This window comes from Pseudomonas sp. N40(2020), assembly GCF_014472415.1.
Classification (GTDB): Bacteria; Pseudomonadota; Gammaproteobacteria; order Pseudomonadales; family Pseudomonadaceae; genus Aquipseudomonas.
The window spans coordinates 57672-115342 of sequence record NZ_JACSZV010000009.1 but is presented as its reverse complement, the minus strand read 5'-3'; the positions used below and the strand labels follow the sequence as shown (position 1 = coordinate 115342).

Sequence of the window (57671 nt, the reverse complement as noted above, 5' to 3'; positions counted from 1 at the left end):
GTAGTAGTAGCGCAGGTATTCCGGCGACAGGTGATCAAGATAAGTACGGGCCTTGATGAAGGTGCCGCGGGACTTGGACATCTTCTGACCGTTGACGGTCAGGTAACCATGCACGTTGATGCCGGTTGGCTTGCGGTAGCCCGCACCTTCGAGCATCGCTGGCCAGAACAGCGCATGGAAGTTGACGATGTCCTTGCCGATGAAGTGGTACAGCTCGGCGGTGGAGTCCTTGCCCCAGAACGCGTCGAAGTCCAGCTCAGGCGTGCGGTCGCAAAGGTTCTTGAAGCTGGCCATGTAGCCGATCGGCGCATCCAGCCACACGTAGAAATACTTGCCCGGCTCGTCCGGGATCTCGAAGCCGAAGTACGGCGCATCGCGGGAGATATCCCACTGTTGCAGGCCGGCGTCCAGCCACTCGGCGATCTTGTTGGCTACGGCGTCTTGCAGCGTGCCGCTGCGGGTCCATGCCTGCAGCATTTCCTGGAAGTCCGGGAGCTTGAAGAAGAAGTGCTGGGAATCCTTGAGCACCGGGGTGGCGCCGGAGATTGCCGACTTCGGATCCTTCAGGTCGGTTGGTGCGTAGGTCGCACCGCATTTTTCGCAGTTGTCGCCGTACTGGTCTTCGGTGCCGCATTTCGGGCAGGTGCCCTTGATGAAGCGGTCGGCCAGGAACATTTTCTTTTCCGGGTCGAAATACTGGGTGATCGAGCGTTGGGCGATGTGCCCGGCGTCACGCAGCTTGAGATAGATCTGGCTCGACAGCTCACGGTTTTCTTCGGCGTGAGTGGAGTGGAAGTTGTCGAAGCCGACCAGGAACTCGGCAAAGTCGGCGCTGTGTTCAGCCTGCACGTTGGCGATCAGTTGTTCCGGGGTGATGCCTTCCTTTTCCGCGCGCAGCATGATCGCCGAACCGTGGGCGTCGTCGGCGCAGACATAAATGCATTGATTGCCGCGATGCTTCTGGAAGCGCACCCACATATCGGTCTGGATATATTCCAGCATGTGGCCAAGGTGAATCGAACCGTTGGCGTAGGGCAGGGCGCTGGTGACGAGGATCTTGCGTGGTTCGGACATGTGGGGCTTCGCTACTTGATGAAACGGAGGTCGGCCACTATAAAGCGCCGGCCAAGATATTTCACCCCTGCAAATCGTTGCCGGGCATGCCGTCTGGAGGATAGAAGGGGTAGGATAGCGGCCATCTTTTCCCAGTCTTGTTATCGGAGTTGCCCATGAGTGCCGTCACTCGCGCAGCGGTGGAAGCCGTCCTCAGCCAATACACTGACCCTTACCTGAACCAGGACCCGGTCAGCGCCGGTTGCGTGAAAAACATCGAGATCATCGGTGACCGCGTCAATGTTCAGCTGGAAATCGGCTATGCCGCCGGTCTGTTCAAGAGCGGCTGGGCGCAATTGCTGCAACTGGCCATCGAAAACATCGACGGCGTGGTGATCGCCAGGGTTGAAGTCAACAGCGTGATCGCCGCGCACAAGGCCCAGGCGCAGATTCCGGGCCTGGCCAACGTCAAGAACGTGGTCGCCGTGGCATCGGGCAAGGGTGGTGTGGGCAAATCGACCACCGCGGCCAACCTCGCACTGGCATTGGCCCGTGAAGGCGCCAAGGTCGGGATTCTCGACGCCGATATCTATGGCCCGAGCCAGGGCATCATGTTCGGTATCCCCGAGCGCACTCGCCCAGAGGTCAAGGATCAGAAATGGTTCGTGCCACTCAAGGCCCATGGCGTCGAAGTCATGTCGATGGCATTCCTGACCGACGACAACACGCCGATGGTCTGGCGCGGGCCGATGGTTTCCGGCGCGCTGCTGCAACTGGTCACGCAAACCGCGTGGGGCGATCTGGATTATCTGGTCATCGACATGCCGCCAGGTACCGGTGACATCCAGCTGACTCTGGCGCAGAAAGTCCCGGTGGCTGGCGCCGTGATCGTCACCACCCCGCAGGATCTGGCGCTGCTCGACGCGCGCAAAGGCGTGGAAATGTTCCGCAAGGTCAACATCCCGGTGCTCGGTGTGGTTGAAAACATGGCTGTGCACATCTGCTCGAACTGCGGCCATGCCGAGCATCTGTTCGGCGAGGGTGGTGGTGAGAAGCTGGCGACTCAATACGGCGTCGAACTGCTGGCTTCGCTGCCGTTGTCGATGCTGATCCGCGAGCAGGCCGATGGCGGCAAACCCACGGTAATCGCCGAACCGGACAGCCAGATAGCCATGGTCTATCAGGAACTGGCCCGCCATGTCGGCGCGCGGATTGTGTTGCAGGAAGCGGCAACGCCGGCGATGCCGAATATCACCATCAGCGACGATTGATACGTTCGTAAAGCTGAAAACCTGTGGGAGCGAGCTTGCTCCCACAGGTTTTCATGCCGCCAGTTAGATGCGCAACCCGCCATCCATCTCCAGAACCCGACCGGTGTAGTAGTCGTTCTCGAAGATGTACGCCGCCGAATGGGCGATCTCTTCCGGCTTGCCCATGCGCTTGAGCGGAATGCCTGCGGTCATCTTCTCCAGCGCTTCGGGCTTCATGCCCAGGGTCATCTCGGTTTCGATGAAGCCCGGGGCAATGCCCGCCACACGAATGCCATAACGCGCCAGCTCCTTGGCCCAGGTCACGGTGGCCGCCGCTACGCCAGCCTTGGCGGCGGAGTAGTTGGTCTGGCCAACGTTGCCCGCGCGGGAGATCGACGAGATGTTGATGATCGCGCCGCTGTTTTTCAGCTCGACCATTTTTGCTGCCACTTCACGGGTGCACAGGAACACGCCGGTCAGGTTGACGTCGATCACCGCCTGCCACTGGGCCAGGCTCATCTTGGTCATTTCGCCGTCCTTGACCTTGAGCAGCAGTCCGTCACGCAGAATCCCGGCGTTGTTGATCAAGCCGTGGATCGCGCCGAAATCCTCGGCGACCTGAGCAACCATGTGCTCGACCTGTTCTTCATTGGCAACGTTGCACAGGTAGCTGCGCGCCTCGACGCCTTTGGCTTTGCAGGCGGCCACCGCGTCGTCGAGTTTTTCCTGGTTCAGATCGACCAGCGCCAGCTTCGCGCCTTTGCCGGCGAAATACTCGGCCATCGAGCGGCCCAGACCTTGGCAACCGCCAGTGATAATGATTACTTTGTCGTTGAGTTGCATTCGCATGCCCCGATAGCAGGTCAGAGTGGTGGTCCTTTAGAAGCCTCTCGATCTGCGCCCGACATGGCCTGGCTGCACATGAGAATTGCCCCGAAGGTGACTGGAACTTATCCAAGGCACCTGTCCGTTTTTTCGACGGATTCTAATTAAGGAGTCATAAATTGAGCGTTGAAGCGGCCAAGAATGCCCGAGAATTGCTTCTCAAGGAATACCGGGGCGTGCTGTCGACCCACTCCAAATCGATGCCCGGTTTTCCCTTTGGCTCCGTCGTGCCGTATTGCCTGGACGAGCAGGGCCGGCCGCTGATCCTGATCAGCCGTATCGCCCAGCACACCCACAATCTGCAAAAAGACCCGAAATGCTCGATGTTGGTGGGCGAGCGTGAGGCCGACGACGTACAAGCCGTTGGTCGCCTGACGTATCTGGCTGAGGCGCAAAAGCTCGAAGACCCGGCGGCCATCGAAGCGGCGGCGCAGCGGTACTACCGCTATTTCCCGGATTCAAAGAACTACCACAAGGCCCACGACTTCGATTTCTGGGTACTGAACCCGGTGCGCCATCGCTACATTGGCGGTTTTGGTGCGATTCACTGGATTGATCAACTGACCCTGGCCAACCCGTTTGCCGGCAAAGCCGAGATCAGCATGGTCGAGCACATGAACAGCGACCACGCCAAGGCCATCGCGCACTACGTCGATCTGGCCGGGCTGCCGAAAACCGAGCTGGCGCTACTGGCCGGGATCGACAGCGAAGGCATGCACCTGCGCATCGGTCAGGCGCTGTACTGGCTACCGTTTCAAGCGCCATGTCATACGCCGATACAAGTGCGCGAAGCCTTGGTTTCTCTGGCTCACGCAGAGGTTTGGCCAAAAAATGCAGGGGTCGACGCTTGAATTCACGAAAGGGCGACGTCATCTAAGGCTTACTGCAAGGCATTTCTTGCGTTGAGGAATCTTTGATGCGCCCTTTTTTGTTGCTCTTTCTGCTGTTTCCGGTGCTGGAGCTGTTCGTATTCGTCAAAGTGGCAGGGTCTATCGGGTTTTTCCCGGCCCTGCTGCTGATCATTCTCGGCTCGATGTTCGGTGTGTTCGTGCTGCGCGTCGCCGGTCTGGCCACCGCACTGCGTGCCCGTGAAAGCCTGAACCGCGGCGAACTGCCTGCGCAAACCATGCTTGAAGGCTTGATGCTGGCACTGGCCGGTGGCCTGTTGATCCTGCCTGGCTTCATCAGCGACGTGGTCGGTCTGGTGATGCTGCTGCCGTTCACCCGTCGTCTGCTGGCGAACAAAATGCGCCAGCGCGCCGAAGATCAGGCCATGCGTCAGCGTGCCTTTGCTGACGACCTGCAACCCCGTGGCGGTCCTGCACCGCGCGAGCCTATTGGCCGCGAAGGTGATGTGATCGAAGGCGAGTTCGAACACCGCGACACCAAATAACGTCTGCATCGACACGGCACCTTCGGGTGCCGTGCTCGTTTTTGCGCTCCTTTTACGACGAGCAACTGCGAAATTTTTTTAGCTGCGCCCTTGTAATAAGCTTATGCGCCCCTATGTAAAGGTCACCGAAAGGTTTCCGACATTCGAGTCGGACAGACTTCCGCGGTTCGCTCGACGAATCGCAACCGGCGCAGGCCGGATTTGTTAAACCCGCCGGGACTACACCGGCCGATGAAAACCACAATTAGGAGAGATCGACAATGAAGCTTCGTCCTCTGCATGACCGCGTCGTAATCCGTCGCAGCGAAGAAGAAAAGAAAACCGCTGGCGGTATCGTCCTGCCAGGTTCGGCTGCTGAAAAAGCCAACCACGGTGTGATCCTCGCTGTAGGTCCGGGTAAACGTGAGCGTGGTGAAGTGCACGCACTGTCCGTGAAAGTGGGCGACAAGGTTGTGTTTGGTCCTTACTCCGGCAGCAACACTGTGAAAGTCGACGGCGAAGACCTGCTGGTAATGGCTGAGAACGAGATTCTCGCTGTACTGGAAGGCTGATTTCCCGCTCATTTTCCCGCTACTACAAAGTATTTAAGGAATATCGATCATGGCTGCTAAAGAAGTTCTGTTTGGCGATTCCGCCCGTAAGAAAATGCTCAAGGGCGTCAACGTCCTGGCAGACGCCGTAAAAGCGACCCTGGGCCCGAAAGGCCGTAACGTGATCATCGAGAAGAGCTTCGGCGCTCCGACCATCACCAAGGACGGCGTTTCCGTCGCCAAAGAAATCGAACTCGAAGACCGTTTCGAAAACATGGGCGCGCAGCTGGTCAAAGACGTTGCCTCCCGTGCCAACGATGACGCAGGCGACGGCACCACCACCGCTACCGTGCTGGCTCAGGCCATCGTCAACGAAGGCTACAAAGCCGTCGCTGCCGGCATGAACCCGATGGACCTCAAGCGCGGCATCGACAAGGCGACCATCGCCGTTGTTGCTGAGCTGAAAAACCTGTCCAAGCCATGCGCTGATACCAAGGCCATCGCTCAGGTCGGCACCATCTCGGCCAACTCCGACAGCTCCATCGGCGAAATCATTGCCGAAGCCATGGAAAAAGTCGGTAAAGAAGGCGTGATCACCGTTGAAGAAGGCACTGGCCTGGAAAACGAACTGTCGGTTGTAGAAGGCATGCAGTTCGACCGTGGCTACCTGTCCCCGTACTTCGTCAACAAGCCTGAGACCATGGTTGCCGAACTGGAGAGCCCACTGGTTCTGCTGGTCGACAAAAAAATCTCGAACATCCGCGAAATGCTGCCAGTGCTGGAAGCCGTTGCCAAAGCCGGCCGTCCACTGCTGATCGTTTCCGAAGACGTTGAAGGCGAAGCCCTGGCGACCCTGGTTGTGAACAACATGCGTGGCATCGTCAAGGTTGCAGCCGTCAAGGCTCCAGGCTTCGGCGACCGTCGCAAGGCCATGCTGCAGGATATCGCTGTTCTGACCGGCGGTACCGTTATCTCCGAAGAGATCGGCCTGAGCCTGGAAAGCGCCACCCTGGAAAACCTCGGTAGCGCCAAGCGTGTGACCATTTCCAAGGAAAACACCATCATCGTTGACGGTGCTGGCGTAGCAGGCGACATCGAAGCCCGTATCGCTCAGATCCGTGCTCAGGTTGCCGAAACTTCCTCGGACTACGACCGTGAAAAACTGCAAGAGCGTCTGGCCAAGCTGTCCGGCGGCGTTGCAGTAATCAAGGTTGGCGCTGGTTCCGAAGTTGAAATGAAAGAGAAGAAAGCCCGCGTTGAAGACGCCCTGCACGCAACCCGCGCAGCCGTTGAAGAAGGCGTGGTACCTGGCGGTGGCGTTGCGCTGATCCGCGCTCTGGAAGCCCTGAACAACCTGACCGGCGACAACGCTGACCAGAACGTCGGCATCGCTGTACTGCGTCGTGCTGTTGAAGCGCCGCTGCGCCAGATCGCTGCCAACTCCGGCGACGAGCCAAGCGTCGTGGTCAACGAAGTCAAGAACGGCAAAGGTAACTACGGTTACAACGCTGCAACTGGCGTGTACGGCGACATGATCGAAATGGGCATCCTGGACCCTACCAAGGTGACTCGCTCGGCATTGCAGGCAGCAGCTTCCATCGGTGGCCTGATCCTGACCACCGAAGCTGCAATCGCTGACAAAAAAGTAGACGCTCCGGCTGGCGGCGGCATGCCAGACATGGGCGGCATGGGTGGCATGGGCGGCATGATGTAAGCCAGCCTTACCCCCGTAACGCAAAAACCCCGCTGGCGAAAGCCAGTGGGGTTTTTTATTGCCTCTGATTTGAGGTTCACCTGAAACCGAGGCGCGGCCATCGCTGGCAAGCCAGACTCCCACAGTTATCACTGCTGCTCATGGCATCTGTGAACACTGCAGATCCCTGTGGGAGCTGGCTTGCCAGCGATGACGTCAGTTCAGACGCTGACCGGTTGTGTTTTGACTTCTGCATCAACCCTCGCCGCCGGGCGATACAGCACCCAGTAATACGATCCCAGACAAATCAGCCAGCAGAAGATCGCCGTCCACACGTTGTGCGAAAAGAAGTGCGCGCCCTGCATCATCCGGCTGATCGAGAACACCGAACCCAGTGCGAAGGCAAAGATGAACGCTTGTCTGGCCAGACGCGGACGCCGGTCACGCAGCACAAAGAACAGCGCAAACAAAGTGAACCCCGTGGCTGCATGACCGCCGGGCCAGCAACGGCCAGGCTTGTCGGTAGGCGGGCGATGGTCGAGCAGTTTGCTATAGGTTTCATGGCCGCCGAATTGCTCCAGGCTCCATGGGCATTGCACGGCTGTCACCGCTTTGACTGGTGTCACGAATGAAGTGGCCAAACCGAGCGAGAGCACCAGGCAGCCCAACTCGCGTTTGAACGGTTTCAGCCGCTCGATGAAAAACGAACCGATGAAGCCGAGAATGGCAAACACTGAAAAAGCGATCACCACCTGCTTGGCGCGGTCATGCAGGATGTCTTCAAGGAAGAAACTGTGGCGGCCGATGAAGTCGCCCGCGACCGGGTCGTAAAACAGCCTGGCCAGATCCATGTCCAGATCGGTCAGTTCCAGCAGCACCAGAATCAACGCCGCGAAGGCGGGAACGCCCAGGCACAGCCAGAGATTCAGCGGCCTTGAAACAGGACGGGCAGAGGTCGACACCATGGCAATTCCTTGGTCGGTAAGTGGGTTCGATGAGCGCAATTGCGCGGAGTCTGCGCGTGATGGCGTTGCTGATTTGTTAACCGAAAGTGAAAAAAACGTTGGCTGGCGCAATCCGTATCTTTATCGATAAACAACCCGACACACGCCTAGCCCTGAGCCACACTTGGCCGTAAGCTGCGCGGGCCACGACGGCCGTTACCGTGTACGGAGGAGGTGCCCATGCGAATTCTATTGGTCGAAGACAACCGCGATATCCTGGCCAATCTGGCCGATTACCTTGGGCTCAAGGGCTATACCGTCGATTGCGCCCAGGACGGACTGTCGGGTCTGCATCTGGCGGCCACCGAGCATTACGACCTGATCGTGCTCGACATCATGCTGCCCGGCATTGACGGCTACACCCTGTGCAAACGCCTGCGCGAAGATGCCCGCCGCGACACCCCGGTGATCATGCTCACGGCCCGCGATCAACTGGACGACCGTTTGCAGGGCTTCAAGTCCGGGGCGGACGATTACCTGATCAAACCATTCGCTTTGTCCGAACTGGCCGCGCGGGTGGAAGCGGTAATGCGTCGTACCCAGGGCGGTGGGCGTCGGGCATTGCAGGTCGGTGATCTGAGCTACGACCTCGACACTCTGGAAGTGACGCGTGAAGGCAAGTTTCTGAAACTCAACCCGGTTGGCCTCAAGCTGCTCGCGGTGTTGATGCAAAAGAGCCCACACGTGCTGCGCCGGGAAATTCTTGAAGAAGCGTTGTGGGGAGATGATTGCCCGGACAGCGACAGCCTGCGCAGCCATGTCCACCAATTGCGTCAGGTGATCGACAAACCATTCGCCAAGCCACTGCTGCACACCGTGCACGGCGTGGGTTACCGCTTGGCCGAGGGCCGTGATGGAGTTTAAGCAAAGCCTTTCCCAACGGATCATCATTGCTTTCGCGCTGATGAGCGCACTGGTGGCCGGTGCATTCGCCATGGGTATCGTCGCGACGGTGCATCTGGTAGAGGAAAAACTGATTTCAGCGGTGCTGGGCGGCGATTTGCAGCGTCTGTTGCTGATGGACAATGTCTCGGACTGGAGCCATCGCCCAGAGCCGGACCAGTTGTTCTATTTCAGCGGCGGCCCGGGCGATTTCGATTTGCCCAAGGATTTGCGGCATCTCGATGCGGGGTTCCACGAAGTGTTCCGCGAGCAGCTGTCGTATCACGCGATGGTCGAAATCGTCGATGGTCGGCGTTATGTGCTGCTGCAGGACCAAAGCGATTTCGAAGAACGCGAGCGCGTGTTGTTTGCCGTGGTGCTGGTGGGTTTTGTGCTCAGTCTGGCGTTGGCGGTATTCCTCGGCTGGGTGCTTGCGCGCAAAGTGATGGCGCCGGTGGTGCGGCTGGCTCGCCAGGTTCGCCATCGCGATCAACTGCTGGGGCTGGCACCCCCACTGGCGCCGGACTATGCGGCTGATGAAGTCGGAGAACTGGCCGTGGCGTTCGACGCCACGCTGGGGCGTTTGCGTCAGGCATTGACCCGTGAACGGCTGTTCACCAGCGATGTCAGCCACGAATTGCGCACACCGCTGATGGTGTTGGCCAGCTCTTGCGAGCTGCTGCTGGAAAACCCGGCGATCGATCAACGCGGTCGCTCACAGGTCGAGCGTATTGCCCGGGCCAGTGAGGAGATGCGTGAACTGGTGCAAACCTTCCTGATGCTCGCCCGTGCCCAGCGCGAAGACGCGGGGGCGGCACCGCAACAGAATCTTGCCCAAGTGGCTGACAGCCTGCTGTGTGTCTGGCGCGAACCGATCGAAAGCAAAGGTTTGAATTTGCAGTTCGAAGCCGGCAACCCCACCGCGACCTGCTACAACGCGACGTTGCTGACGGCGGTGATGGGTAACCTGTTGCGCAATGCTTGCCATTACACCGAGCAGGGTTTCATTCGCCTGACGCTCAGCGCCAACGGGTTTGTGGTCGAGGACTCTGGCGTGGGCATTCCCGAGGAGAAACGCGAGGCGATGTTCGAGCCGTTTGTCCGTGGCAGTGAAAAGCGCGGCGAAGGCCTGGGGCTTGGCTTGTCGCTGGTGCAGCGAATCTGCGAAAACCAGGGCTGGGTTGTCAGTTTAAGTACGATGGAGCCCAATGGCTGCCGCTTCGAGGTAGATCTCGGCAAAATCTGACGCAAATAGTGGCTCCATGCTACTCCCGCCAACCTGTCCAAATCCTGTATAACGCTGTAATAATTTGCCGGTTTACCTGACAAAATTTTCACAACTGGATGACCTGGCGCTGACATGCCGCTCCTTAAGGTGGTGTCATCAGTCATTCAGGAGTCCAGGTGATGACCGGCCCGATCAAACTCGATTTTTCCGAAAAGTACGACGATCAACATGCGCAGAAATATTTGCGCAAGCATAAGGCAAGCCTAGGGCGTCGCCTGTCTCATTTGCGTGACGAACAGCTGGCCCGCAAGGCGCTGGCGCTGGCCGGCGAACCCGGCCTGGTGCTGGATTTGCCGTGCGGCGCCGGACGTTTCTGGCCGTTACTGGCGGAAAAACCCAACCGGGTGATCATCGGTGCGGACAATTCCGAATCGATGATCAAGACGGCGATGGAAGGACAACCGGCAGAAGTGGTGAAACGGGTACAACCTTTGCACACTTCTGCGTTCGACATTGCCTTGCCGGATAACGCCGTCGACAGCATTTTCTGCATGCGTTTGCTTCATCACATCGGTGAGGCCGAGCACCGCCGGGCGATTCTTCGCGAATTCGAACGCGTAACCCGTGACAGCGTCATCGTTTCATTGTGGGTCGACGGCAATTTCAAAGCCTGGAAACGCAAGCGTGCGGAGAAGGATCGTCCCAACCGCGATTACCAAAATCGCTTTTTGTTACCGGCGGCAACAGTCGAAAAAGAATTTGAAGAAGCGGGTTTCCGCATTCAGGAACAACTGGACTTTATTCCGCTCTATGCGATGTGGCGGGTTTACGTATTACGCAAGAGGTAACAGGATGGCAGTGCAATTTGCAGCAGAAACGGAAGTCGCTTCCCAGGATAGCTTCGACTACTACTGGAGTCAGCGCGGCGAGTGGGTCGAAGAGCCCAACGTTCGTCGTGGCGGTGAAAGTGGTGTGCAACGGATCGTGGGCAAGGACGGCCAACTGCTGTATGCCAAGCGCCAGACTGGACACATCTATCGCAGTTGGTTGCATCCGTTCGGACGTCCGACGGTATTGCGCGAACTCGACGCCCTGACCGGCGTCAGCAAACTTGGTGTGCGCGTGCCGCAAATCGTCTTCTGCGGTGCTCAGCCTGATCCGCAGCACAAGTGGCGCGCATTGTTAGTGACCAAGTCCCTGGACGGTTTTCAGGAGCTGGAACATTGGCTGGCGGCGGCTGGTGGTCGTGATCATTGTGGCGATGCGATCTATGAGCGCGTGCTCAAGGATCTTGCCGAAAACCTGGCGCGGATGCACAAGGGCCGCTGGCAGCACAGCTGCATCTACATCAAACACGTGTTTGTGCGAGTGACCGGCGAAGGCGAGTCGGCCAAAGTCGAAGTCGCACTGATCGATCTGGAGAAATGCCGCCAGCGCCTGACCGCCTATCGCGCCGCCTCCCATGACATGAAGCAATTGCGTCGCCACTCGTCGTTCCGCGACGCGGACTGGAAGAAACTCGTCTACTTTTACGAGACGGCGTTTGGCAGCGCTATCAAAGGTTTATAGCGATGAAACTCGAAATTGCACGAGGTTTGTTTTTGGTTGGAGCCTTGGCAGTTGCTTCACTGGCGGTGGCTGCCTGGGAGCAGCCCCGCATGCAGGTGGTTGGCGCGTCGATAGACGATGCTTACTGCGCAGTACCACGGGTGGCGAAAGCCTCCGTGGCGTCCAAGCCCGATCATGATTTGCTGCTGTTCATGTTCGGACTTTCTCAAGGGATGAGGCCACAGAGTTGAACCGATTGAAGCCCACATAAAAGGCCTCGCAAATGCGAGGCCTTTTTTATGCACGAAATTTGCGTCCGGCACCGCTCCCACAGGGTTACGCGGATGGTTTGGGATCAGGTTTCGCCAGCAGGGTGTAGATGCACGGCAACACAAACAACGTAAACAACGTCCCGATCGACATCCCCGTCGCAATCACCGTACCAATATCAAACCGGCTGACTGCCCCCGCGCCCGTTGCCAGAATAAGCGGCACCATGCCGAAGACCATCGCCGCCGTGGTCATCAACACCGGCCGCAGGCGAATCGCCGCCGCTTCTTCCACCGCTTCGCGCGCAGTCAGGCCCTTGTCCTTGCGCAACTGATTGGCGAATTCGACGATCAGGATCCCGTGTTTGCTGATCAGCCCGATCAGCGTCACCAGCCCGACCTGGGTGTAGATGTTCATGCTCGACCAGCCAAGGAACAGCGGAATCAGCGCGCCGCAGATCGACAGCGGTACCGTCACCAGAATCACCAGTGGATCGCGGAAGCTTTCGAACTGCGCCGCCAACACCAGGAAAATGATCGCCAAGGCCAACCCGAACGTCACCCACAACGCACTGCCTTCCTGCACGAACTGGCGCGACGCGCCGCCGTAGTCGAAGGCAAAACCGGCCGGCGCTTCTTCCCGGGCGATCTGGAGCACGGTGTCGATCGCTTCGCCCATGCTCACCAAAGGGAATCCGGAGATCTTGGCCGCATTGAGCTGTTGGAACTGGTTGAGCTGACGCGGTCGTGCGCGATCACTGACCTTGATCAGGGTCGACAGGGGCAGCAGCTCGCCCTGGGTGTTTTTCACGTAGTAATTGTTCAGCCAGTCCGGGTTGTCGCGGTACGGCCGTTCGACCTGGGCGATGACCTTGTAGCTGCGGCCTTCAATGGTGAAACGGTTGATTTCCGCCTCGCCGAGCAGCGTTGCCAGGGTGCCGCCCAGATCCTGCATCGACACGCCCATCTGCGCAGCTTTGGCGCGGTCGATATCGACCACCACCTCCGGCTTGTCGAAGGCTAGATCAAGGTCGACGAAGGCGAATTTTCCCGATTCCATGGCGCGCTTCTTGATCCGGTCGGCCACTTGCAGCAGCAGTTCGTAGTCGTTGGCGGTGTTGATCACGAATTCGAACGGCAAGCCTTCACCGGTGCCGGGCAGGGAGGGCAGGTTGAAGCCGAAGACCTGCAAACCGGGGATGCCTTCCAGTTTTCCTTGCACCTCGGGGAGGATTTCCATCTGGGTGCGACTGCGCTCGTTCCACGGCTTGAGCAGGAAACCGCCGATCCCGGCCTGAACGCCGTTGTAGCCATTGATCTGGAACGAGGAGTAGTACTCCGGGAATTCCTTAAAGATCTTGATGAACTCGTCGGTGTAGGTGTTCAGGTAATCGAGGTTGGTCGGTTGCGGGGCTTTGGCCATCATGAAAATGATGCCCTGGTCTTCGTCCGGCGCCAGTTCCGATTTGGTGAATTTCAGGAACACCGGGATCAGGCACAGCACGATCACCGCGAACACCAGCACCACGGGCCGGGTGTTCAGCGTGCCGTGGAGCATGCTCTGGTAGCGGCGCTTGAGGCTGTCAAAGATGCGGTCGAGGCGATGCGCCAGACCGCTGGGGTTTTCTTCGTGGCGCAGCAAGAAGGCGCACATCATCGGCGACAGGGTCAGGGCGACCACCCCGGAAATCACCACGGCCCCGGCCAGGGTCAGGGCGAACTCCTTGAACAGCGCCCCGGTCAGCCCGGTGAGGAAGCCGATCGGTGCGTAAACGGCCGCCAGAGTAATGGTCATCGACACCACCGGCATGGCGATTTCCCTGGCGCCCTCAAGCGCTGCGTCGTAAGGCGTCTTGCCTTCCTCGATGTGTCGGTGAATGTTTTCCACCACAACAATCGCATCGTCGACCACCAGACCGATGGCGAGCACCATCGCCAGCAGGGTCAGCAGGTTGATCGAGTAGCCCATCATCTGCATGAAGAACATCACGCCGATCATCGACAGTGGAATGGTCACCACCGGGATCACCACCGAACGCAGTGCGCCGAGGAACAGGAACACCACCACGATCACGATCAGTACCGCTTCGAAGAGGGTTTTCACCACTTCGTCGATGGAGGCCTGAATGAACAGTGTGGCGTCGTAGGCAATCTCGCTCTTGAGATTGGGCGGCAGTTGGGCTTCCAGCTCCGGCATGATCTTGCGCACTTCTTTGATCACATCCAGCGGGTTGGCCCCCGGCGACGACTTGATGCCGATGTACACCGACGGCGTGCCACCGAACGAGCTGACCGAGTCGTAGTTTTCCGCGCCCATTTCGACCCGCGCCACATCACTGAGCAGCACACGGCTGTCGCCACTGACCTTGAGCGGAATCGCCGCGAACGCTTCAGCGGATTTCAATTCAGTGTTGGCGTTGATGCTGGTGACCACGTACTCGCCTTTCACTTCGCCCGCAGCGGAGAGGAAGTTGTATTGGCGTACCGCGTTGGTCACGTCGCTGGCGCTGAGGCCGAAACCGGCGAGCTTCACCGGGTCGAGCCACAGGCGCATGGCAAACACCTGATTGCCGAGAATCTCCGCTTCGGCCATGCCCGGCAGGGTCGCCAGTTTCGGCTGGATAACCCGTGACAGGTAATCGGTAATCTGCGGGTTGCTCAGATCCTTGCTGAAGAAGCTGATGTACATCAGCGCCGAGGCGTCGGCAGACTCTTTGCTCAGCACCGGATCTTCGGCGTCCTGCGGCAGCTTGTTCTTCACCTCGTTGGCCTTGGCCAGCAGCTCGGTGAACAAGCGGTCGGTGTTGGAACCGATGCGCGCGTAGATCGAAATCGTCGAGAAGTTCTGCCGACTGACCGACGTCATGTAGTCGATGCCCTCGGCGCTGGCCAGGCTCTGTTGCATCGGCTGGGTGATATAGCCCTGAATGGTTTCGGCGTTGGCCCCGGGATACGCGGTGGTCACCGTGATCAGGGCGTTTTCCATTTGCGGGTATTGGCGCAGCGGCAGCTTGCTCCAGGCCTGGAAGCCCAGCAGCACAATCAGCAGGCTGACCACGGTGGCGAGCACCGGGCGGCGGATGAACGGATCAGTAAAAGCCATGAGGATTCCTTGATCAGTCGGCGCGGCGCGGACTGTTCTGCTCGCCGAGGGTCTTGTCGTCGCTGATGGCAATGTGGGCGCCGTTGTCCAGTTTGATCTGGCCGGCCGTCACCACTTGTTCGCCGCTCTGCACGCCCTTGTTGATCATTACCAGGCCATCGCGGCGCTCACCGGTTTCGATGAAGCGGCGTTCGGCGATCAGCACCGGTTGGCCCTTGTCGTCTTTCTCGACGCTGCCGTCCTCGGCTTTCTTCTGTTCGACCACGTACAGCGAATTGCCATAGAGGGTGTACGTGATCGCACTCTCAGGTACCACGACGTGCTTCTGTGGATTGGGCAGCAGCACTTCGAGGCTGGCGAACATGCCCGGCAGCAATTTGCTGTCGGGGTTGGCGAGGGTGGCGCGCACCAGAATATTGCGGGTGCTGCTTTCGACGATCGGGTTGATCGCGCTGATCTTGCCCGGGAAATTTTGCCCGGGGTAAGCGCCGGCCGAGATATTCACCGGTTGGCCGATGGCCAGTTTCGGCACCGATTGCTCGGGCACATAGAAGTCGGCGTAGAGGCTGCTCAAATCCTGCAGGGTGGCGATTTTGGTGCCGCTGGCGAGGTAGTCGCCGACGTCGACCTGACGGATGCCGATGGTGCCGCTGAAGGGGGCGAGGATGCGTTTTTTTGCCAGCGAGGCATTGAGCTGGTTGACCGTGGCCTTGTTCTTTTGCAGTACCGCCGAGAGCCGGTCGTACTCGCCTTTGGAAATCGCGCGGCTGTCGACCAGTTGGCTGCCACGGCCGAAGTCCAGTTGCGCCAGGCCCAGGTCAGCCCTGGCGGTTTCCAGAAGGGCGGTTTCCACGGCGCTGTCGAGTTGCAGCAGCGGTTGCCCGGCCTTGACCTTCTGCCCGGATTCGAACTTGAGTTCGGTAACGGTGCCGGCGACTTCCAGGCTCAGTTCGACGCCTTGCAGCGCCTTGAGCGTGCCGACGGTGGGCAGGCGCATCTGCCACGGCTGCTCGCTGGCATTGGCCACGGCGACACTGATCGGCGGTTTCGGCTTGGAGAAACCCTGGATCATGGTGTAGATCGAAAAGGCTTTATAACCGCCCAGCACCAGGACGATCAGCAAGACAACACCCAACATGATCAGCATGCGGCGACGCAGCATATTTCCATTTCCTTGGATAAATCAGGCGAGACAGGCGGGAACATTACTCCGAGTGCTGGGGGGATTCCAACTGGCAGTTTTTACAGGGGAGTAAAAAGGGTGAGGGGGCATGAAACCCCTTCACCCTTCAGGTAACGCTTTCCAGATAGGCAGGATGGTCAGGCCATCAGATGAAGATGGTTGTCCCAGAGCCCCGCCGGCAATTCCAGCGGTTTGGCCAGCAGTTCATCCTGACGGCAATCGTAGTAACGGCAGCGCCCTTGACCCGAGGTCACGACAAAACCGTCCTGCACGGCACCGACGCCGGCACAATCGGGCAACGGTGCGTCGAGGCGCACTTCGCCGGTGTCCAGATCCCAGATGAAGAAGCGATTGCCGCGCGGTGCGGTCAACGCCACCAGACGCAAATCGCTGTGCACCGCGACACTGGCGGTGTAGTGACCCATCGATTGCAACTGATGCTCCGGCACCGGGAACGCCGTGAACGGTTGGCCCGGACGCTTGATCGCCAGCAGCTCCGAACGCTCGTGGGACGCGCCCATGAACTGCTGACCGGCGACGATGGTACCGTCGCTGGCAATCCCCAGATGGCGCACGCTGTTCATCTGCTGGGCGAGGGTTTCCTTGCTCAGCAGGGTGCCGTCGCGCTGCATCAATACCAGGCTCGGCTCCATGGCGTTGAGGTTCATGTCGACGCGGCTTTCCGCCTCGGTACGAATCCCGCCGTTGGCCACTACCAGCGTCTCGCCATCCGGCATCCATGACACCTGATGCGGGCCGAGGCCGTGGGTGGAAATTTCGCCGCTGTGCACCAGCCGCTCGCCTTCGAACTTGTACACCCCGAGCAGGCCACGACCGGGATCAGTGGTGTCGTTTTCGGTGGCGTACAGGTATTCGCCGTCCTTGTGCACCACGGCGTGGCCGTAGAAATGCCGGTTCGGCTGCGACGTCACGGTTTGCAGCAACGTGCCGTCGCGCAGGTCGATCAGATAGCTTTCGGTGCCCGGGCGGCGGGCGACGAACAGCGCAATCGACAGCGTCGGGTGGTTGATGATGTCGTGGCAACGCTGGCCGACTTCGGTGGCGAATACCCGCGTGCCGTCCAGTCGGTAGCCGACGGCGTAGTGTTTGCCGTCGGTATCGTCGCGCGCCGAGAGCAACAACGGGCTCTGATCCTTGCGCTTGAACAGCGTCCAGCCGCCCAGTGTCACTGCTCCCAGCAGCAAACTACCTAAAGTCAGAGCCTGGCGTCGCAGCATGGCACTTGCCCTCATCAGTCACCGTCGTTGGCGTTGAAGCCCAGTTGGATGCCCAGCGCCTTTGCCAGTTCGCCTTCGTGCAGGCGATGGACGACGTTGAGGCTGTCGTAGATGTCGTTCAATTGCTGGCGACCGGCGTCGTCTTCGAGCATTTCGCCTAGCGAACGCTGGGTGCTGTCGAACAGTTTCAGCGAAGCGGCATAAGCAGCGTCGATCTTGTCAGCCAACGGCTTTTGCTCGGCCGGCAGCAGGCCACGCAGGCCTTTGTTGTCGACGCCTTCCCAAACGGTTTTGGCGGCGGCAAGGCTCGCTTCCAGTGCGGTCAGGGAAGATTGGCTGCGCCAGGCATCGGCCTGGAACGGCTGTGGCACGCCTTTGCTCTGGCGGCCCATCGGCGTGCCGAGTTTTTTCTTCAGGGTGTCGAGTGCGGTGACTTGCACACGCAGCAGGTCGGCGATCGCTTCGTGGGAGTCGGCGTAACGCTGGTTCGGGAACTTGCTCATCTGCGCGAGCATGCCGTCGGTGTTGTTCCAGCTTTGCAGAATCTCTTCGGCCAGTTGCTTCTGGCGTTCGCCGATGGCGATCAGCAGCGGGCAGTACTTGGCTTTCTGTTCTTCGTTGGCAACGTCAGGCTTGGCATCGAACAGGATGTACTCGTAAGCCGACAGGCCCTGAACCACCACGCTCGATTTGGCCAGTGCGGCAGCATCGATCTGCGGCTGGGCGACGACCAGTTGCTCGACCTGACGGCCGACGAGGTTTTTCTTGTCCGGCCAGAACTGCACCTGCCACGAACGGTTGCCTTCGGCCAGTGGGCCGATCAGCAGCGGTTGCAACTCGGCCCAGGCTTTCTGCGCGTGCAGGAAGTCGGCGCGGGCGGTTTCCAGGGTTTCTTTGCCCTGGCAGTAGGCGAGGGCGCTGACGGCCAGTTGCTTGTCGGCTTCAACCCAACGGGTGTAGGTCGGCAGAATCACCGATTTGGCGATAGCGGCCGAAGTGACGGCTTGCGGATCCTGCGGCGAGCAAGCGCCGAGGGCGAGCGCGGCAAGGCTGGTGAACAACAACTTGGGACGGAACATGTCGGGCTCCCGATTCTTTTAAGTGTTTAAAGTGAATTCAGAAACGCCAGCAGCGCGGCACGCTGCCCGGCATTGAACGATAAAACCTGTTGCTGGGCCGCTTTCGCTTCGCCGCCGTGCCAGAGCACCGCTTCGAGCAGATTGCGCGCGCGACCGTCATGCAAAAATTGGGTGTGGCCACTGACCGCTTGCGTCAGGCCGATCCCCCACAACGGCGGCGTGCGCCAGTCGCGGCCGGAGGCCTGGAATTCCGTGCGGTTGTCGGCCAGACCGTCGCCCATGTCATGCAGCAGCAGATCGCTGTACGGGCGAATCACTTGATTGGCCAGTTCAGGTTCGGCCGCGTTGGCGGCGGTGGTGTATTTCGGAGTGTGGCAGGACTGGCACCCAGCCTGGAAAAACAGGTTTTTGCCGGCCAGCACTTGTTCATCGTTGATGCCACGGCGCGCAGGAACAGCGAGGTTGCGGCTGTAGAACAGCACCAGGCGCAGAATGTTGTCGCTGACTTCCGGCTCGCCGTCCGGGCCATTGCCATTCGGTGCCTGCTTGCAAGCGGTTTGCGCGTCGGTGCAGTCATCGAAGGGTCTCAGGCTGGTCGTGAGGCCCATATCACCTGAAAACGCGTGAACATTCTGTTGATTGAGGTTTGGCTGTCCGGCTTTCCAGCCAAAGCGACCGATCACGGTTTTCTGCAACTCGTCGTCCCAAACCCGGTTTGGCCGACCGTTGATGCCGTTTTTCTCTTTGGCCTGCGCGGTGGCATTGGCGAGGATTGCGTCTTCGGGGATCGCTTCGAGCAGGCCGAGGCCGATCATCGGCGGCGCGATCCGCGCGGAGAAACGCGTATCCGGGTGCATCGGCCCGTAGCCAAGTTGGGTGATCTGCAACACCGGTTTACGCAACTCGACTTCGGTGCCGTCCTTGAAGCGAACAGGCACCGGCGTGTAGTCGACTCGCACTTTGCCTTCCGGAGTGACGCCGGGCACCGCCATGTCCTGGAACTGGCCGCCGTAGACCGGCTCCGGTACCACACCGACCTGCTCGATCAGCCTGGCAAACTCTGGCGAATCGGGAATCGACAGGCGTACCAGCATCGATACCGCGTTGGTCGCGCCGTTTTCCGGCGGATGGCCGCGACCGTCTTTGATGTGGCAGTTCTGGCAGGCGTTGGTGTTGAACAGCGGGCCGAGGCCGTCGCGCGCGGTGGTGGTCGACGGGGCGATTACCCAAGGGCTGCGGAAGAAGCTGTTGCCGACGCTGAAATCCACCCGGCGTGACGGCGGCAGGTTGGCCGAAGGCAGGGAGAACGCGTTCTGATCGGTCTTGCGCACGGTCGCCGCACCACCCGAGCGTGCTTCACCCGGCTCGGCCTGGGTAAAGCGCGGGGCGTCATCGCAGGCACTCAGGCCCAGGGCCAGAAACAGTGCGGACAAGCGAAGAGGCAACGAGGGCATCAGACATCCTGAAAACGTGCGAAAACAAAGGCGCAAAGTCTAACAGGGCGAGGGAGTTTGAATAAGAGGAATTATCGTTTGCTTGATGTGAGGCAAACCTTCAAGCCAATGCAAATCCCTGTAGGAGTGAGCCTGCTCGCGATAGCGGTGTATTAGGCACTAATTCTTCAACTGACACTCCGCTATCGCGAGCAGGCTCACTCCTACAATGGGCCGTGTAGGGCAGGCATGAAAAAGGCGACCCGCAGGTCGCCTTTTTCAGTCAGCCGCGGTTGATCAGAACTCGTGATCAGCGTTGTCCGGGTTCAGGTCGCTGATGCCCAGTTTGCCGGCAGCGGCTTCGATCGAACCGGTCTGCTTGACCAGCGATGCGATAGCGTCGCGAACGACCTGGTTGCCAGCGGTGTTGCCGGCCGCGATCAGTTGGTCGTAGTGCTCACCTTTCTTGGCGTGATCAACCATGACCTGGATCTTGGCTTCGGTAGCGGCCAGATCAGCTTTCAGCGCGGTGTCGGCAGCCGGGTCGGCCTTGGCCACCAGCGACGACAGGCTGGCGCCGGTCATCTTGGTGCCGTCAACACGGGTGTACTCGCCCAGGTAAACGTTACGAATGCCTTTGGCATCGTAGAAGTGCGAGTAGTGGGTGTTGTCGCTGAAGCAATCCTGTTCGTCTTCCGGGGAATTGGCTTCCAGGGAAACCTTCATGCGCTCGCCCGCCAGTTCGCCCAGGGACAGACTGCCCATGCCGAAGAGCATTTTGCGCAGACCGGTTTCGCCCGGCTCGGCTTCCAGGGTGGCGCGGTAGTTGTCAGCCACGTTCGGCTTCCAGTTGCCGACCATTTCTTCCAGGTCGCTGACCAGCAGTTGGGTCACGGACTTCAGGTAGGCACGACGACGATCGTTGTGGCCGCCAGTGGCGCCGGCGCCTTCCAGGTAGTCCGAAGCAGGACGGTTGCCAGCGCCAGGGCCGGTGCCGTTCAAGTCCTGGCCCCAGAGCAGGAATTCGATCGCGTGGTAGCCGGTGGCAACGTTGGCCTCGGAACCGCCCAGCTCGTTCAGGCTGGCGAGTTTTTCCGGGGTGATGTCTTTGACATCGACCTTGTCTTCGCCGACCTGTACTTCAGTGTTGGCGATGATATTGGCGGTGGCGCCCGGGTTACCCAGTGCGTGCTCGTAGGATTTGTCGACGTAGTCGATCAGACCCTCGTCCAGTGGCCAGGCGTTAACCTGACCTTCCCAGTCATCGATGATGGTGTTGCCGAAGCGGAACACTTCGCTCTGCAGGTAAGGAACGCGAGCAGCAACCCACGCAGCCTTGGCGGCTTTCAGGGTGTCGGCGTTCGGCTTGGCGAGGAAAGCGTCAACGGCGGTTTGCAGGGTTTTCGCGGTGGATTCGGCATCGCTGTAAACGGCGAAGACCATGTCGGCGTAGTGCGCGACCACTGCCTTGGCAGCGGCTTCGTCGACTTTACCGGCAGCGGCAGGCGCGGCTGCTGGAGCGGCGGCGGTGGCGGCTGGAGTCGGCGTGGCCGGGGCGGCAGCCTTGTCTTTGCCTTCGCCGCAACCGGCGAGGGAAATAGCGATGGCCAGCAGACTGGCGGTAGCCAGAGGCATACGAATCATGGCGAACATCCTGCTTCGGTAGTTGAGTGGACTCGCGCTGGGGGCGCAAAACTGCGACATAATGCAAATCTTTCGCATTATGTGTAAAGGGTTGTGCTTGGAAATATTTCTTATTTAGCCAACGCTTATGCGCTGTATCAAAGAATCGCCGCGTTACTGCGCTGCGCCTGCTTGAGGTAGGCACTGAGCTCCCGCGCCGGCAGCGGCTTGCTGTAGTGGTAACCCTGACCTTCGTGGCAGCCTTCGGAGATGATGTAGGACTCTTGCTCGGCGGTTTCCACGCCCTCGGCAATCACCTGCATGCCGAGACTCTTGCCCAGTTGAATGATCGCGCGAACGATGGTCGCGTCATCGTCGTCATCCAGCAGATCCTGGACGAAGCTCTTGTCGATCTTGATCTTGTCCAGCGGCAGACTTTTCAGATAGCTCAGTGACGAATACCCGGTGCCAAAGTCGTCGATGGCGATCAACGCGCCGGAGCGACGCAGGCTCAGCAGGTGCTGGGCGGCGGTGCTGATGTCTTCCATCAGGCCGGTTTCGGTGACTTCCAGTTCCAGGCTGCGCGGTGGCAGACGGTACATCTGCAACAGGTTGTTGACCACCCGCGGCAACTCGGCGTGGTGCAGTTGCACGGTGGACAGGTTGACCGCCATGCGCAGATCGGCGAAGCCCTGATCGTGCCATTCGCGCAACTGCTTGCAGGCCTGATCGAGCACCCATTCGCCGATGGCAATGATCGTGCCGTTTTGCTCGGCCAGCGGAATGAACAAGTCCGGCGGCACCAGACCGTGCTCCGGATGCTGCCAGCGAATCAGCGCCTCGACCCCGACCACGCGGTGATCGCGGTAGCTGATCTGCGGTTGATAGACGAGGTAGAACTGATCGCGAATCAGTGCGTCACGCAGGTCTTTTTCAAGCTCACGACGGCGGCGCATCTCACTGTCGACGCTGGCGATGTAGAACTGATATCGGTTACGCGAGCGGGTTTTGGCCAGGGTCATGGTCTGCTCGGCTTTCTGCAACAGCTTTTCAGTGCTGTCGCCGTCCTCCGGGAACAGGGTGATGCCGATGGTCGCGCGCAGGCGGATCTCCTGATGATCGAGGGCAAACGCCGCTTCCAGGTCATCGAGAATGCTTTGCGCCAGTTCGGCAGCTTCGTAAGGCTGTTCGATATCGGCCTGCACCAGGGCGAACTGGTCGCCGCCCAAACGGGCGAGGGCGCCTAGGCGGCCGCTGTGGGCGCGCAGGCGATCAGCCAGGGCCAGCAATAATTGGTCGCCGGTCTGGTAGCTGAACTGCTCGTTGATACCTTTGAAATCATCCAGCCCTACACACAACACTGCGACCCGACGCTGCAACTTGCCGGCGTCGACCAGAATCTTGTCCAGTTGCTGCTGCAATTGCTGACGGTTCGGCAGGCCGGTGAGGAAATCGTACTGGGCCATGCGCAGCAGGCTGTTTTCCGCTTCGTGGCGCAGGTGGGTATTGCGTTCGATGGATTCGAGCAACTGGTTGGCGGTGTTGATCCAGAGGCCGAGTTCGTTCTTTTCGTGGCCCTTGAGTTGCGGAATCTTGTGTTCGCTGGGGCGATCCGGATTGATTTCGGTCAGATGCTCGATGATCCGCGACAGCGGTTTGGTCAACAGCCAGTGATAAACCAGATACAGCACCAGACCCATGGCCAGCGCCCGCAGCACACCGGAAATGAAGATGATCACCGAGCTGACGATAAAACCCTCGCCATAAGTGGCGGTGTCGAGGGTGATGCTCAAGTCGCCGTAGTACTCGCTGTACGGTCCACGTCCCACCAGTTGGGTGGTGAAGGTGCGTTCTTGCCCAAGAATCAGGTCGGTCAGCCAGCGACTGTTGGAATGCTGCAACTCACGGGACTTCTGCGCCAGCATCGCTTCGTTGGGGTGGCCAATGGAGGCCTGGCGCACGGCATCGTCCTGAAACAGGCCTTCGATCACCTGCATGCCCATCTCCCGATCCAGGCTATAGACGGCCTGAGTGGAGGGATCACGGAACATGTCGAGGATGCGCTCGGCGTCGCCCGCCACGGCCTGACGGGTTTTATAGGCGTCGAAAACGATCTGCGCGCAGCTCAAGACCACGCCGACGATCAATGCTGACAGGAGCACGACCCGGAGCAACTTCACCGACAAGCTGTTCTTGAGTTCCAGCTTCAAAGGGTTATTCCTTGTTCCGTGCGGGTAGCGTCAGTTTGCCATGAGTATTGGCAATCCCGTGTTTGCAGTCAAAGGGACAATCAGGCCTCAAGTCATTCGCCTGTGGTCTTGGCCGAAATGCTGCTGTCTGGAGTATTAGTCCTATTTGTACTATGTCGGTAGTTTCGGCCCCCAACTTGAGCGGTGCGCAAGAAATTTTCCTCTGTTTGATGTTAGCCCGCTGTGGCTCGGCGACAAGCAGTCAAAGCCAGCTTTCCTCGTGAGAGAAATGCTCTCCCTGTGGACATAAATCACAGGCATGAAAAACCCGGCAAAAGCCGGGTTTTTTGTCTGGCGCGCAGCTTAAGCGGTGAAGGCTTTGCCTTCGAACTGCTCAGCAACGAACTTCCAGTTGACCAGGTTCCAGAACGCTTCGACATACTTAGGACGAACGTTGCGGTAGTCGATGTAGTAAGCGTGTTCCCAGACGTCGCAGGTCAGCAGCGGGGTGTCGCCGCTGGTCAGCGGGTTGCCGGCGCCGATGGTGCTGGCCAGAGCCAGGGAACCGTCAGCCTTTTTCACCAGCCAGCCCCAGCCGGAACCGAAGGTACCGATCGAGGTTTTGCTGAACTCTTCCTTGAACTTGTCGAACGAACCGAACGCAGCGTTGATGGCTTCAGCCAGCGCGCCGGTTGGTTGACCGCCGGCGTTTGGTGCCAGGCAGTTCCAGTAGAAAGTGTGGTTCCAGACCTGAGCGGCGTTGTTGAAGATGCCGCCCGAGGAAGTCTTGACGATTTCTTCCAGGGTTTTGCCTTCGAACTCGGTGCCTGGCACCAGGTTGTTCAGGTTCACGACATAGGTGTTGTGGTGCTTGTCGTGGTGAAATTCCAGGGTTTCCTTGGAAATGTGCGGCTGCAGGGCATCGTGTGCGTAAGGCAGCGGCGGCAATTCGAAAGCCATGATGATTCTCCTAATCAGGTCTGTTGCGGTGAGCGCAAGGCCGATCACGGGCGGCCAGAAATGCACCGGCGAGTTTTTACTCTTTGCGGCGCAGGGTTCGGATCATAGCACCGGGGTTGCGGCTTAACCACGCAACAACTGTGTGGGATAGAGGTTCCAGAGCTGTTTGGAATAAGTCAGGACGCCAATATCAGCTGTCCTGCCACCGTGAACATCATTAACGCCACCAGCAGATCGAGAATCCGCCAGGTACTCGGGCGAGCCAGCCACGGTGCGAGCCACGCGGCACCCAGCGCCAAAGTGAAAAACCACAGCAAAGAAGCGCTTGCCGCGCCGACCACATAAGCCCCCGGCACCGACTGCTGAGCCCCCAGCGAACCAATCAACAGCACGGTATCGAGATAAACGTGCGGGTTGAGCAAGGTCACCGCCAAGGCACTGAGCATCACCGCCCGCAACGAGCGTACGGTCTGGTTTTCACCCTGATTCAGGCTCTGCTTCGAAAACGCCCGGCGCAGGGCCTGGCTGCCGTACCAGATCAGGAACACCGCACCACCCCAGCGCGCGACCGCCAGCAATGTCGGATTTTGCGCCAACACGGTCGCCAGGCCAAACACCCCGGCGGCCACCAGCAATGCATCGCAGGCGACGCAAAGCGCGGCGACGGGCAGGTGATGCTCACGCCGCAGACTCTGCGCCAGCACAAATGCGTTCTGCGTACCGATCGCCATGATCAGCCCCAGTGCCACTAACAAGCCGTTCACATAGCTTTGCCACATAAGATTTACTCCGCGTTGGCTGCCAGATCGCGCAGCACTTGCATGGCGCGTTCGGCGTCGGCCTGACCGACAAACAAATGGTCGTGGTAGTAACCGGCGATCACGTTGCAACTAATCCCGGCCTTGCCCAGTGCGGTGGCAAACGCGGCGGTGAGGCCGACGGCTTCCAGCGCCGAATGCACGTTCAGGGTGATCCACGCGGCCACATAGTCGAAGTTGAAACCGGCCTGTTCGGCATCGCAGCGTTGCAAGATCACCGTCAGGCCTTCCTGCTCACGGAAGCTGCCGACAACCTCCAGGCCGCGCGGCAACTGGCCGTCGGGCAGGGTGCAGAACACGTATTCGCCGGCGTTGAGCTGCGGGCTCATGCTGCGCAGCAAGGTCGAGAGTGATGTTTCGCCAGCCATTGACGTTGTCCTTGATAAAGAGTGCTTGCTGGCTATTCTCCGACCTGACGTTGTATAAGAAAAACCAATAGTGCTGATCGCTCATTAGGAAAACTGATGTTCGACTACAAATTACTCTCCGCTCTGGCCGCCGTGGTCGAGCAGGCTGGATTCGAACGCGCGGCGCAGGTGCTGGGTTTGTCGCAATCGGCGATTTCGCAGCGGATCAAACTGCTTGAGGCGCGGGTCGGTCAGCCGGTGTTGGTGCGCGCTACGCCGCCATCGCCGACCGAGATTGGCCGACGTCTGCTCAACCATGTGCAGCAAGTGCGTCTGCTCGAGCGCGATTTGCAGACGCTTGTGCCCGCGTTGGACGAAGAGGGGCTACCGGAACGTCTGCGCATCGCAATCAATGCCGACAGCCTGGCGACCTGGTGGGCCGAGGCGGTGGGGGATTTCTGCGCCGACCAGCATTTGTTGCTGGATCTGGTGGTGGAAGACCAGACCGTCGGCCTCAAACGCATGCGCGCCGGTGAAGTGGCGGCGTGCGTCTGCGCCAGCGAGCGACCGGTGGCTGGCGCGCGCAGCGTGTTGCTAGGGGCGATGCGTTATCGCGCGCTCGCCAGCCCGGCGTTTATCGAACGGCATTTCCCCGATGGCGTGCGCGCCGAACAACTGCCGCGAACCCCGGCGCTGGTGTTTGGCCCGGACGATTTCCTCCAGCATCGCTACCTGGCATCCCTCGGCGTCGATGGCGGTTTCGAGCACCATTTGTGCCCGTCTTCCGAGGGTTTTATCCGCCTGACTGAGGCCGGATTGGGCTGGGGCCTGGTACCGGAACTGCAAGTGCGCGAGCAATTGCAACGCGGGGTGTTGCGCGAACTGTTGCCAGATAAACCGATCGACGTGCCGTTGTACTGGCATCATTGGCGCAATGGCGGTCAGCTGCTGGGCTTGCTGACCGAGCAATTGGTGCGTTCTTCACCCCAATGGTTGGTGCCGTTGAACTGACGGCCAGCGTCAAGACACACGAATCAGGCAAAACGAAAGACATCGGAGCTTTACATGAAAATTCTGGTCACCGGCGCAAGCGGCTTCATTGGCGGGCGCTTTGCGCGTTTCGCTCTGGAGCAGGGCCTTGACGTGCGGGTCAACGGTCGCCGGGCCGAGAGCGTCGAGCATCTGGTGCGTCGTGGCGCCGAGTTTGTCCCCGGCGATCTGACTGACCCGGATCTGGTGCGTGAACTCTGCGCCGACGTCGAAGCCGTGGTGCATTGTGCGGGCGCTGTCGGGCTGTGGGGGCGTTATCAGGACTTTCATCAAGGCAACGTGCAGGTTACTGAAAATGTCGTCGAGGCTTGCCTGAAGCAGCGGGTTCGACGGCTGGTGCATCTGTCATCGCCGTCGATCTATTTCGATGGCCGTGACCACTTCGACCTGACCGAAGAACAAGTGCCCAAGCGCTTCAAACATCACTACGCCGCGACCAAGTATCTGGCCGAGCAAAAGGTCTTCGGCGCGCAGGAGTTCGGTCTGGAAACCATCGCGCTGCGTCCGCGTTTTGTTACCGGTGCCGGCGACATGAGCATTTTTCCGCGCCTGTTGAACATGCAGCGCAAGGGCCGTCTGGCGATCATCGGCAACGGTTTGAACAAGGTCGATTTCACCAGCGTGCACAACCTCAACGAAGTCATGCTCAGCAGCTTGCTGGCCGCCGGCTCCGCGCTGGGCAAGGCGTACAACATCAGTAATGGTGCGCCGGTGCCGCTGTGGGATGTGGTCAATTACGTGATGCGCAAAATGGAAGTCCCACAGGTCACCAAGTACCGTTCGTACGGGCTGGCCTACAGCGTCGCGGCGCTCAACGAAGGCGCGTGCAAACTCTGGCCGGGACGTCCGGAGCCGACGCTGTCGCGCTTGGGCATGCAGGTAATGAACAAAAATTTCACCCTCGACATCAGCCGCGCCCGGCATTATCTGGATTACGATCCGAAAGTCAGCCTGTGGACGGCCCTCGACGAGTTCTGCGGCTGGTGGAAAGCCCAGGACATTCGTTGAAACGATTCGGCCGGGCGGCAATGAACCGCACTGCAGGTTGAGGGTCAATCCCTGCGGCTGCGGGGTTTATACTTCGCCGCAATCTGCCATCACCGCGTTTCACAAAGGTTGCCTCAATGTCCATGCGTAATGATGCCCACGACGATTTCGATGATGTACCGAGCCTGCGTGCCGACACCTTCGACGACGATGACATTCCGACCACTGCCCGCACCGCCGTGCACTCGCGTACGCCGCCGGTGGTCAAGGTCAAGGCGGCCAGCACCGGGCCGTTGTGGGCGCTGGTCGGCGCCTTGTTTTTTGCCTTCATCGGTCTGGCCTGGTGGAGCTTTCAGCAGATTTCGCTGATGGAGCAGCAACTGGTGGCGACCCAGGAAAGTTTCGCGCGTATCAGTGAGGAAGCGGCCGGGCGCCTGCAGGATATTTCCGGCAAGGTCGTGGCCAGCCAGAGCAACGTCAGCAGCGACAGCGAAGCCTTGAAGCTGCAGATCAAACAGCTGGAAGGCAAACTGCTGGATCAGAGCAAGCAGCAGCAGGGCGTGGCCGGTCAGGCCAGCGACCTGGACAAACGTCTGGCGCAGATGACCGCGCAGACCACAGAACAGCAGAACGCCAATACCCAGTTGCAGGCGCAGGTCAAAGCCCTCAGCACCGAACTGGCGAGCGTGAAAAGCACCCCGGCCGATACCAGCAAGGTCGACGCCCAGCTCAAGGCCTTCGATGCCCAGTTCAAGAGCCTTGGCGCCGACATCGCGGCACTGAAGAAACAGGGCAATCCGAGCGCGGCGATTGATCGTCTGGAACAGGAAATCGTCGTTCTCAAAAGCGAGCAGGACAACCGTCCGGCAGCCCCTCAGGGTGGCGGCAACACGGCCGAGTTCGATGCGTTCCGTGGGCAGATGACCCGCAACATCAATACGCTGTCGGCGCAGATCCAGAATTTGCAGCAGCAAATCAACGCCCGACCGTAGTGATTGATCAACTCTGGTGAGGGGATTGTGTAATCCCCTGCATCATTGTGAATATCCATACATGACTCCAAGCCGTCTACGCTCTTGAAACACCAACAAGAACGAGGGATGCGCTATGGGGTTTTTGCATAAAGTGGCCTGGCTCGGCGTGATGTTACTGGCGGGGTTCGGCCAGGCCAGCGCCGCAACCACCGCCAAGGATGACAGCCAGGCCGCCATCGCCTTGCTGGAAAAGGCCCTGGCCTATTACCACGACAACGGCGACAAGGCGTTCGCCGCATTCAGTCGTCAGGGCGAGTTTGTCGACAAGGATCGCTACGTGTTCGTGGTCGACACCAAAGGCGTGATGCTCGCCAGCGGCGGGCCATCGTCAGCGTTGATCGGTCGTGATGTGAGCGATGTGCTCGGCCCGGATCTGCAAAAAACCTTCAAGGACGCCTTGAAAGTGCCGGAGGGCAACGGCATCCAGCAAGCCGAGTACCGCTGGCAGAACTGGGCTGACGGCAAGGTCGAGCGCAAGCATGTGTTCTATCAGCGCGTCGGTCAGCGGATTCTGGCGGTCGGTTATTACTTGCCCCGGGCGTCGGCCGAGCAGGCGATGGCATTGCTGAACAAGGCAGCGACGGATCTGGGCAAAGACGAGAAGGGCACGCTGATGGCGATCAACTCGCTCAAGGGCGGCTATTTGCAGGATGACCTGTACGTGTTCGTAGTCGATCTGGATACCCAGCGCTATGTCGCACATGGCACCAATTTGCGGCTGATCAATACCGACTTCAGCAAGATCAAGGACCCGGAAGGCAAACCGGTGGGCGAGCCGATTCTGGCGCTGATCGCCAAGCAGGATTATGGCGACTACCAATACCGCTGGAAAAACCCGGTGACCGGCAAGGTCGAGGACAAGCATGCCTACCTGAAGAAGGTCGGGCACTTTCTGGTGGCGGTGGGTTACTACAGCCCTTGAAACGCATCCTCCCTTGTGGGAGCGAGCCTGCTCGCGAAGGCAGAATATCAGTCGATACATTCTTCGACTGATTCACCGTCTTCGCGAGCAGGCTCGCTCCCACATGTTTTGGGGTATTGCCGCTATTTGGCGCCGTGCTCGCGCCCACGCAGCAAGTGGTTCGGCATCGCAATCGCCGCCGCCAGCCCCAGCAGCGACACCGCCGCACTGACCCACAGCAAATGCCGGAAGGTCACCGAAAGCTCCGCGCGCAAGGCGTTCTGCGCATCACCCGGTGCCGCGTTCAGACCATCGAGCAGTACGTTGCCCGAGTGCCCCTCGCTCATCAGTGAGCTGCTCGTCAGATGGACAAAGTTTGAGTCCTGTAAAAATGCCAGCAACAGCGCGGACATCAACGCCACACCCACCGCGCCGCCCAGCGAGCGGAACAGGTTGGTGGTGCTGGTGGCCACACCGATGTCGCGTTGCTCCACCGAGTTCTGCGTGCCGACCAGTGACGTCGGGAACTGCATGCCACCGGCAATCCCGCTGAGCAACATGAACAGACCACTCATGACTGTGGCCTCCGGCGGACTGAACGCCATGCCGAGAATCGAGATTGGCATCAGGATCGCGCCGGTCAGAATCTGCGGTTTGTAGCGCCCGGTCACTGAGGTGCGACGGCCGGCAAAGAAGGCGCCGATCGGCAGGCCCATGGCCAATGGCAGCAAGTGCAACGCGGCGCTGTCGGCCCCGGCCCCGGTGACCGTTTGAAAGCGCAGCGGCATCAGCACGATCAGCGAAATCGCCTGGAAACTGGTGAAGAAAATCGTGCACCAGCACAGCAGGGCGTTGCGATTGGCGAACAGGTGCATTGGCAGCAACGGCTCACGCGCACGCCGCTCATGCCAGACAAAAATCGCCAACACCACGACCGCACAAGCGAACAGCCCAAGCACTTCGCTGCTGCGCCATGAATGGCCCTGACCGACCTGAGTGATACCGAGCAGCAGGGTCGTCAGGCCGATGATCATCAGCACTGTGCCGAGGTAATCGATGATCGGCTTGCGTTGTGGAATCGGCAGCCCGCGCAAGTTGCGATTGGCCACCCACCAGGCGCCGAGGCCCAGCGGCAGGTTGATCAGAAACACCCAGCGCCACGACAGGTACTCGGTCATGTAGCCGCCGAGCACCGGGCCGGCTACGCTCGCGACCGCGTACATGCTGCTGAAATACCCCTGATAGCGCCCGCGCTCGCGCGGCGGCACGATGTCGCCGATGATCGCCTGGCTCACCGAAATCATCCCGCCGGCACCGATGCCTTGGAGAATCCGCGCGAGCACCAGTTGTTCCATGCTTTGGGCCATGCCGCAAAACAGTGAAGCAAGCGTGAAAAGGCCCATGCCGAACAGCATCAGTTTGCGCCGCCCGTACAAATCGCCGAGCTTGCCGTAGATCGGCACCGCCACGGTCATCGCCACCATGTACCCGGAAATCACCCAGGCCAGCAGGCTGACGTCCTTGAATTGCGCGGAGATGGCCGGCATCGACACGGCGACGATGGTCTGGTCCAGCGCGCCAAGGAAGATTGCCATCATCAGCGCGACCAGCACGCTGCGAATGGCCGGTTTGGGCGTTTCAGGCTGGTTGAGATTGGACACGGGCAGGACCTGCGGGCAGAGATGAACCCGCTGGCGAGCGGGGTGGATGCTCGCCAGTGTAAGTCGATAGCAGGCTATTCGATAGCCTCGTATGGAAGCCCGACGTAATTTTCTGCAATGGTTTTTCGGCCCGCTTCCGAGCTGACAAAGTAGTCCAGCTCCGAGGCGCAAATGCGTTGGCTGAAGTCATCGTGATCGTCGAAGCGATGCAGCATTGACGTCATCCACCAGGAAAATCGCTCGGCCTTCCAGACCCGACGCAGGCAGATCTCGGAGTATTTCTCCAGCAGATCGGTGCGACCGTCGCGGTACACCTTCAACAGAATATTGAACAATGTGCTGACGTCGCTGGCGGCCAGGTTCAAGCCCTTGGCGCCGGTGGGCGGGACGATGTGCGCCGCGTCGCCGACCAGAAACATCCGGCCGTATTGCATCGGCTCCACCACGAAACTGCGCAGCGGCGCGATGCTCTTTTCAATCGACGGGCCAGTGACCAGTTTCTCTGCCAGCTCCGACGGCAGGCGCTTTTTCAGCTCATCCCAGAAGCGCTGATCGCTCCAGTTGTCGACGTTTTCATCCGCTGGCACTTGCAGGTAGTAACGGGTGCGAACCGCTGATCGCATGCTGCACAAGGCAAACCCGCGTTCGTGGCGGGCGTAGACCAGTTCGTCTTGCACTGGCGGGGTGTCGGCGAGAATGCCTAGCCAGCCGAAAGGGTAAACCCGTTCGAACACCTTCAGGCAATCCGCAGGAATTGACTGCCGGGCGACACCGTGGAAACCATCACAACCGGCGATGTAATCGCAATCGACGCGCCAGGTTTCGCCGTCCTTTTCGAAGGTGACGAAGGCTTCGTCGCTTTTCATGCCGTGAGGAACGACATTGCTCACTTGATAAATCGTCGTTGCCCCGGCCTCCCGACGAGCGGCCATCAGGTCGCGGGTGACTTCGGTCTGGCCGTAGATCATTACGGTCTTGCCGCCGGTCAAGGCGTGCAGATCGATGTGCACCTGACGCCCGTCCAGCGCCAGATCGAAACCGCCGTGAACCAGACCTTCAGCGTCCATCCGCTGACTCACGCCGGCCTGACGCAACAGCTCTACCATGCCTTGTTCAAGCACACCGGCACGGATGCGCCCGAGCACATAATCGGGTGACTGGCGTTCGAGGATGAGGGTGTCGATGCCGGCGTTGTGCAGCAACTGACCGAGGAGCAATCCGGATGGACCGGCGCCGATGATGGCGACTTGGGTTTTCAGCGTTTTCATTGTTTTTATGGCTCGCAAGCTTCACGCGGCCAAGGCCGGTGAATGATTTTTATGGATCGAGTGCTTGCATTTTTCCCTTGCGGGTCTGTCAATTGAAGGTGAAAACTGAGCCGATACCTGTACATTCTGCCAATCGGTGCGATTATCGCCCGTAACCCTAGAGGCCTGGATTGAAGTGATGAACAAGCCTGAGCTGCCTTCGATTCCGGTGTTCAAGCTCTACGGTGAAAGCCTGGACTGGCCGACCCCGGACTTGCTGCACTGTGAAACCATTTCCTCACGCAGTCGCGAACATCAATGGGAAATCAAACCCCACCGCCACGCCGATTTGTGCCAGCTGCTCTTCGTCTTCAAAGGTCAGGCAGAGCTTGAGATCGAAGGTCAGCGCACTCAGCTTCAAACGCCTGCCATTCAAGTACTGCCACCGCTATCGGTACATGGCTTCCGTTTTTCCGAGGACATCGAAGGATTCGTCGTCACGCTCGCCACGCCGCTGATCAATCACTTGCAGGCGCAACTGGGCAACGCGGTTCACGCGCTTGCCCAGGCCGATAGCTATCCGGCGGGCAATGACGGCGATTACCTGAATAGCTTGTTTACGGCGTTGCAGGCCGAGTACAACGGCCATCAACCCGCGCGGGAAATGCTCATGCATTCGCTGGTCAGCGTGATCATGGTCTGGGTCAGCCGCCAGGCGATCGTGCGCCATAACGCCAGCCAGCGGCCGCAACGCCAGCGCGAATACCTCGCCGGGTTTATTCAATTGGTGGAGGAAACTTACCGCCAGCATGTGAAGGTCGAGGATCTGGCCCATCGATTGGGCATTTCGGTTTCTCACCTCAACGGCACGTGCCGTGAACTGGCGGGGCAACCGGCGTTGCAGATCATGCACGAACGCCAGTTACTGGAAGCCAAGCGCCTGCTGACCTATACCAGCATGACCATTTACGAGATGTCGGAATTGTTGGGGTTTTCCGATCCGACCAACTTCACGCGCCTGTTCAGGCGTCGGGTGGGGATTTCGCCCAAGGCGTTTCGTGACAGGCTGAAGGCCGAGCAGTAAATCTTTAACCACCACAAATGCCTTGTAGGAGTGAGCCTGCTCGCGATAGCGCCATCATGATCAATATTGCAGGTGACTGACAGACCGCTATCGCGAGCAGGCTCACTCCTACAGGATTCGCTTCAGCTACATCAGCGCAGCGCATTCAGCGTGGCGTTGTGCGGAATACAGCGCTCGAAGTTACAACTCGCGTATTCGCGGGGCAGTTGCCGCAGTTGCTCGACCCGCCAGGCCGCGGTGCCGTACAACGCCAGCGTGGCAGCGCAGGTGATGAAAATCGCGAAGTATCTTCTTGTTTTGATGTTCATGGTGTTCGACCTCTGAACGAATACCCTTGGGTACTGCTTTCAGCATAGGTCAGCCATGAAGACTTGCCAGCACCAGCGGTTGCACATTTAACGCGACATTCAGAACACTGATGACCGGGTTTACAGGTCGATATCCCACGCCGGGTTTTCCGGGAATCTGAGCACCAGAAAATCCAGCATGCTGCGCAATGCCGCCGGCATGTGCTTGCGCGAGGCATAGACCGCGTAGATGTTCATCTGCCGGGGTTCGGCGTCGGGCAGCAAGCGAATCAACTCACCTGCGTGAATGTGCACCCCGGCCTGATAGGTCGGCAGCATCGCCACCCCCGCACCGGCCAACGTCGCTCGCAACAGCGTGCTTGCTTCGTTGGCGCTGATATTGCCCTGAACCGGCACCGAGACGGGCTCGCCGTCCTCTTCGAAATGCCACAGGCTTTTGCCGAAGTAGGAGTGAGTGAGGCAGTTGTGTCGACTCAGCTCTTCAACCCGCTGTGGCGCCGGATGTGCTTGCAGATAATCCGGGGCCGCGCAGACCACCGAGCGGCAAACGGTCAGGCGCCGGGCGATCAGGTTCGGATCGAGGTCATTGCTGGTGCGGATCGCCAGATCGATGCGCTCATCCACCAGATTCACCGTGCGATCGAGCATCTGCATATCGATGCTGACGCCGGGGTAGCGCTTGACGTACGCCGCCATCGCATCGGCCAGTTGCGCCTGGCCGAACGAGGTGCTGACGCTGATCCGCAGCAGTCCGCGCGGGGCGTCGTGGGGTTCGCTCACGGCGGCCTGCATATCGCTCGACAGTTCAATCATCTGCCGGCAGCGCGGCAGGATTTCACTGCCGGCGGCCGTCAGACTCAACTTGCGTGTGGTGCGGTGCATCAGGCGTGCGCCGACCCAGTCTTCCAGCTCGGCCAGATAACGCGATACCACCGGGCGTGAAAGGTCCAGGTGATCGGCCGCTGCCGACTGACTGCCCAGGTCCACCACCGTGACAAACACCCGCATTGCTTGGAGACGATCCATGATTTGCCCGCTTTCAGAAACAAACTATGTCCAAGCATCGCATTTTTTGTACTGACTCAGGCAACTAAGCTCTGTCCCCTCGCCAGACACGGCATTCGGACACCGGAGCAACAGATGATCGGTTTCACCGCAATCAAACGCGTTTTACTCGCCACCGCTTCCCTCGGTTTTGCTGCCCACGCAGCGGCTGCCAACCTGACCCTCGATGTCTACAACCCGGGCACCAACGCCATTTTTCCGGTGACCTCGGTGCTGGTCAGCGGCGCAAAAGACGCAATCCTGGTCGATGCACAATTCGGTAAATCCCAGGCCGAGCAAGTGGTGGAAAAGATCCGCGCCAGCGGCAAGCATCTGACCACCATTTACATCAGCCACGGTGACCCGGATTACTACTTCGGCCTCGACACCCTGACCAAAGCCTTCCCCGATGCAAAGGTGCTGGCTTCGCAGCCGACCGTTGATCACATCAACAAAACCGTCGAAGGCAAACTGGCGTTCTGGGGCCCGAAAATGGGCGCCGACGTACCGGCGAAAACCATCGTGCCGGGCGTGCTCAAGGGCGACAGCCTGATGCTCGAAGGGCAGAAGTTGCAGGTGATCGGTCTTGCGGGCAAACAACCGGATCGCAGCTTTGTGTGGATTCCATCGCTTAAAGCCGTGGTTGGTGGCGTTGTCGTTGCCGAGAACATCCACGTGTGGATGGCCGACACCCAGACCGCACAATCCCACGCTGACTGGCTGGAAACCCTGCACTCGATCGAAACCCTGAAGCCGAACACCGTGGTGCCGGGTCATTACCTGGGTAACAGCAGCCGTTCGCTGACCAGCGTGAAATTCACCGCCGATTACATCAAGGCGTTCGACGCAGAAACCCTCAAGGCCAAGGATTCCGCCGCCCTGATCGCGGCAATGAAAAAGCGCTACCCGAAGCTGGGCGAGGAAAGCTCGCTGGAGCTGAGCGCCAAAGTCGCCAAAGGCGAAATGCAGTGGTAACCCGATTCTGAAAACGCAGCACTCTCAAGCCAACTGGAGAATGTCATGAGCAAGATCGCAATCATCGGTGCCACCGGTCGTGCCGGTAGCCAACTGCTGGAAGAAGCCCTGCGTCGCGGCCACAGCGTTACCGCCATCGCCCGGGACACCTCGAAGATCGGCGGCCGTGCCGGTGTGGTCAGCCAGAATGTCGATGTGCTGGATTCGGTGGCGCTGCAAGCGGCGGTGGCGGGGCATGATGTGGTGATCACCGCCGCGCATTTCGCGACGGTGCCGGCCAGCGCGATTGTCGGGCCAGTGAAGCAGGCGGGTGTGAAACGCCTGTTGGTGGTCGGCGGTGCCGGTTCGCTGTTGTTGCCGGACGACACTCGGGTTATCGACAGCGCAGGTTTCCCGGCCGAGTACAAAACCGAGGCCAGCGCCGGTGCGGCGTTTCTTGAGGCGTTGCGTCAGGAAAAGGAATTGGACTGGAGTTTTCTGTCGCCGTCGGCGGAGTTTGTCGAAGGTGAGCGCAGCGGTACGTTCCGTGTCGGCAAGGATTATTTGCTGGTGAGTGGAGAAGGGCGCAGCTGGATCACTTTTGCCGATTACGCGATTGCGTTGATCGACGAAGTGGAAGCGCCGAAGCATTCGCGGCAGCGGTTTACGGTCGGGTACTGACAGCCCCCCTCACCCCAGCCCTCTCCCGGAGGGAGAGGGAGCCGACCGAGGTGTCTTGCGGGATACATCGACCTGAAAGATCGAGTCGATTATGGATTCGGCAGAGGGAGCCGACCGAGGTGTCTTGCGGGATACATCGACCTGAGGGATCGAGCCGATTATGGATTCGGCAGAGCACGTTCAGGTCGGCGTACTTCTTGAGCATCCCCCGATCGGTCCCCTCTCCTTCGGGAGAGGGCTAGGGTGAGGGGAAAGGCCTCAACGCAAATGCGCCTGCTCCACCAGCCAGATCATCAACTCCTCCAGCAGCGGCGACGGTTCTCCGCCCTGCGGCACCACCACGTAATACGCCAATCCCGTCTTCACCTTCAGCTCGAACGGCATCACCAGTCTTTCGGCGCGCAGGTCGTCGCCGATCAACGACCAGTCCCCGATCGCCACCCCCGTCCCGTGCGACGCCATCGACATTGCCTGATCCAGCGTCTCGAAATGCTGGCCCGTGTTGACGTTGTTCAATTGCTGCTCGGCGGCGGTCAGCCACGCCGTCCAGTCCTGGGTGTCGCGGGTCGGATGCAGCAGCAGATGGTGTTGCAGATCCGCCGGTGTGGCTAACGCCGGTGGGCCTTGCAATAGCGCGGGCGAACAGACCGGTGTCAGTTGCTCATCGAACAGATGCAGGGCGGTCGATGAGTTGTCCGGTGGCGTGCCATAAATGACGGCGGCATCGAATGGCTCACGCGCAAAATCCACGCCGTGGGCCAGGGTGGTGGTCAGTTTGACCGGTACATCCGGGCGCTCTTTCTGCCATTGCAACAGGCGCGGCACCAGCCAGCGCATCACACAGCTTGGGGCCTTGATTTGCAGGGTTTCACGCTTGAGGCCGATCTGCTCGGTGGCTTCGCTGATCAAGCCGAACACCTTTTCCACGCGCGGCAGCCATTCGCGACCTTCGGCCGTCAGTTCCAGACCACGGGCTTGGCGGATAAACAATTCATAACCCAGATGATCCTCAAGCCCGGCGATCTGCCGGCTCACCGCACCCTGGGTGATGTGCAACTGCTCGGCCGCCCGGGTGAAGTTGCAGCACTGCGCGGTAATCAGAAAGGTATGCAGCGCGGGCAAGGGTGGCATTCGTTTCATGGCGATCCGAGGTATGACGTGAGGACATGGCTAGTATGATTTTTTATCCATTGTTGCGGCTAGGTGTCGCCCGTTCCAATGAGGCCATCCCTGGGCTTGCCCGCGCATCATAAACACAGCGCAGGCCCGGCGTCTCAAACGAACAAGAAGGGCAATGACATGGCGACGTGTGGCGAAGTACTGGTCAAGTTACTCGAAGGTTACGGGGTCGAGCAGGTGTTCGGCATTCCCGGGGTGCATACCGTGGAGCTGTATCGCGGGCTGGCCCGTTCGAGCATCAACCATGTCACGCCACGGCATGAGCAGGGCGCCGGGTTCATGGCCGACGGCTACGCGCGCACCAGTGGCAAGCCGGGCGTGTGCTTCATCATTACCGGCCCGGGCATGACCAACATCACCACGGCGATGGGCCAGGCTTACGCCGACTCGATCCCGATGCTGGTGATCTCCAGCGTGCAGTCGCGCAGTCAGTTGGGCGGCGGTCGCGGCAAGCTCCACGAATTGCCGAACCAGAGCGCGCTGGTCGCTGGCGTCGCGGCGTTCTCCCATACCTTGATGTCGGCGGCGGAATTGCCGGTTGTTTTGGCTCGCGCCTTCGCCCTGTTCCAGGCCGGTCGTCCGCGTCCGGTGCACATTGAAATTCCGCTGGACGTGCTGGTGGAAAACGCCGATGAGCTGCTCGCCAGCATCCCGGTCAATATCGATCGCGCCGGAGCCGCCCCAGCCGCTGTGAGCCGCATGACCGAGCTGCTCGCCGGCGCACAGCGTCCGCTGATCCTCGCCGGTGGCGGTGCCATCGATGCCGCCGCCGAGCTGACTGAACTGGCCGAACTGCTCGACGCCCCTGTCGCGCTGACCATCAACGCCAAAGGCATGTTGCCGTCCAGCCATCCGCTGTTGATCGGATCGACGCAGAGTCTGGTTGCGACCCGCGCACTGGTCGCCGATGCCGACGTGGTGTTGGCGATCGGCACCGAACTGGCCGAGACCGATTACGACGTCACTTTCGCCGGCGGTTTCGAGATTCCCGGCAAGCTGCTGCGCATCGACATCGACGCCGATCAGACCGTGCGCAACTATCCGCCGCATGTGGCGCTGGTCGCCGATTCGCGCAACGCCGCACAAGCGCTGCTCAGCGCGTTGTCGCACAAGTCCTTGGCCGAGCGGCGCAACGATTGGGGGCAGGTGCGTGCTGCGCGTCTGCGCGATGATCTGGCCGCCACTTGGGATGCACCGACGCTGGCTCAGACCCGGTTCCTCGAAACCGTTCTGCACGAATTGCCGGACGCCGTGTTCGTCGGCGATTCCACGCAACCGGTGTACACCGGCAACCTCACCTTCAACCCGGAGCGCCCGCGCCGCTGGTTCAACTCGTCCACCGGTTACGGCACCCTCGGCTACGCCTTGCCGGCGGCCATCGGTGCATGGCTCGGTGGCCATTCCGACAAAGGTGCGCGCCCGCCAGTGGTGTGCCTGATCGGCGACGGTGGTTTGCAATTCACCCTGCCGGAACTGGCCAGCGCTGTCGAAGCGCGCACGCCGGTGATCGTCCTGCTGTGGAATAACCAGGGTTACGAAGAGATCAAGAAGTACATGGTCAACCGCGCCATTGAACCGGTCGGTGTCGACATCTACACACCGGACTTCATCGGTGTGGCCAAGGCCCTGGGTTGCGCGGCTGAAGCGATCAGCTCGGTTGAACAACTGCGCGCTGCGCTGCGTGCCGCAACCGACCGCCAAGGCCCGACCGTGATTGAAATCGATCAGAACCGCTGGATGCAGGCGGTGGCCAAATGATCAATTTCCCCACCACACTCGATGGCCTCTACATCAACGGCCAATGGTCCGCCGGCCGCGAGCATTTGCGGGTGATCAACCCAGCCACTGAAGCGCTGCTGACCACGGTCAATGGCGGTGATGAGCTGGCGGTCGAACACGCGGTGACCGCGGCCGTCGAAGCGTTCAAGGATTGGTCGAAAACCACCGGCGCCGAGCGTGGCGCGATCCTGCGCAACATCGCCAATGGCGTGCGTAACGGTCGTGACCACTTGATGAAATTGCAGTCGAGCAACAACGGTAAACCGCAATTCGAAGCGGCCATCGATGTCGACGATGTGATCGCCACGTTCGAGTATTACGCCGAGTTGGCCGAAGGCCTCGATGGCAAACAGGACAGCAATGTGCCGCTGCCCAGCGATGATTTCAGCGCACGCCTGCGTCGCGAGCCGTGCGGCGTGGTCGGGCTGATCGTGCCGTGGAATTTCCCGATGGTCACCACTGCCTGGAAGCTCGCGCCAGCCCTGGCTGCCGGTTGCTGCGTGGTGCTCAAGCCGTCGGAAGTCACGCCGCTGCCGGAGCTGGAACTGGCGGCGATCATTGCTGAATCCGGCCTGCCCAAAGGCGTGTTCAACGTGGTCTGCGGTACCGGGCTGGCGGTCGGTGCGCCGCTGTCGGCGGATCCGCGTATCGCCAAGATTTCCTTCACCGGCAGCAACGCCGTCGGTGTGCAGGTGATGCAGCGCGCCGCCGAAACCGTGAAAGGCGTGAGCCTGGAGCTGGGCGGTAAATCCTCGCTGTTGGTGCTCGAAGATGCCGATCTCGATCTGGCGGTGGAGCTGGCGTGCGGTGGCGGTTTCTTTAACGCCGGGCAAATGTGTTCAGCCACCAGCCGCGTATTGGTCGCCGATGAACTGGCGGATGAGTTTCTCCTGCGTCTGAAGGCCCGTGCGGAAAAAATCCGTGTGGCCGAACCGTTTGATCCGGACGTGGAAATGGGCGCTTTGGTCAATCAGGCGCAGTACCAGCGCGTGCTGGGCCACATCGACCGAGGGTTGAGTGCCGGGGCGAAGCTGATTTGCGGCGGCAATCGTCCCGCCGATCTACCGCGCGGCTATTTTTTGCAGCCGACGATCTTCACCGACGTGCCCCTCGACAGTGCGTTGTGGTGTGAAGAGATTTTCGGCCCGGTGTTGTGCGTGCGCAGTTTCAGCAGTGAAGCCGAGGCAATCGCGCTGGCCAACGACAGTCAGTTCGGTCTGGTCGCCAGTGTGGTGACGCGTAACACCGAGACCGCTGACCGTGTCGCCAACGCCCTGCAGGCGGGGCTGGTGTGGCTCAACGCGCCGCAAGTGATCTTCCCGCAAACGGCGTGGGGCGGTTACAAGCAGAGCAGCATCGGCCGCGAATTGGGCCCATGGGGGCTGGCGGCGTTTCAGGAAATCAAACACGTGATCCGGGCGCTCTGAACGCCCGAAAAAGGTGAGCGCATGCCTCGCAACGAGGCATGCGTCGGCGTCATGGCTTCAATGAGTTTTTATCGATAGTCAGGTGTTTTGCACGACCTCAGGATGAACCCGTCGGCAGCGCTCAAGCCCTTTGAAAACGGGGCTTTGAGCCGAACCGGCCGCGCGGATGCAACGGTTGCGACCAACCTCATACTTAAAAGAACAAAGGGAGTCCTTCATGGGCGAGCACGATCTGAACAGGCGTCAATTCATTAAAACCGTCGGCGTGGCGTCCGTGGCCGCAGCGGCCATGAGCATGCCCTTCATCCGGGCCAGCGCCAGCGACACGCGTTTTGCCGGCAAGACTCTGCGTTTGCTGACCTGGTCGGATGACACCGGCCTCGCCGCACTGCGCAATATTGCCGCGACCTTCGAGGCCAAGACCGGTGCCAAGGTGATCGCCGACCGCACCGGCAGCACCTCGGAAATGGTCGCCAAACTCAAGGCCGGTGGTGACCGTCCGCAATACGACATCATCACCTTGGCCGGCGTCGGCGCCGAAGGCCTGGCCGCCGCCGGGCTGCTGGAAAAACCCGACCTCAACCGCATTCCCAATCTGGTCGACGTACCGGAAAAATACCGCACCGGGGCCAACGGTCACGGCATCGGTTATCTGCTGTGGTGCAACAGTCTGGTCTATAGCACCCGCACGTTGAAAGAAGCGCCGGACAGTTACGCCGCGTTGTGGGACGCCGATCTGGCGCCGAACATTTTCCTCCCGCCACCGAACTGGACCGAGGCGATGGACCTGATCATCATCGCCGCCAAACTGGCCGGTGGTGACGAGCACAACATCGAGCCGGGCTTCAAGAAACTCGCCGAACTCAAGGACCGCGTGATCACCCTGGGCGAGAACCCCAACCAGATTGCCGAGCTGTTCCGTACCGGTTCGCTGGACATGGGCGGCCTCTACGCCCCGGCGTTTTTCCCCAAGCAGATCCGCGATCCGAACTATGGTCTGGGCGCCACGTTCGGCATGAAGGAAGGTTTCTACACCGACCTGATGCTCTCGGTGATGCCGAAGAATCGTCCGGGCGATACCGATCTGGCTTACGCCTTTATCAACCACTCTCTCGACCCGCTGGTGCAGGGCAAGATGGCCGAAGACATCTTCAACGGCCCGGTCAACGCCAAGGCGATCATCTCTGCCGAAGCGCGCAAGAGCCCGTACATCCTGACGCCGGAGCAGATTGCCGAGAAGGCGATCATGCACGACAACGCCTTCCTGGCCACCGTGCATGACCAATGGATTCGTCGCTATACGGAAATCTTCTCTTCCTGATCCGAACACAAACCTTCAGAACACCGCAAACCCTTGTGGGAGCTGGCTTGCCAGCGATGACGGCCTTCCTGTCGACAATGATGTCACTGACAGATTGCTATCGCTGGCAAGCCAGCTCCCACAGGTTTCTCAGTGAATTTGAAGGTTGTGTTTGTCAGTTGTTCTTCCATTGACGAGATCATTGCTATGGAACATCAATCCCTGACCCAACCGGTTGGCGCCGGCGACGTGCGTCCGGCGCGCGGTATTTCGCCGACTGCCCGGGCGTGGTTTTTCCTCACCCCGTCGATGCTGTTTCTTGGTGTGCTGATTGCCGCGAGCCTGCTGGTGCTGCGCATGAGCGTTGGCACCAAAGGCGCGGAGTGGTCGGGTTTCAGCCTGGCCAGTTACGCGCAATTGCTCGAGCCCTATTACCTCAAATCCTTGCTGCTGACCCTGCGGCTGGCGCTGATCAGCGCGGTGATCGCCGTGGTGTTGGCGATCCCGGTGGCGTACACCATGTCGCGGCTGACTTCGCCCTTTCTGCGGCGGATTTTTCTCGCGGCGGTGCTGCTGCCATTACTGGTCAATCTGTTGCTGCAAAGCTACGGCTGGCTGGTGATTCTCGGCCCCGGCGGCATGTTGAACCAGGCGCTGATGGGCCTGGGTCTGATCAAGCGGCCGATCATGCTGCTGTACAACCAGAACGGTGTGTTGATGGGCCTGGTGCAGACGGCGTTTCCCCTCGCGGTGTTGCCGATTGCCAGCGCCATGCGCGGCGTCGCCCGCAGCTACGAAGAGGCCGCCGCCACCCTCGGTGCCAGCCGCTTCCAGGTGTTCCGCCAAGTGGTGTTGCCGATGAGCCTGCCGGGCATCATCACCGGCGCGACACTGGTGTTCGCCTACAACGCCAGCAGCTTTGTCGTGCCGTTACTGCTCGGTGGTCGGCGCGTGCCGATGCTCGCGGTGATGGTGCATGACCAGATCGCCCCGCTGATGAACTGGCCTGCCGCCTCCGCCGCCGGGGTGGTGCTGATCATCACCACACTGGCGATCATGACCCTGTCCGAATACATCACCGGCCGTCGTCGGCGTTTGCTGGAGGCTTCGCAATGAGTGTCCTGTTCAAGAAGCGTCAGTCGCTGTTGCCCGGCGACACGGGCAAGTTCGCCGGCATCCTTTCCGGGTTCATTCTGCTGCTGGCGGTGTTGCCGATCCTGACCATGATCGTGATGTCGTTCAGCGGTGCGTCGAACCTCGACTTCCCGCCGAGCAGCTACAGCCTGCAATGGTACAAAGCGGCCTGGCACACCTTTGTCTCGCCGGACGCCAGCGATGTGCTGAGCCTCGGCCAGGCCATGGGCACCAGCCTGCTGGTGGCTTGCCTGACCATGATCTTCGCCACGTTGATCGCGGTGCCGGCCGCTTATGCACTGACCCGTTGCGAATTCCGCGGCAAAGCCGTGGCGCTGCAACTGATGTCGCTGCCGCTGGTGTTTCCGATGGTGGTGTTGGGGCTGGCGTTACTGTTGGTGTTCGACAGCCTGCCGTTCCACATGACCACCTCGCGTCTGGTGATTGCCCACGTGATTTTGGCGTTGCCGTTCGTGGTGAAAAACTGCACCGCCGCGATGCTTTCCATCGGCAGCGAAGTCGAAGAAGCGGCGCAGATGCTCGGCGCCTCACCGTTGCGGGCGATTGTCGATGTGGTGGTGCCACTGATGAAGTCGGGGATTCTGGCGGGCATGCTGCTGGCGTTCATCGTTTCGTTCAACGAATTCACCGTGACCTATTTCCTCTACACCATCGACGTCATGACCGTGCCGATCTGGATGTACAGCCGCACCGTGTCATCGCTCGACCCTACCGTGTTCTCGTTTGCCGTGCTGATCGTGCTGATCGACTTCGTCCTGATCTGGGCGCTGGAGAAGCTGGTGGGCGAGGGCGGCGTTTCCTTTTGATTTGAGGTGCAACATGACTGGTCTGATTCTGGAAAACGTCGAGAAATTCTACGGCTCGGCTTGCGCGGTCAAAGACGTCAATCTGCATTTGCCGGAAGGCAAACTGGTGTGTTTTCTAGGCCCTTCGGGCTGCGGCAAAACCACTTTGCTGCGGATGATCGCCGGGCTGGAAACCCTCACCAGCGGCGAGATTCGTCTGGACGGCGAAAACATCGCCCACACCCCGGCGCACCTGCGCAACTTCGGCATGGTGTTCCAGTCGCTGGCGCTGTTCCCGCACATGACTGTCGGCGAAAACATCGCTTACCCGCTGAAACTGCGCGGCGTCAGCAAGGCCGATCAGCAGGCACGGGTGGTTGAACTGCTTGAGCTGATCCAGTTGCAGGCGATGATCGACCGTCCGGTGGCCAAACTCTCCGGCGGCCAACGCCAACGCGTGGCGATTGCCCGGGCGATTGCCTCGCATCCGAAAATCCTCTTGCTCGACGAACCGCTGTCGGCGCTCGACGCCAAGCTGCGCGAATCGATGCAGGTGGAAATCCGCCAACTGCAACAACGCCTGAACATCACCACGATCATGGTCACCCACGATCAGCGCGAAGCGATGACCATGGCCGACATCGTCGTGGTGCTGGGCGAGCACAAGGTGCAGCAGGTCGGTACGCCGATTGAAATCTACCGGCATCCGGCCAACGAATTCGTCGCTGACTTCATCGGTTCGGGCAACATTTTCCCGGCCACCGCGCTGGGCGACGGCATGGTCAGTTTGCCGGGTGGTGACGCATTGCAAGTGCCGATCTGCAACAGCATCGTGGTCGGGCAGAAGTTGAAAATGCTGATTCGTCCGGAAGACCTGCAACTGTCGCCAGCGCAGGCAACAGCGGGCAACCGGTTGCTGGGCAAAGTGACGTTTGTGCGCGATATCGGCGCGACCATCGAAACCACGGTGGAGTGTTCGGGGGTGACGTTTACGGCGTTGAGTACACCGTGTCAGGGGATCGGCTTGGGGATCGGGCATCCGGTGTCGGTGACGTTGCCGGTGGAGGCGTGTCGGGTGTTGGGGGCTTGATCCGAGTTTGATGTCGGCCTTGCCGACGCCATCGCGAGCAGGCTCACTCCTACAGGGGGAACGCATTCCAAATGTAGGAGTGAGCCTGCTCGCGATAGGGTCATAAGCCTCACTGCGGATTCTGGATCAGACCGACTGCCGCAACCGCGCCAGATCCCTTAACGGCGGCGCACCAAACAAGCGGCTGTACTCACGGCTGAACTGCGACGGACTCTCATACCCCACCCGATACCCCGCCGCCGAAGCCTCCAGCCCTTCGGCCAGCATCAAGCGCCGCGCCTCTTGCAGGCGCAATTGCTTCTGATACTGCAACGGACTCATCGCCGTCATCGCCTTGAAGCGGTGATGCAATGTCGACACGCTGAGGTTCACTTCTTTGGCCAGATCATCAATGCGTAGCGGTTGTTCGAAGTTGCCGTTGAGCCATTTGATCGCTTGGCTGATGCGATGGCTCTGGCTGTTGGCAATCGCGATTTCATACAAACGATGGCCCTGCGGACTGCGCAGCAGGCGATAGAGGATCTCCCGGCGAATCAGCGGCGCGAGCATGGCGATGTCTTTTGGCGCATCGAGCAAACGCGCCAGGCGCAGCACGGCGTCGAGCATGGCGCTGTCGATTTTTTCGACGTACAAACCGCGTCCGGTCGGGCGGGTCGGCACGCCCAGGGGACCAGCGTCGGCGATGAGCGCGGTGATTTCCGCCGGGTCGATATCCAGGCGCACGGCGAGGATGGGATCTTGCGGTGAGACATTGACCACGCGCCCGCTCAACGGCATCGATACCGAGACCACCAGGTAATTCAGTGGGTCGTAATTGAAGAACTCATCCGCCAGTCGCACCTCTTTACGGCCCTGGGCCATGATGCACAGCGCCGGTTGCGCCAGTACCGGGGCGAAGTCGTGGGATCGGGTATGGCGTGACATGAACAGCGAACCGACAGCGGTGGCGTAACTACCATCGTCCGTGGTGTTGCGGCGGATGATCGCCGCGAGTTCCGCGCGCTGCTTTTCCATGTCTGCGGTGGGTTCGGCTTGAAAACGATCGAATGACGTCATGCACGGCATCCTCGGCAAGGGAGGTGGAATGGAGCAGAGCATATGTTTGTGCAATCGAGAGCGGTAGACACATTCTGCGAAATGCTTGCCTGATTCTGCACGGGGTCGCTGATGTGCCCAGGCATAGCAGGACACAGGCCGCTTAACTTGCTTGAACCTCGTATGACAGCCATGTGACCGCAATTTACAGGTTGTTACAGGTCTTGCGTGCAGTCTCGCAGGATTGTGCAACGCGACGGCAGGAATCGACTAACGGCGTCTGGCGCGAGGCCCTTAACCTTTGATCCTGTCGCAGCCCGTCCGCTGGCTGCCACGCGACTCCCTGGGAGGGTTGAACAATGTCCAAGCAGATTCCCGTCAGTCATATGGCCTTCGTCCGAGCGCGTGCCGGGCGCTCGGCGGAACTCGGTGTACGCCTGAGCGCGCTGATCGAACCGTCCCGCGCCGCCCCCGGTTGCCTGAGCTTTGCCTTGCAGCATTCGCAGTGTGATCCCGAGTTGTGGCTGGTCTCCGGTTTCTGGAGCAATCAACAGATGATGACCGCGTACTTCAATAGTCCGTCGATGGAAATCTTCGCCGAGCTGGTGCAGGAGCTGGTGGTCAACAGTCTGGATTTCCACACTTTCAAAGAAGTCTCTGCGGCGCAGGCTCTCGGCCAGTGTTCGGCACCGGTACACAAACTCGCCGGTTGAGGGTTTAATGTCCGGCTTATTTGTCTGAGCCGGGATGTGTGACATGGCACGTAAAGAGTTCGAACACTTCGAAGCAGTCTCCGCAGTCGTCCCCGTCGAGTTGGGTGGCAACAAGGGCTATCACGCGGCAATCGCGGTCAAGGCTCTGGTCGATGGCGGTGCACCACGCTTTCACAAACTGCTGGATGATCAGGTTTTCCCCGGCGCCATCGCTGCCGATGAGGCGGCCATCAATGAGCTGGACAGCCTCAAGGGCGTCACTGAAGACGCCGAGCTGATCTGGTAATCAGTTACTTGACGGCACCCGGTCGCCACATCTTGAACAGGGCTTCAGGCCCCAACTGGAAGTAATCCGCCGGCCCGCCGCCGCGCAGAATCGGTTCTGCCGCGGCGGTGTCGTAAATCCCATCCTTCAACAACCACTTGGCGATATGCACGGCGACCACTTCGCCGAGGATCAGCCAGCTCGGCACCGTCTCGCCATCGGCGCGCTGCAACTGAATGATCTGGGTGACCTTGCACTCGAAGGACACCGGGCTTTCGGCGACCCGTGGCACTGAAATCACCTTTGACGCCACCGTCGTCAGTCCTGCCAATTCAAACTCGTTGACCTCAGGCGCGACCATCGCACAGCTCTGATTCATCTGCTCGGCCAGCGGGCGGGTGGCGAGGTTCCAGACGAACTCGCCAGTCTGTTCGATGTTGTTCAGGCTGTCTTTGCGCCCGACGCTGGAAAAACCAATGATCGGTGGAATGTAGTTGAAGGCGTTGAAGAAACTGTACGGCGCCAGGTTCAACTGGCCGTTGGCATCCTGTGAAGAGATCCAGCCGATAGGGCGGGGGCCGACGATGGCGTTGAACGGATCGTGGGGCAGGCCGTGGCCGTTGGCGGGTTCGTAGAAGTGGATGTCATCGGGCATGGAGGGTGGTCCTGAGGCTGCGTTCTAATGACGCCATAGTGCAAGGCCGCACCGCGTATTTCCAGTCTGACGCCGATCCTTTAGGGGATATTTGTCATGCCTCAGACATGACTAAGCCCGGCCGAGGCCGGGCTGTAGAGGGATTGCCGAGTGTTAGCTGATCGCTGCAGCAGTACCGGTTTTGTCGAAGCCATCGGCAGCGACGGTTTTGCCGATGTTGGTTTTATCAAAGCCATCAGCGGCGTATGTACCCGAGTGGCTGGTTTCAATGGCCGCGCTGGCGCCGGAAATGAAGTCGGCGGATTTGGTTTTGTCCGAGCCGTCGGCAGCGAAGGTGTTGGCGGCCAGTACGGACAGGGTCAGGGCGAGGATCAGTTTGGTTTTCATGGTTGTTGCTCCAGATTCGTTGGCGGGTGTGTCTTGCATGGGTTCCATGCTACGCCAACTAAATTGATTAAAAATCGCAAAATAATGCTAAAAACAATCGATTAACTAGATGTTAAGGGCGACGCATTAATTGGCTTCCATCATCAGGAGCGAACGTCGCGCAGGTAATCGATCAGGTGAGCACAGGATGCAGAGGCAGCATTAACCGGTGATTAATCGGCCATAAAACAAAAATCGCAGCCCCGACAGCCTCCTGTAGGAGCTGCCGAAGGCTGCGATCTTTTGATCTTGCGTAACTATCAGTCAGTCACGATCCGCGAATGTTTCTGGGTGTCTTTCATGGTGATGTACACCAGCAACGACACTGCGATGCATGCGGTCACGTACCAGTAGTAGCCGGTTTCCATGCCAATGCTCTTGAACCACAGCGCGATGTATTCGGCGGTGCCACCGAAGATCGACACGGTCAGTGCGTACGGCAGGCCGACGCCCAGGGCGCGGATTTCGGTCGGGAACAGTTCGGCTTTCACCACTGCGTTGATCGAGGTGTAGCCACTGACAATGATCAGCGCCGCCATGATCAGGAAAAACGCACCCCACCAGGTCTGGATGGTGTGCAGGGTCATCAGGATCGGTACGGTGAAGATCGTCCCCAACACGCCGAAGGCGATCAGGATCGGACGACGGCCGATTTTATCGGACAGGCCACCGATGATCGGTTGCAGGCACATGAACAGGAACAGCGTGGCCGCAGAAATGGTGGTCGAGTCGGAGATGCTCATGCCGACGGTGTTCACCAGGTATTTCTGCATGTAGGTGGTGTAGGTGTAGAACGCCAGCGTACCGCCCATGGTCAGGCCGACCACGGTCAACAGTTCTTTGGGGTGACGCATCAAGGTGCGCATGGCGCTTTCCTTGGCTTTCTCTTTTTTGGTGAACGATTCGGTCTCTTCCATACCGCGACGCAGGTACAGCGCAACGACTGCGCACAGTGCGCCGATGGCGAACGGGATACGCCAGCCCCACGCATACAGCTCTTCGGTGGTGAGGAAGTTCTGCAGCACGATCAGTACGCCGAGGGCGATGAGCTGGCCGGAGATCAGCGTCACGTACTGGAAGCTGGAGAAAAAGCCGCGACGTTCCTTGGTCGCCATCTCGGACAGGTAAGTCGCCGAGGTGCCGTACTCGCCTCCGACCGACAGGCCTTGCAGCAAGCGAGCGAACACCAGGAGGATCGGCGCGCCGACACCGATGGTTTCATAACCTGGGCTCAGGGCGATGATCAACGAGCCGAAGCACATCAGGTAAACCGAGGCCATCAGCGCTTTCTTGCGTCCGACCTTATCGGCATAAAGCCCCATCAGCCAGCCGCCGATCGGGCGCATCAAAAAGCCCACGGCGAAGATCGCGGCGGTGTTCAGCAGTTGGGCGGTGGTGTCGCCTTTGGGGAAGAAGGCTTTGGCGAAGTACAGCGAGAAGGCGGCATACACGTACCAGTCGTACCACTCGACCATGTTGCCGACGGAACCGCTGAAGATCGATTTGATCCGGCTGGCGGTGGTTCTTTCTTTGGCCGGCATGGCAGCCGACCCAAGTGGCAGGGCGTTGGAGTTATCCATTGAAGGATCCTTCGTATAATTGTTTTTGTGGAGCGCGTCGAAACGCAGCCTGCGAGGGCTATAGCAGGAGCTGTGCCAACGGGGGGACGCCCGGTTTAGAGGGGCCGGGGAGATCGAGTGAGCGGAAATCCGCTTATGGCTGGATTGTGGTGAGCGGAAAATTGCTCATTCAGGCAGATGGATAATGGTTGGCTGTAACAGACCCTTCGCGAGCAGGCCATCAGCGACAACGAAAAACTCAGCTGTCCGGAACAAACATCTCCCGACTCAACCCATGCCGCTGCATCTTTTCATTGAAGGTGCGACGCGGCAGTTGCAGCTCTTCAAGCACCGCTTTCACGTCGCCTTTGTGCCGGGTCAGCGCCGCACGCAAGCATTGCGCTTCAAACGCCTCTTGCTGCGCCGCCAGCGACTGGCCCGGATCAATCCCCGGCGCCGGTTCATCCAGCCCCAGCACCTGGCGTTCGGCGACGTTCGCCAGTTCGCGCACATTGCCCGGCCAGTCATGGCTGAGCAGGTGACTCAACTGCGCACCCGTCAACGGTGGGAAGGTGCGGCCAAGACGCTGAGCCGCGCTCTGGGCAAAGTTTTCGAACAGTAACGGAATGTCTTCGCGACGCTCACGCAGCGGCGGCAAACGCAGCTCGGCGACGTTCAAGCGATACGCCAGGTCTTCACGAAAACGTCCGGCCCGCGCTTCGTCGAGCAGGTCGGGTTTGGTCGCCGCGACGATGCGCAAATCCACCCGAATACTCTGGTTCGAACCCAGGCGTTCAAGCTTCTGCTCTTGCAACACCCGCAGCAGTTTGACCTGCTGGGCCAGCGGCATGCTTTCGATTTCATCGAGAAACAGCGTGCCGCCATCGGCATATTCCAGCTTGCCGATGCGCTTGCCAGAGGCACCGGTAAACGCGCCACTTTCATGGCCGAACAGTTCCGCTTCGAACAGCTGCTCAGGGATCGCCGCGCAGTTCAACGCCACGAACGGCTTGTCTGCACGCGGGCCGAAATCATGCAGGCAACGGGCAACCAGTTCCTTGCCGCTGCCGGTTTCGCCACGGATCAACACGTTGACCGGTAACGTCGCCAGATCCAGCACCTGCCGGCGCAAGGTCTGCAAACCACGGGACACGCCCAGCAGCGTCGCGTCGAGTCTGGCACGGTGGTCGGCCTGCTCGTGCAGGGCACGGTTTTCCAGAATCAGGCGGCGCTTTTCCAGTGCCCGGCGCAGGCTGCCGAGCAGGGTTTCCGGGCTGAAGGGTTTTTCCAGAAAGTCGTAGGCGCCATCGCGCATGGCTTCGACCGCCATCGGCACATCGCCGTGACCGGTGAGCAGGATCACCGGCAGATCGGCGTCTCGGCGCTGCACTTCGGCCAGCAGCTCCAGACCACTGAGGCCGGGCATGCGCACGTCGCTGACAATCACCCCGGGAAAGTGTGCGGGCAGGGCGGCGAGGCATTCTTCGGCGCGGCTGAACAGCTGCACGTCGAAGCCCGACAGGCTTAGCCATTGCTCGACTGCATTGCGAATGCTGCTTTCGTCATCGACCACCATCACCGAATTGAGCATCAGATGTGTGCCTCCAGATCGATTGGCAAGGTCAGGGCGAACACCGCGCCGTTCTCGCCATTTTCCACACTCAGGCGTCCACCGGATTCATGGATGATGGCGAACGACACCGCCAACCCCAGGCCCAGTCCGTCACCCACAGGTTTAGTGGTGAAGAACGGATCGAACACCTGACCCAGATGTTCTTCGGCGATGCCGCCGCCATTGTCGCTGATGCTCAGCCGCCATAGTTGTTCATCGGCTTGCAGACGGATTTCCAGACGTTTGCACGGTTTGCCCTGCATCGCATCAAGGGCATTGCGCAGCAGGTTGATCAGCACTTGTTCCAGGCGGATCGCGTCACCGCGTACCCACGCCGGACGCGTCAGGTGCAGCACCAGACTGACCTGTTCGTCACGCAGTCGCGCATCAAGCAGTTGCAAGGATTGATCAACCACGGTCGCCAGATCCAGACGCTCGCGCAAACCGCTGGGGCTCTTTCGCGCAAAGGTTTTCAGGTGACCGGTGAGGGCCGCCATGCGCGTGAGCATTTCGTCCACCGGTTTGAGTGCCTTGTAGGCATCATCGACGCGGCCATGGTCGAGCAGCAGGCGCAGGGTCGCCAGTTGCATGCGCTGGGCGGTCAGCGGTTGATTGATCTCGTGGGCGAGCGCGGCGGACATCTGGCCGAGTGCGGCGAGCTTGGCCGACTGCACCAGACCGTCCTGGGCGGTGCGCAGGTCGCGGGTGCGCTCCTCGACCAGCTGCTCCAGTTCTTCGCGGTTGCGTTGGCGGATTTTCGACAGCCGCCAGCGCTGATTGAGGAACAGCAGCAGAAACACCAGCGCCAGCCACACCCCGGCGGCTGCGAGGCCGGCGTTACGCAAGTCTTCGAAGGCCACTTGCGGACGGCGCAACAGGTGCAGCGTCCAGCCTTCGGCCGTCAGTGGCAGCGACTCCCAGAGATAGTCCGCCGTGCCTTGCGGGCCTTCGACCCGGCGCAGATCGCTGTTGTCATCGAAGCGGCGCAGTGACAGGTGGGTCAGTGGCTGCAGAGATTGCTTGTCGTACTGGCGCGTGGTTTTGATCTCTGCCAGATCGCTGGCACTCAACGGCCGCAACGCGCGATAGCGCCAGCCAGGCTGGTTGGCGATAAAGATGATGCCGCGCGCGTCGCTGACCAGCAGCGTGTCGCTGCCCTGGCTCCATTCGCGTTCCAGTTCGGGGAATTCCAGCTTGACCACCATCGCCCCGAGGAACTGCTCGTTATCACCGAGCACCGCACTGGACAGGAAATAACCGGGAATCCCGCTGGTCACACCGACCGCGTAGAAACGTCCGGTGCCTTGGGTGCGGGTCTGGCTGAAATAAGGACGAAAACCGTAATTGTGGCCGACATAGCTGCTCGGCAGGCGCCAGTTGCTGGCGGCCACGGCAAGGCCGGTGTGATCGAGCAGTTCAAGGGTCGAGGATTGCGCCGCACCGTTGATCTTTTCCAGCTTTAGATTCAGTGCGCGTTGCTGCTCGGCATCGACAGGGCCGGCCAGCGCCGAGCGTAACTGCGGGTCCAGTGCCAGCACGGCGGGGAGGGCGCGGTAGCGGTCGATCAGGGTGTGCAACGAATTGGCGTAGAGCGCCAATTGCTGGTTGGCGCGAGCGGCGTCTTCTTCCAGCGCCTGACGTTCGGCGTGGCGGATGGCGAGCGTTGCGGCAACCGCTGCGCCGGCGATGATCAGCAGGGTATACAACGACAGACGCAAGGTACGGGAAGTCGGCAGCATGCTGGGCAAACGGATGGCAGTCGGGCGGGCACGATAGCATGGGCGAGCGTGGCCCGGCGCGCTGTTCGGTCAGGCCATGGCGGTCACACGTATGTTTCGCCGACCGACACTCGACGAATGAATTTCGTCCGGGGTTTGGGCACGGGCCTTGGCCTCGGTTCTTCAATGATCGAGCGTTCCAGTTGTTGCAACCGGTCGTTGGCCTGGGCGGCCTCGCTGACAATGCCTGGCACGTTCTCAATGACACTCTTTGCCTTTTCCATCGCCTGGAACGGCGAGACATTGTCTTCCAGCAGGCTATAGAATTTGAGTTTCTGCTCGTTCGTAAGGGCCTTCAATCCTTCGTTGAAGGTATCTCGAGCGTCCTGAGAGTATTCCTTTAGGGTCTCGGGAAGGTTCTTGAGACCATTGAACACTTGTGCCCCTCCTCGAAGCAGATCTTTTCCTGCCTCCATCGCGCTGGAAACGGCATTGCCCGCCGCGCTCACGCGGTCCTTGAGCTCCTGGGTGTGCAGCGTTTGTGCAAGCTTCAAACCTTTCTTGAAAAAGTAATAACGCAGCAACGGGAAAACGATCGCACCGACGATCGCACCCACGCCTGTACCAATGGCATTGCCAATCCCCGGCACCGCCGTGCCAAGAACGCTGCCGATCGCGGCCCCTTTCCCCGCGCCATAAAACGCGGATTTGATCCCGTGCCTGGATTTGAGAAACTTGCCGAGCGTCATGTTCTTGCGCAGCTCTTCGATATCCGCGCCTTCGGGAATCAGTCCGTCGAATTCGGAAGTCAGATTGTGCAACTGATCTGTCGCGGTTTTGGCTTTGTCGAAGATGCCGACAGCTCTTTTCGCCAGATCGAAAAGGATCCTGGAAGTACCTGTCTGGTCGACATAAACCATGGGGTTTTTGCCGACAAATCCATACAGATTCAACCCGTCTACATCTCCCGCCGGGTCAGGGCTGACCCAGCGCTGCAACCACGGCGCGTAATAGCGTGCGCCGTAGTAATACAGACCGCTGATATCCAACTCCTTGCCCGAAAAGTGGATGAACCGGTAACCGACCTCGATTACTGATCTTGCGGCCATCCACGCGGTGGCGCCGAACGGATAATAGCCTTCGCTGCTGATGACCCGGGCGTCTTTATCCAGCTCCATGATGCAGGAACCCAAGTGGTCATCGAGGCTGTAGCGCAGTTGATCGTTTTCGATGTCCCGGGGCGGATTCTTTGCCCAATGCAGGCAGCGCGCACCGCCAACACTGATCACGTGCAGTTCTTCGCCGTTGTCCTTGTCGCGAATTTCCAGCCCCGGAAGGTAACGTACCTGATGGAAATGTTCGGCGCTGTCGCTGAAGGTTTCGTGGCGTTTGAACACTCGCACGCCCTGGCTGTAGTGGTAGTACTCGGCGTCATCGCGACCATCTTCTCGGGCAATCAGCGTTACGCTTTGCAGTTCGTCGCGGGCGCTCCATCGCATGGCCTGTCCCGGTTGCGTCACCTGCTGATTACCGTGGCGGTCGAACAGTTTCTCGAACTCCGGTGGCGGATCGCCCGGTTTCCAGCGCACGCCGCGGTTGCTGGTCGAGTCAATGCACATCTGGACAGTGTGACTGGCGCCATCGCGCACGTGGACAAGTTTTTCCAGATTGCCGCCAGCGTCGTAGGTGTAAGTCTGGGTGTAGTTGAGGCGGTTGTTCGGATCGGTCGGTTGAGGCAGGCCCGGAATGTCCGAGAGCGGGCCGTCGTCGTAACCGGTGGCGCTGGCCAGTCGATACAGTGAGTCATAGGTGAAATCGCGGTGGCCATCTACGAGCTGATTGGCGAACCAGGCCGGTTGAAAAACGTGGTCTTCAATGCGGATGATGTTGCCGACCGAGTCGTGGAAATATTCCAGACTTTGCAGCAGCGGGCCGGCGTCTTTCTGGTTGGACTGGGTGCGCAGCCGGCCATCGGCCTGATCGTAAGTCCAAAGGCTGCGCACTCCATTGCCGGCCTGCTGTTCGATGATCTGGTCGGCAGCGTTGTATTGTGCGTCGAGTAAAACTGCCTGCCAGTCGGACTGTCCACTGACTAGCAGTCGTACATGCTTGAGCTGACCGGCGAGGCCGTAGCGCGATTGCTGCCGATGCCCACCGGCATCGGTCTGTTCCAGCGTCGCGCCGAGGGGGCTTAACACTCGATGACTGGTGAACGCTTCAGCATCACGAAAGGTGCGGGTTTCTGTCAGCGGTTGGCCAGGCAGGGCGAAGCTGTCTGTACGCAGGGTGCCTGAACGGTCTTTCAACTCCCGCAACTGCCCACGCAGATTGTGTCCGGCGTCGGCCAAGCCATCGGCGTAGGTAAACGCATCGACGTCGGCCTCGTCGTTTTCCTCAACCGCTACCACGCGCAACTGATTGTGGAAGGTCGTGCGCCATTGGTTGCCGCGTTCATCCCAGCGTCTCAACGGTTCACCGGCGAGTCCCGGAAGACTCAGACGCCAGCCGGCGTCGACGCTGTCGGCCTTCAGTACGGCGCCGCCCAGACCGTAAACCGTGGTCAGGCTGGCAATCTCCAGGCGCGGATCCCATTGCGCCACCAGATGTCCATTCGCATCGTAATGCTGACGTGGGGTCTGCGGCACGGGCGTGTCTTCGTCATTGCTCCGCAAGTAAGCGACACTCCGCACCGCTAAACTACGAGGGTCGTATACGACCAGATCCGGTGTATGCAAGTGCACTGATCTACTCATGCGTTGACCTTGAAATTCGGTCATAAACGTCGAATCTGCTCATGTGCATTCCCCGTCACGGACTAGGCAGCTTTTTCCTGGCTGTATTGGCGATACTTTCCAAGTAGTTCGCGGCCTCGATTGGCTTGAGCAATACGTAGCGTTATGTCCTTCTGGATCTGGTCGCGGCGTATCGTACGGGCCTTGTCGGTGCCAACGCTGTCTTTTGCCAGGTCCAAGGCCAGATTGAGGGTGCCTGCCAAACCTTCGGAATAGAATTCGTTGATCTCAAGGTTGGCGAAGGCAGCGTTTACGTAGCTTCGATCCCGCTCCAGAAGTTTGATCATCAGAATGAGGCCATTGTCCAGGTCATCGATAGTCGTGCCCGGTATACCCAGCACCATCGCCGACGCTGCATCCTCTGCCGTTTGCCGGATTGCCAGAAGTTCACTTGCAGCGGGAACACCGGCTTTGCCAAGTGCGACCGACTCAGCGGCGTCAAACAACTTTTTCGCGCCTGCCGTGGTTCGAGGGTCATAGGGCTTGGCAGTTTTTTTCACGAAATGCAAAGGGCTGGTCAGCACGCTGATGTTAGCTTCGTTGTAGATGGCTTGAGGCTTGAGCTTTTGCGCGTCGGGCAAGATCGGGGTCGAGATCATTGTCGCTGAACCCACTTTGTCCATGATCTTTCCTGAGATAAAGCTGGCAAGCGAGCCGAGCAGCGGGATACCTGTCAGAGACTCTGTCCCTTTGGACGCTGCCGTTCCCACAAGACCTTTTGTCACTTGAAAGGCAGTAATGATCCCAGCCCGTTTTGTAATATCGCGGGCACTGAAAAGATTGTTTAACTGCTTATCAAGCGATTGCAATTCATTTCCCAAGATCTCCAATACGTTGGAGAACGCTTCGACATTCTGCTTTTCAATGGCGAGATCTTTTTTGGTGCCGTTGCCATCAATGAAAATCAGCGGATTGTTACTGACAAACCCATACAGATTCAGCCCGTCCACATCCCCCGCCGGGTCAGCACTTATCCAGCGCTGCAGCCATGGTGCGTAATAGCGTGCACCGTAGTAATACAACCCGCTGACATCCATCTCCTTGCCCGAATAACGAATGAACCGGTAACTGACCTCAATCAAGAACTTTGCAAGCATCCACGCCGTGGCGCCGAACGGGTAATAACCTTCCTGGCTGATGATCTCGGCGTTTTGGTCCAGCTCCATCGTGCAGGACCCCAGGTGATCCTCAAGGCTATAGCGCAGTTGATTGTCTTCGACGCCACGGGGCGGTTTTTTTGCCCAATGCAGGCAGCGCGCACTGCCCACACTGATGACATGCAGTTCTTCACCGTTGTCCTTGGTGCGAATCTCCAGTCCCGGCAGGTAGCGCACCTGATGAAAATGCTCGGTGGTGTCGGTGAAGGTTTCATGGCGTTTGAACACTCGCACGCCTTGGCTGTAACGGTAGTACTCGGCGTCATCGCGACCATTGCCGCGGGCAACCAGCGTGACGCTTTGCAGTTCGTCGCGCACGTTCCACTGCATGCCCTGCCCCGGTTGCACGGCCAGTTGATTGCCGT

51 protein-coding genes (2 of these 51 cut by a window edge) are annotated in these 57671 nt (G+C 59.8%); 25 read left to right on the top strand and 26 right to left on the bottom strand.

Features of this window, described 5'->3' with window-relative positions; all coding sequences use genetic code 11:
* Positions 1-1074, bottom strand: the 5' portion of a protein-coding gene (gene metG, locus IAI51_RS09085; RefSeq protein ID WP_187678163.1) for a methionine--tRNA ligase. It extends 978 nt beyond the left edge of the window; 1074 of the gene's 2052 nt are visible here — the first part of the coding sequence; it begins with the start codon at positions 1072-1074; the stop codon falls past the left edge of the window.
* 155 nt (positions 1075-1229) lie between these two features.
* Between metG and apbC the strand changes: the two genes are divergently transcribed.
* Positions 1230-2324 carry an iron-sulfur cluster carrier protein ApbC gene (apbC, locus tag IAI51_RS09080; protein ID WP_187678162.1) on the top strand — a complete coding sequence of 365 codons (1095 nt, stop codon included), beginning with the start codon at positions 1230-1232 and terminating at the stop codon, positions 2322-2324.
* Between the two features lie 63 nt (positions 2325-2387).
* Here the strand turns inward: apbC and IAI51_RS09075 are convergent, their stop codons facing one another.
* Positions 2388-3146: an SDR family oxidoreductase gene (locus tag IAI51_RS09075; RefSeq protein ID WP_187678161.1), complete on the bottom strand. Its 759-nt coding sequence runs from the start codon at positions 3144-3146 to the stop codon at positions 2388-2390.
* Between the two features lie 161 nt (positions 3147-3307).
* Between IAI51_RS09075 and IAI51_RS09070 the strand changes: the two genes are divergently transcribed.
* The 4 genes from IAI51_RS09070 (at position 3308) to groL (ending at position 6825) form a co-directional block, all read left to right on the top strand.
* The gene (locus tag IAI51_RS09070) at positions 3308-4039 is read left to right on the top strand and encodes a HugZ family protein (protein ID WP_187678160.1); all 732 of its coding nucleotides are present in this window, start codon (positions 3308-3310) and stop codon (positions 4037-4039) included.
* A gap of 65 nt (positions 4040-4104) precedes the next feature.
* A complete protein-coding gene (locus IAI51_RS09065; RefSeq protein WP_187678159.1) occupies positions 4105-4581 on the top strand; it encodes an FxsA family protein in 477 nt (158 codons plus the stop codon).
* A gap of 260 nt (positions 4582-4841) precedes the next feature.
* On the top strand, positions 4842-5132 hold the full coding sequence (locus IAI51_RS09060; RefSeq protein WP_187678158.1) for a co-chaperone GroES: 291 nt from the start codon (positions 4842-4844) through the stop codon (positions 5130-5132).
* Between the two features lie 49 nt (positions 5133-5181).
* Positions 5182-6825 carry a chaperonin GroEL gene (gene groL / locus IAI51_RS09055; protein ID WP_187678157.1) on the top strand — a complete coding sequence of 548 codons (1644 nt, stop codon included), beginning with the start codon at positions 5182-5184 and terminating at the stop codon, positions 6823-6825.
* Positions 6826-7025: 200 nt separating this feature from the next.
* Here groL and IAI51_RS09050 read toward each other — a convergent pair whose 3' ends face one another.
* Positions 7026-7769, bottom strand: a complete 744-nt coding sequence (locus IAI51_RS09050) for a phosphatase PAP2 family protein (protein WP_187678156.1) — start codon at positions 7767-7769, stop codon at positions 7026-7028.
* 219 nt (positions 7770-7988) lie between these two features.
* Here IAI51_RS09050 and colR point away from each other — a divergent pair, with 219 nt between their 5' ends.
* The 5 genes from colR (at position 7989) to IAI51_RS09025 (ending at position 11717) form a co-directional block, all read left to right on the top strand.
* Positions 7989-8672 (top strand): two-component system response regulator ColR, encoded by a 684-nt coding sequence (colR, locus tag IAI51_RS09045; RefSeq protein ID WP_187678155.1) that lies wholly within the window; start codon positions 7989-7991, stop codon positions 8670-8672.
* On the top strand, positions 8662-9936 hold the full coding sequence (locus tag IAI51_RS09040) for a sensor histidine kinase (protein WP_187678154.1): 1275 nt from the start codon (positions 8662-8664) through the stop codon (positions 9934-9936). Before colR ends, IAI51_RS09040 begins: the two co-directional genes overlap by 11 nt.
* A 161-nt stretch (positions 9937-10097) precedes the next feature.
* Positions 10098-10766, top strand: coding sequence for a class I SAM-dependent methyltransferase (locus IAI51_RS09035; protein WP_187678153.1), 669 nt, complete (start codon positions 10098-10100; stop codon positions 10764-10766).
* A 4-nt stretch (positions 10767-10770) separates the two neighbouring features.
* A complete protein-coding gene (locus IAI51_RS09030) occupies positions 10771-11487 on the top strand; it encodes a lipopolysaccharide kinase InaA family protein (RefSeq protein ID WP_187678152.1) in 717 nt (238 codons plus the stop codon).
* 2 nt (positions 11488-11489) lie between these two features.
* Complete coding sequence (locus IAI51_RS09025; RefSeq protein ID WP_187678151.1) at positions 11490-11717, top strand: hypothetical protein; 228 nt, start codon at positions 11490-11492, stop codon at positions 11715-11717.
* A gap of 85 nt (positions 11718-11802) precedes the next feature.
* Here IAI51_RS09025 and IAI51_RS09020 read toward each other — a convergent pair whose 3' ends face one another.
* The 10 genes from IAI51_RS09020 to IAI51_RS08975 all read right to left on the bottom strand — a co-directional run bounded on the left by IAI51_RS09020 (position 11803) and on the right by IAI51_RS08975 (position 25729).
* A complete protein-coding gene (locus tag IAI51_RS09020) occupies positions 11803-14838 on the bottom strand; it encodes a multidrug efflux RND transporter permease subunit (RefSeq protein ID WP_187678150.1) in 3036 nt (1011 codons plus the stop codon).
* Between the two features lie 13 nt (positions 14839-14851).
* Positions 14852-16000, bottom strand: a complete 1149-nt coding sequence (locus IAI51_RS09015; RefSeq protein WP_187678149.1) for an efflux RND transporter periplasmic adaptor subunit — start codon at positions 15998-16000, stop codon at positions 14852-14854.
* A gap of 158 nt (positions 16001-16158) precedes the next feature.
* Positions 16159-17259, bottom strand: a complete 1101-nt coding sequence (locus IAI51_RS09010; protein ID WP_187678148.1) for a DUF1513 domain-containing protein — start codon at positions 17257-17259, stop codon at positions 16159-16161.
* Between the two features lie 14 nt (positions 17260-17273).
* Positions 17274-18338 carry an imelysin family protein gene (locus IAI51_RS09005; RefSeq protein ID WP_095191952.1) on the bottom strand — a complete coding sequence of 355 codons (1065 nt, stop codon included), beginning with the start codon at positions 18336-18338 and terminating at the stop codon, positions 17274-17276.
* 26 nt (positions 18339-18364) lie between these two features.
* On the bottom strand, positions 18365-19792 hold the full coding sequence (locus IAI51_RS09000) for a di-heme oxidoredictase family protein (protein ID WP_187678147.1): 1428 nt from the start codon (positions 19790-19792) through the stop codon (positions 18365-18367).
* 276 nt (positions 19793-20068) lie between these two features.
* A complete protein-coding gene (locus tag IAI51_RS08995) occupies positions 20069-21415 on the bottom strand; it encodes an imelysin family protein (RefSeq protein WP_187678146.1) in 1347 nt (448 codons plus the stop codon).
* Between the two features lie 137 nt (positions 21416-21552).
* Positions 21553-23604: a putative bifunctional diguanylate cyclase/phosphodiesterase gene (locus IAI51_RS08990; RefSeq protein WP_187678145.1), complete on the bottom strand. Its 2052-nt coding sequence runs from the start codon at positions 23602-23604 to the stop codon at positions 21553-21555.
* Between the two features lie 342 nt (positions 23605-23946).
* The gene (locus tag IAI51_RS08985) at positions 23947-24543 is read right to left on the bottom strand and encodes a superoxide dismutase (RefSeq protein ID WP_187678144.1); all 597 of its coding nucleotides are present in this window, start codon (positions 24541-24543) and stop codon (positions 23947-23949) included.
* Positions 24544-24719: 176 nt separating this feature from the next.
* A complete protein-coding gene (locus tag IAI51_RS08980; RefSeq protein WP_187678143.1) occupies positions 24720-25322 on the bottom strand; it encodes a LysE/ArgO family amino acid transporter in 603 nt (200 codons plus the stop codon).
* A 5-nt stretch (positions 25323-25327) separates the two neighbouring features.
* The gene (locus IAI51_RS08975; protein ID WP_187678142.1) at positions 25328-25729 is read right to left on the bottom strand and encodes an ACT domain-containing protein; all 402 of its coding nucleotides are present in this window, start codon (positions 25727-25729) and stop codon (positions 25328-25330) included.
* Positions 25730-25825: 96 nt separating this feature from the next.
* On the opposite strand from IAI51_RS08975, the gene IAI51_RS08970 reads away from it, so the two are divergent.
* The 4 genes from IAI51_RS08970 (at position 25826) to IAI51_RS08955 (ending at position 29701) form a co-directional block, all read left to right on the top strand.
* A complete protein-coding gene (locus IAI51_RS08970) occupies positions 25826-26719 on the top strand; it encodes a LysR family transcriptional regulator ArgP (protein WP_187678141.1) in 894 nt (297 codons plus the stop codon).
* A gap of 54 nt (positions 26720-26773) precedes the next feature.
* The gene (locus IAI51_RS08965) at positions 26774-27766 is read left to right on the top strand and encodes an NAD-dependent epimerase/dehydratase family protein (RefSeq protein WP_187678140.1); all 993 of its coding nucleotides are present in this window, start codon (positions 26774-26776) and stop codon (positions 27764-27766) included.
* 116 nt (positions 27767-27882) lie between these two features.
* Positions 27883-28737, top strand: a complete 855-nt coding sequence (locus tag IAI51_RS08960; RefSeq protein WP_187678139.1) for an ATPase — start codon at positions 27883-27885, stop codon at positions 28735-28737.
* Between the two features lie 115 nt (positions 28738-28852).
* Positions 28853-29701 carry a cache domain-containing protein gene (locus IAI51_RS08955; RefSeq protein WP_187678138.1) on the top strand — a complete coding sequence of 283 codons (849 nt, stop codon included), beginning with the start codon at positions 28853-28855 and terminating at the stop codon, positions 29699-29701.
* 122 nt (positions 29702-29823) lie between these two features.
* On the opposite strand, the gene IAI51_RS08950 is transcribed toward IAI51_RS08955, so the two are convergent.
* Both IAI51_RS08950 and pobA read right to left on the bottom strand, forming a co-directional pair.
* A complete protein-coding gene (locus tag IAI51_RS08950) occupies positions 29824-31341 on the bottom strand; it encodes an MDR family MFS transporter (protein ID WP_187678137.1) in 1518 nt (505 codons plus the stop codon).
* A gap of 74 nt (positions 31342-31415) precedes the next feature.
* A complete protein-coding gene (gene pobA, locus IAI51_RS08945) occupies positions 31416-32609 on the bottom strand; it encodes a 4-hydroxybenzoate 3-monooxygenase (RefSeq protein ID WP_187678136.1) in 1194 nt (397 codons plus the stop codon).
* A 178-nt stretch (positions 32610-32787) separates the two neighbouring features.
* Between pobA and IAI51_RS08940 the strand changes: the two genes are divergently transcribed.
* Positions 32788-33672 (top strand): helix-turn-helix domain-containing protein, encoded by an 885-nt coding sequence (locus IAI51_RS08940; RefSeq protein WP_187678135.1) that lies wholly within the window; start codon positions 32788-32790, stop codon positions 33670-33672.
* Between the two features lie 131 nt (positions 33673-33803).
* On the opposite strand, the gene IAI51_RS08935 is transcribed toward IAI51_RS08940, so the two are convergent.
* Both IAI51_RS08935 and IAI51_RS08930 read right to left on the bottom strand, forming a co-directional pair.
* Entirely contained in the window at positions 33804-33980 is a 177-nt protein-coding gene (locus tag IAI51_RS08935; RefSeq protein ID WP_008085463.1) for a hypothetical protein, read from the bottom strand.
* 120 nt (positions 33981-34100) lie between these two features.
* Positions 34101-35006: a LysR family transcriptional regulator gene (locus tag IAI51_RS08930; RefSeq protein ID WP_222944108.1), complete on the bottom strand. Its 906-nt coding sequence runs from the start codon at positions 35004-35006 to the stop codon at positions 34101-34103.
* Between the two features lie 114 nt (positions 35007-35120).
* On the opposite strand from IAI51_RS08930, the gene IAI51_RS08925 reads away from it, so the two are divergent.
* Together IAI51_RS08925 and IAI51_RS08920 are read left to right on the top strand one after the other, a co-directional pair.
* A complete protein-coding gene (locus IAI51_RS08925; protein WP_187678134.1) occupies positions 35121-35999 on the top strand; it encodes an MBL fold metallo-hydrolase in 879 nt (292 codons plus the stop codon).
* 45 nt (positions 36000-36044) lie between these two features.
* Complete coding sequence (locus IAI51_RS08920) at positions 36045-36659, top strand: NAD(P)-dependent oxidoreductase (RefSeq protein WP_187678133.1); 615 nt, start codon at positions 36045-36047, stop codon at positions 36657-36659.
* 258 nt (positions 36660-36917) lie between these two features.
* On the opposite strand, the gene IAI51_RS08915 is transcribed toward IAI51_RS08920, so the two are convergent.
* Positions 36918-37799: a LysR substrate-binding domain-containing protein gene (locus IAI51_RS08915; protein ID WP_187678132.1), complete on the bottom strand. Its 882-nt coding sequence runs from the start codon at positions 37797-37799 to the stop codon at positions 36918-36920.
* Positions 37800-37958: 159 nt separating this feature from the next.
* Between IAI51_RS08915 and IAI51_RS08910 the strand changes: the two genes are divergently transcribed.
* The 6 genes from IAI51_RS08910 (at position 37959) to IAI51_RS08885 (ending at position 45374) form a co-directional block, all read left to right on the top strand.
* Complete coding sequence (locus IAI51_RS08910) at positions 37959-39596, top strand: 5-guanidino-2-oxopentanoate decarboxylase (RefSeq protein ID WP_187678131.1); 1638 nt, start codon at positions 37959-37961, stop codon at positions 39594-39596.
* Positions 39593-41044: an aldehyde dehydrogenase family protein gene (locus IAI51_RS08905; protein ID WP_187678130.1), complete on the top strand. Its 1452-nt coding sequence runs from the start codon at positions 39593-39595 to the stop codon at positions 41042-41044. The genes IAI51_RS08910 and IAI51_RS08905 overlap by 4 nt, the downstream gene beginning before the upstream one ends.
* A 217-nt stretch (positions 41045-41261) precedes the next feature.
* Positions 41262-42365: an ABC transporter substrate-binding protein gene (locus IAI51_RS08900; RefSeq protein WP_187678129.1), complete on the top strand. Its 1104-nt coding sequence runs from the start codon at positions 41262-41264 to the stop codon at positions 42363-42365.
* 186 nt (positions 42366-42551) lie between these two features.
* A complete protein-coding gene (locus IAI51_RS08895; protein WP_187678128.1) occupies positions 42552-43460 on the top strand; it encodes an ABC transporter permease in 909 nt (302 codons plus the stop codon).
* The gene (locus IAI51_RS08890; RefSeq protein ID WP_187678127.1) at positions 43457-44305 is read left to right on the top strand and encodes an ABC transporter permease; all 849 of its coding nucleotides are present in this window, start codon (positions 43457-43459) and stop codon (positions 44303-44305) included. The genes IAI51_RS08895 and IAI51_RS08890 overlap by 4 nt, the downstream gene beginning before the upstream one ends.
* 13 nt (positions 44306-44318) lie before the next feature.
* Positions 44319-45374 (top strand): ABC transporter ATP-binding protein, encoded by a 1056-nt coding sequence (locus IAI51_RS08885; RefSeq protein WP_187678126.1) that lies wholly within the window; start codon positions 44319-44321, stop codon positions 45372-45374.
* A 126-nt stretch (positions 45375-45500) separates the two neighbouring features.
* Here the strand turns inward: IAI51_RS08885 and IAI51_RS08880 are convergent, their stop codons facing one another.
* Complete coding sequence (locus IAI51_RS08880; RefSeq protein WP_187678125.1) at positions 45501-46430, bottom strand: AraC family transcriptional regulator; 930 nt, start codon at positions 46428-46430, stop codon at positions 45501-45503.
* Between the two features lie 338 nt (positions 46431-46768).
* Here IAI51_RS08880 and IAI51_RS08875 point away from each other — a divergent pair, with 338 nt between their 5' ends.
* Entirely contained in the window at positions 46769-47122 is a 354-nt protein-coding gene (locus IAI51_RS08875) for a putative quinol monooxygenase (RefSeq protein ID WP_187678124.1), read from the top strand.
* Positions 47123-47165: 43 nt separating this feature from the next.
* Positions 47166-47408, top strand: a complete 243-nt coding sequence (locus IAI51_RS08870) for a hypothetical protein (protein WP_187678123.1) — start codon at positions 47166-47168, stop codon at positions 47406-47408.
* 4 nt (positions 47409-47412) lie between these two features.
* Here the strand turns inward: IAI51_RS08870 and IAI51_RS08865 are convergent, their stop codons facing one another.
* The 7 genes from IAI51_RS08865 to IAI51_RS08835 all read right to left on the bottom strand — a co-directional run.
* Positions 47413-48042, bottom strand: coding sequence for a flavin reductase family protein (locus IAI51_RS08865; RefSeq protein WP_187678122.1), 630 nt, complete (start codon positions 48040-48042; stop codon positions 47413-47415).
* 153 nt (positions 48043-48195) lie between these two features.
* Positions 48196-48429 carry a hypothetical protein gene (locus IAI51_RS08860; protein ID WP_187678121.1) on the bottom strand — a complete coding sequence of 78 codons (234 nt, stop codon included), beginning with the start codon at positions 48427-48429 and terminating at the stop codon, positions 48196-48198.
* Positions 48430-48728: 299 nt separating this feature from the next.
* On the bottom strand, positions 48729-50048 hold the full coding sequence (locus tag IAI51_RS08855) for an MFS transporter (RefSeq protein ID WP_187678120.1): 1320 nt from the start codon (positions 50046-50048) through the stop codon (positions 48729-48731).
* Between the two features lie 238 nt (positions 50049-50286).
* Positions 50287-51618 carry a sigma-54-dependent transcriptional regulator gene (locus tag IAI51_RS08850; RefSeq protein ID WP_187678119.1) on the bottom strand — a complete coding sequence of 444 codons (1332 nt, stop codon included), beginning with the start codon at positions 51616-51618 and terminating at the stop codon, positions 50287-50289.
* Positions 51618-53378 carry an ATP-binding protein gene (locus IAI51_RS08845; protein WP_187678118.1) on the bottom strand — a complete coding sequence of 587 codons (1761 nt, stop codon included), beginning with the start codon at positions 53376-53378 and terminating at the stop codon, positions 51618-51620. The genes IAI51_RS08850 and IAI51_RS08845 overlap by 1 nt, the downstream gene beginning before the upstream one ends.
* 83 nt (positions 53379-53461) lie before the next feature.
* Positions 53462-56110, bottom strand: a complete 2649-nt coding sequence (locus IAI51_RS08840; protein WP_187678117.1) for an RHS repeat-associated core domain-containing protein — start codon at positions 56108-56110, stop codon at positions 53462-53464.
* Between the two features lie 62 nt (positions 56111-56172).
* Positions 56173-57671, bottom strand: the 3' portion of a protein-coding gene (locus IAI51_RS08835) for an RHS repeat-associated core domain-containing protein (RefSeq protein WP_316249756.1). Its footprint extends 1126 nt past the window's final position; the window shows 1499 of its 2625 coding nt (coding positions 1127-2625); the start codon falls outside the window, past its right edge; it ends in the stop codon at positions 56173-56175.

Coding starts and splice junctions, on each gene's coding strand:
- apbC (WP_187678162.1), top strand. CDS start 1,230: ATGAGTGCCGTCACTCGCGCAGCGGTGGAAGCCGTCCTCAGCCAATAC.
- IAI51_RS09075 (WP_187678161.1), bottom strand. CDS start 3,146: ATGCAACTCAACGACAAAGTAATCATTATCACTGGCGGTTGCCAAGGT.
- IAI51_RS09065 (WP_187678159.1), top strand. CDS start 4,105: ATGCGCCCTTTTTTGTTGCTCTTTCTGCTGTTTCCGGTGCTGGAGCTG.
- IAI51_RS09060 (WP_187678158.1), top strand. CDS start 4,842: ATGAAGCTTCGTCCTCTGCATGACCGCGTCGTAATCCGTCGCAGCGAA.
- groL (WP_187678157.1), top strand. CDS start 5,182: ATGGCTGCTAAAGAAGTTCTGTTTGGCGATTCCGCCCGTAAGAAAATG.
- IAI51_RS09050 (WP_187678156.1), bottom strand. CDS start 7,769: ATGGTGTCGACCTCTGCCCGTCCTGTTTCAAGGCCGCTGAATCTCTGG.
- colR (WP_187678155.1), top strand. CDS start 7,989: ATGCGAATTCTATTGGTCGAAGACAACCGCGATATCCTGGCCAATCTG.
- IAI51_RS09040 (WP_187678154.1), top strand. CDS start 8,662: ATGGAGTTTAAGCAAAGCCTTTCCCAACGGATCATCATTGCTTTCGCG.
- IAI51_RS09035 (WP_187678153.1), top strand. CDS start 10,098: ATGACCGGCCCGATCAAACTCGATTTTTCCGAAAAGTACGACGATCAA.
- IAI51_RS09030 (WP_187678152.1), top strand. CDS start 10,771: ATGGCAGTGCAATTTGCAGCAGAAACGGAAGTCGCTTCCCAGGATAGC.
- IAI51_RS09025 (WP_187678151.1), top strand. CDS start 11,490: ATGAAACTCGAAATTGCACGAGGTTTGTTTTTGGTTGGAGCCTTGGCA.
- IAI51_RS09020 (WP_187678150.1), bottom strand. CDS start 14,838: ATGGCTTTTACTGATCCGTTCATCCGCCGCCCGGTGCTCGCCACCGTG.
- IAI51_RS09015 (WP_187678149.1), bottom strand. CDS start 16,000: ATGCTGCGTCGCCGCATGCTGATCATGTTGGGTGTTGTCTTGCTGATC.
- IAI51_RS09010 (WP_187678148.1), bottom strand. CDS start 17,259: ATGCTGCGACGCCAGGCTCTGACTTTAGGTAGTTTGCTGCTGGGAGCA.
- IAI51_RS09005 (WP_095191952.1), bottom strand. CDS start 18,338: ATGTTCCGTCCCAAGTTGTTGTTCACCAGCCTTGCCGCGCTCGCCCTC.
- IAI51_RS09000 (WP_187678147.1), bottom strand. CDS start 19,792: ATGCCCTCGTTGCCTCTTCGCTTGTCCGCACTGTTTCTGGCCCTGGGC.
- IAI51_RS08995 (WP_187678146.1), bottom strand. CDS start 21,415: ATGATTCGTATGCCTCTGGCTACCGCCAGTCTGCTGGCCATCGCTATT.
- IAI51_RS08985 (WP_187678144.1), bottom strand. CDS start 24,543: ATGGCTTTCGAATTGCCGCCGCTGCCTTACGCACACGATGCCCTGCAG.
- IAI51_RS08980 (WP_187678143.1), bottom strand. CDS start 25,322: ATGTGGCAAAGCTATGTGAACGGCTTGTTAGTGGCACTGGGGCTGATC.
- IAI51_RS08975 (WP_187678142.1), bottom strand. CDS start 25,729: ATGGCTGGCGAAACATCACTCTCGACCTTGCTGCGCAGCATGAGCCCG.
- IAI51_RS08970 (WP_187678141.1), top strand. CDS start 25,826: ATGTTCGACTACAAATTACTCTCCGCTCTGGCCGCCGTGGTCGAGCAG.
- IAI51_RS08965 (WP_187678140.1), top strand. CDS start 26,774: ATGAAAATTCTGGTCACCGGCGCAAGCGGCTTCATTGGCGGGCGCTTT.
- IAI51_RS08960 (WP_187678139.1), top strand. CDS start 27,883: ATGTCCATGCGTAATGATGCCCACGACGATTTCGATGATGTACCGAGC.
- IAI51_RS08955 (WP_187678138.1), top strand. CDS start 28,853: ATGGGGTTTTTGCATAAAGTGGCCTGGCTCGGCGTGATGTTACTGGCG.
- pobA (WP_187678136.1), bottom strand. CDS start 32,609: ATGAAAACGCTGAAAACCCAAGTCGCCATCATCGGCGCCGGTCCATCC.
- IAI51_RS08940 (WP_187678135.1), top strand. CDS start 32,788: ATGAACAAGCCTGAGCTGCCTTCGATTCCGGTGTTCAAGCTCTACGGT.
- IAI51_RS08935 (WP_008085463.1), bottom strand. CDS start 33,980: ATGAACATCAAAACAAGAAGATACTTCGCGATTTTCATCACCTGCGCT.
- IAI51_RS08930 (WP_222944108.1), bottom strand. CDS start 35,006: ATGGATCGTCTCCAAGCAATGCGGGTGTTTGTCACGGTGGTGGACCTG.
- IAI51_RS08925 (WP_187678134.1), top strand. CDS start 35,121: ATGATCGGTTTCACCGCAATCAAACGCGTTTTACTCGCCACCGCTTCC.
- IAI51_RS08920 (WP_187678133.1), top strand. CDS start 36,045: ATGAGCAAGATCGCAATCATCGGTGCCACCGGTCGTGCCGGTAGCCAA.
- IAI51_RS08915 (WP_187678132.1), bottom strand. CDS start 37,799: ATGAAACGAATGCCACCCTTGCCCGCGCTGCATACCTTTCTGATTACC.
- IAI51_RS08910 (WP_187678131.1), top strand. CDS start 37,959: ATGGCGACGTGTGGCGAAGTACTGGTCAAGTTACTCGAAGGTTACGGG.
- IAI51_RS08905 (WP_187678130.1), top strand. CDS start 39,593: ATGATCAATTTCCCCACCACACTCGATGGCCTCTACATCAACGGCCAA.
- IAI51_RS08900 (WP_187678129.1), top strand. CDS start 41,262: ATGGGCGAGCACGATCTGAACAGGCGTCAATTCATTAAAACCGTCGGC.
- IAI51_RS08895 (WP_187678128.1), top strand. CDS start 42,552: ATGGAACATCAATCCCTGACCCAACCGGTTGGCGCCGGCGACGTGCGT.
- IAI51_RS08890 (WP_187678127.1), top strand. CDS start 43,457: ATGAGTGTCCTGTTCAAGAAGCGTCAGTCGCTGTTGCCCGGCGACACG.
- IAI51_RS08885 (WP_187678126.1), top strand. CDS start 44,319: ATGACTGGTCTGATTCTGGAAAACGTCGAGAAATTCTACGGCTCGGCT.
- IAI51_RS08880 (WP_187678125.1), bottom strand. CDS start 46,430: ATGACGTCATTCGATCGTTTTCAAGCCGAACCCACCGCAGACATGGAA.
- IAI51_RS08875 (WP_187678124.1), top strand. CDS start 46,769: ATGTCCAAGCAGATTCCCGTCAGTCATATGGCCTTCGTCCGAGCGCGT.
- IAI51_RS08870 (WP_187678123.1), top strand. CDS start 47,166: ATGGCACGTAAAGAGTTCGAACACTTCGAAGCAGTCTCCGCAGTCGTC.
- IAI51_RS08865 (WP_187678122.1), bottom strand. CDS start 48,042: ATGCCCGATGACATCCACTTCTACGAACCCGCCAACGGCCACGGCCTG.
- IAI51_RS08860 (WP_187678121.1), bottom strand. CDS start 48,429: ATGAAAACCAAACTGATCCTCGCCCTGACCCTGTCCGTACTGGCCGCC.
- IAI51_RS08855 (WP_187678120.1), bottom strand. CDS start 50,048: ATGGATAACTCCAACGCCCTGCCACTTGGGTCGGCTGCCATGCCGGCC.
- IAI51_RS08850 (WP_187678119.1), bottom strand. CDS start 51,618: ATGCTCAATTCGGTGATGGTGGTCGATGACGAAAGCAGCATTCGCAAT.
- IAI51_RS08845 (WP_187678118.1), bottom strand. CDS start 53,378: ATGCTGCCGACTTCCCGTACCTTGCGTCTGTCGTTGTATACCCTGCTG.
- IAI51_RS08840 (WP_187678117.1), bottom strand. CDS start 56,110: ATGAGTAGATCAGTGCACTTGCATACACCGGATCTGGTCGTATACGAC.